55 protein-coding genes and 1 tRNA gene (2 of these 56 running past the window's edge) are annotated in these 55,811 nt (G+C 62.7%); 31 read left to right on the forward strand and 25 right to left on the reverse strand.

The window, feature by feature from the left end; genetic code table 11:
• A protein-coding gene (locus tag ACOXXX_RS15010; protein ID WP_422827416.1) for a non-ribosomal peptide synthetase crosses the window boundary here: on the reverse strand, positions 1-2,525 show its 5' portion. 439 nt of this gene lie to the left of the window's left edge; the window shows 2,525 of its 2,964 coding nt (coding positions 1-2,525); it begins with the start codon at positions 2,523-2,525; its stop codon lies off the left edge, out of view.
• 275 nt (positions 2,526-2,800) lie between these two features.
• Between ACOXXX_RS15010 and ACOXXX_RS15015 the strand changes: the two genes are divergently transcribed.
• From ACOXXX_RS15015 to ACOXXX_RS15035, 5 genes are read left to right on the forward strand one after another with little or no spacing between them, the layout of a single operon-like run.
• Positions 2,801-4,360 (forward strand): amino acid adenylation domain-containing protein, encoded by a 1,560-nt coding sequence (locus tag ACOXXX_RS15015; protein ID WP_422827417.1) that lies wholly within the window; start codon positions 2,801-2,803, stop codon positions 4,358-4,360.
• Positions 4,357-4,608, forward strand: coding sequence for an acyl carrier protein (locus ACOXXX_RS15020; RefSeq protein ID WP_422827418.1), 252 nt, complete (start codon positions 4,357-4,359; stop codon positions 4,606-4,608). Before ACOXXX_RS15015 ends, ACOXXX_RS15020 begins: the two co-directional genes overlap by 4 nt.
• A gap of 28 nt (positions 4,609-4,636) precedes the next feature.
• Positions 4,637-5,809 carry an argininosuccinate synthase domain-containing protein gene (locus tag ACOXXX_RS15025; protein ID WP_422827419.1) on the forward strand — a complete coding sequence of 391 codons (1,173 nt, stop codon included), beginning with the start codon at positions 4,637-4,639 and terminating at the stop codon, positions 5,807-5,809.
• Positions 5,810-5,864: 55 nt separating this feature from the next.
• On the forward strand, positions 5,865-6,563 hold the full coding sequence (locus ACOXXX_RS15030; protein WP_422827420.1) for an AzlC family ABC transporter permease: 699 nt from the start codon (positions 5,865-5,867) through the stop codon (positions 6,561-6,563).
• Entirely contained in the window at positions 6,556-6,858 is a 303-nt protein-coding gene (locus ACOXXX_RS15035) for an AzlD family protein (RefSeq protein WP_422827421.1), read from the forward strand. The genes ACOXXX_RS15030 and ACOXXX_RS15035 overlap by 8 nt, the downstream gene beginning before the upstream one ends.
• 195 nt (positions 6,859-7,053) lie before the next feature.
• Here the strand turns inward: ACOXXX_RS15035 and ACOXXX_RS15040 are convergent, their stop codons facing one another.
• Positions 7,054-7,305 carry a helix-turn-helix transcriptional regulator gene (locus tag ACOXXX_RS15040; RefSeq protein WP_422827422.1) on the reverse strand — a complete coding sequence of 84 codons (252 nt, stop codon included), beginning with the start codon at positions 7,303-7,305 and terminating at the stop codon, positions 7,054-7,056.
• 479 nt (positions 7,306-7,784) lie between these two features.
• Here ACOXXX_RS15040 and ACOXXX_RS15045 point away from each other — a divergent pair, with 479 nt between their 5' ends.
• Complete coding sequence (locus tag ACOXXX_RS15045) at positions 7,785-8,381, forward strand: CGNR zinc finger domain-containing protein (protein WP_422827423.1); 597 nt, start codon at positions 7,785-7,787, stop codon at positions 8,379-8,381.
• Between the two features lie 33 nt (positions 8,382-8,414).
• Here the strand turns inward: ACOXXX_RS15045 and ACOXXX_RS15050 are convergent, their stop codons facing one another.
• Complete coding sequence (locus tag ACOXXX_RS15050; RefSeq protein ID WP_422827424.1) at positions 8,415-8,819, reverse strand: hypothetical protein; 405 nt, start codon at positions 8,817-8,819, stop codon at positions 8,415-8,417.
• A 70-nt stretch (positions 8,820-8,889) separates the two neighbouring features.
• Entirely contained in the window at positions 8,890-9,840 is a 951-nt protein-coding gene (locus ACOXXX_RS15055) for a fatty acid desaturase family protein (RefSeq protein WP_422827425.1), read from the reverse strand.
• 416 nt (positions 9,841-10,256) lie between these two features.
• Here ACOXXX_RS15055 and ACOXXX_RS15060 point away from each other — a divergent pair, with 416 nt between their 5' ends.
• From ACOXXX_RS15060 to ACOXXX_RS15085, 6 genes are read left to right on the forward strand one after another with little or no spacing between them, the layout of a single operon-like run.
• The gene (locus ACOXXX_RS15060) at positions 10,257-13,133 is read left to right on the forward strand and encodes a monovalent cation/H+ antiporter subunit A (RefSeq protein WP_422827480.1); all 2,877 of its coding nucleotides are present in this window, start codon (positions 10,257-10,259) and stop codon (positions 13,131-13,133) included.
• Positions 13,134-13,135: 2 nt separating this feature from the next.
• Positions 13,136-13,486, forward strand: a complete 351-nt coding sequence (locus ACOXXX_RS15065; RefSeq protein WP_422827481.1) for a Na+/H+ antiporter subunit C — start codon at positions 13,136-13,138, stop codon at positions 13,484-13,486.
• A complete protein-coding gene (locus ACOXXX_RS15070; RefSeq protein ID WP_422827426.1) occupies positions 13,483-15,138 on the forward strand; it encodes a monovalent cation/H+ antiporter subunit D in 1,656 nt (551 codons plus the stop codon). The genes ACOXXX_RS15065 and ACOXXX_RS15070 overlap by 4 nt, the downstream gene beginning before the upstream one ends.
• Entirely contained in the window at positions 15,139-15,639 is a 501-nt protein-coding gene (locus tag ACOXXX_RS15075) for a Na+/H+ antiporter subunit E (RefSeq protein WP_422827427.1), read from the forward strand.
• Positions 15,636-15,923: a K+/H+ antiporter subunit F gene (locus ACOXXX_RS15080; RefSeq protein ID WP_422827428.1), complete on the forward strand. Its 288-nt coding sequence runs from the start codon at positions 15,636-15,638 to the stop codon at positions 15,921-15,923. The genes ACOXXX_RS15075 and ACOXXX_RS15080 overlap by 4 nt, the downstream gene beginning before the upstream one ends.
• Positions 15,920-16,318, forward strand: coding sequence for a Na+/H+ antiporter subunit G (locus ACOXXX_RS15085; RefSeq protein WP_422827429.1), 399 nt, complete (start codon positions 15,920-15,922; stop codon positions 16,316-16,318). The genes ACOXXX_RS15080 and ACOXXX_RS15085 overlap by 4 nt, the downstream gene beginning before the upstream one ends.
• 47 nt (positions 16,319-16,365) lie before the next feature.
• Here the strand turns inward: ACOXXX_RS15085 and ACOXXX_RS15090 are convergent, their stop codons facing one another.
• On the reverse strand, positions 16,366-16,755 hold the full coding sequence (locus ACOXXX_RS15090) for a nuclear transport factor 2 family protein (RefSeq protein ID WP_422827430.1): 390 nt from the start codon (positions 16,753-16,755) through the stop codon (positions 16,366-16,368).
• A gap of 123 nt (positions 16,756-16,878) precedes the next feature.
• Here ACOXXX_RS15090 and ACOXXX_RS15095 point away from each other — a divergent pair, with 123 nt between their 5' ends.
• Positions 16,879-17,313, forward strand: coding sequence for a universal stress protein (locus tag ACOXXX_RS15095; protein ID WP_422827431.1), 435 nt, complete (start codon positions 16,879-16,881; stop codon positions 17,311-17,313).
• A 4-nt stretch (positions 17,314-17,317) separates the two neighbouring features.
• On the opposite strand, the gene ACOXXX_RS15100 is transcribed toward ACOXXX_RS15095, so the two are convergent.
• The 4 genes from ACOXXX_RS15100 to ACOXXX_RS15115 all read right to left on the reverse strand — a co-directional run bounded on the left by ACOXXX_RS15100 (position 17,318) and on the right by ACOXXX_RS15115 (position 21,015).
• Complete coding sequence (locus ACOXXX_RS15100; protein WP_422827432.1) at positions 17,318-17,779, reverse strand: GNAT family N-acetyltransferase; 462 nt, start codon at positions 17,777-17,779, stop codon at positions 17,318-17,320.
• A 93-nt stretch (positions 17,780-17,872) separates the two neighbouring features.
• Positions 17,873-18,955, reverse strand: a complete 1,083-nt coding sequence (tcuB, locus tag ACOXXX_RS15105; protein WP_422827433.1) for a tricarballylate utilization 4Fe-4S protein TcuB — start codon at positions 18,953-18,955, stop codon at positions 17,873-17,875.
• Positions 18,945-20,342: an FAD-dependent tricarballylate dehydrogenase TcuA gene (gene tcuA / locus ACOXXX_RS15110; RefSeq protein WP_422827434.1), complete on the reverse strand. Its 1,398-nt coding sequence runs from the start codon at positions 20,340-20,342 to the stop codon at positions 18,945-18,947. The genes tcuB and tcuA overlap by 11 nt, the downstream gene beginning before the upstream one ends.
• Positions 20,332-21,015, reverse strand: a complete 684-nt coding sequence (locus tag ACOXXX_RS15115; protein WP_422827435.1) for a GntR family transcriptional regulator — start codon at positions 21,013-21,015, stop codon at positions 20,332-20,334. The genes tcuA and ACOXXX_RS15115 overlap by 11 nt, the downstream gene beginning before the upstream one ends.
• A gap of 70 nt (positions 21,016-21,085) precedes the next feature.
• Between ACOXXX_RS15115 and ACOXXX_RS15120 the strand changes: the two genes are divergently transcribed.
• The gene (locus ACOXXX_RS15120) at positions 21,086-22,135 is read left to right on the forward strand and encodes an AbrB family transcriptional regulator (protein ID WP_422827436.1); all 1,050 of its coding nucleotides are present in this window, start codon (positions 21,086-21,088) and stop codon (positions 22,133-22,135) included.
• Here ACOXXX_RS15120 and ACOXXX_RS15125 read toward each other — a convergent pair.
• Together ACOXXX_RS15125 and ACOXXX_RS15130 are read right to left on the reverse strand one after the other, a co-directional pair.
• Complete coding sequence (locus ACOXXX_RS15125; protein WP_422827437.1) at positions 22,132-23,499, reverse strand: ATP-binding protein; 1,368 nt, start codon at positions 23,497-23,499, stop codon at positions 22,132-22,134. The two genes, ACOXXX_RS15120 and ACOXXX_RS15125, sit on opposite strands and share 4 nt — an antisense overlap.
• The gene (locus tag ACOXXX_RS15130) at positions 23,496-24,173 is read right to left on the reverse strand and encodes a response regulator transcription factor (protein ID WP_422827438.1); all 678 of its coding nucleotides are present in this window, start codon (positions 24,171-24,173) and stop codon (positions 23,496-23,498) included. The genes ACOXXX_RS15125 and ACOXXX_RS15130 overlap by 4 nt, the downstream gene beginning before the upstream one ends.
• Positions 24,174-24,311: 138 nt before the next feature.
• Here ACOXXX_RS15130 and ACOXXX_RS15135 point away from each other — a divergent pair, with 138 nt between their 5' ends.
• From ACOXXX_RS15135 to ACOXXX_RS15165, 7 genes are all read left to right on the forward strand, one after another.
• On the forward strand, positions 24,312-25,427 hold the full coding sequence (locus ACOXXX_RS15135; protein ID WP_422827439.1) for a tricarboxylate transporter: 1,116 nt from the start codon (positions 24,312-24,314) through the stop codon (positions 25,425-25,427).
• A gap of 91 nt (positions 25,428-25,518) precedes the next feature.
• Complete coding sequence (locus ACOXXX_RS15140; RefSeq protein WP_422827440.1) at positions 25,519-27,534, forward strand: tripartite tricarboxylate transporter permease; 2,016 nt, start codon at positions 25,519-25,521, stop codon at positions 27,532-27,534.
• Entirely contained in the window at positions 27,531-27,713 is a 183-nt protein-coding gene (locus tag ACOXXX_RS15145; RefSeq protein ID WP_422827441.1) for a hypothetical protein, read from the forward strand. The genes ACOXXX_RS15140 and ACOXXX_RS15145 overlap by 4 nt, the downstream gene beginning before the upstream one ends.
• A 1-nt stretch (position 27,714) precedes the next feature.
• Positions 27,715-28,806 carry a 4-oxalomesaconate tautomerase gene (locus ACOXXX_RS15150; protein WP_422827442.1) on the forward strand — a complete coding sequence of 364 codons (1,092 nt, stop codon included), beginning with the start codon at positions 27,715-27,717 and terminating at the stop codon, positions 28,804-28,806.
• On the forward strand, positions 28,803-30,449 hold the full coding sequence (locus ACOXXX_RS15155) for a thiamine pyrophosphate-binding protein (protein ID WP_422827443.1): 1,647 nt from the start codon (positions 28,803-28,805) through the stop codon (positions 30,447-30,449). Before ACOXXX_RS15150 ends, ACOXXX_RS15155 begins: the two co-directional genes overlap by 4 nt.
• A 55-nt stretch (positions 30,450-30,504) precedes the next feature.
• Positions 30,505-30,744 carry a hypothetical protein gene (locus ACOXXX_RS15160; protein WP_422827444.1) on the forward strand — a complete coding sequence of 80 codons (240 nt, stop codon included), beginning with the start codon at positions 30,505-30,507 and terminating at the stop codon, positions 30,742-30,744.
• Complete coding sequence (locus ACOXXX_RS15165) at positions 30,741-31,718, forward strand: D-2-hydroxyacid dehydrogenase family protein (RefSeq protein ID WP_422827445.1); 978 nt, start codon at positions 30,741-30,743, stop codon at positions 31,716-31,718. Before ACOXXX_RS15160 ends, ACOXXX_RS15165 begins: the two co-directional genes overlap by 4 nt.
• 7 nt (positions 31,719-31,725) lie before the next feature.
• Here the strand turns inward: ACOXXX_RS15165 and rraA are convergent, their stop codons facing one another.
• Complete coding sequence (gene rraA / locus ACOXXX_RS15170; protein WP_422827446.1) at positions 31,726-32,214, reverse strand: ribonuclease E activity regulator RraA; 489 nt, start codon at positions 32,212-32,214, stop codon at positions 31,726-31,728.
• 36 nt (positions 32,215-32,250) lie between these two features.
• Between rraA and ACOXXX_RS15175 the strand changes: the two genes are divergently transcribed.
• The gene (locus tag ACOXXX_RS15175; protein WP_422827447.1) at positions 32,251-33,012 is read left to right on the forward strand and encodes a sulfite exporter TauE/SafE family protein; all 762 of its coding nucleotides are present in this window, start codon (positions 32,251-32,253) and stop codon (positions 33,010-33,012) included.
• 7 nt (positions 33,013-33,019) lie between these two features.
• Here ACOXXX_RS15175 and ACOXXX_RS15180 read toward each other — a convergent pair whose 3' ends face one another.
• The 3 genes from ACOXXX_RS15180 to ACOXXX_RS15190 form a co-directional block, all read right to left on the reverse strand.
• Positions 33,020-33,946 carry an ornithine cyclodeaminase family protein gene (locus ACOXXX_RS15180; RefSeq protein ID WP_422827448.1) on the reverse strand — a complete coding sequence of 309 codons (927 nt, stop codon included), beginning with the start codon at positions 33,944-33,946 and terminating at the stop codon, positions 33,020-33,022.
• Between the two features lie 264 nt (positions 33,947-34,210).
• The gene (locus ACOXXX_RS15185) at positions 34,211-35,116 is read right to left on the reverse strand and encodes a tyrosine-type recombinase/integrase (RefSeq protein WP_422827449.1); all 906 of its coding nucleotides are present in this window, start codon (positions 35,114-35,116) and stop codon (positions 34,211-34,213) included.
• Between the two features lie 53 nt (positions 35,117-35,169).
• Positions 35,170-35,622 (reverse strand): hypothetical protein, encoded by a 453-nt coding sequence (locus tag ACOXXX_RS15190; RefSeq protein ID WP_422827450.1) that lies wholly within the window; start codon positions 35,620-35,622, stop codon positions 35,170-35,172.
• Between the two features lie 50 nt (positions 35,623-35,672).
• Here ACOXXX_RS15190 and ACOXXX_RS15195 point away from each other — a divergent pair, with 50 nt between their 5' ends.
• The 5 genes from ACOXXX_RS15195 (at position 35,673) to ACOXXX_RS15215 (ending at position 42,349) form a co-directional block, all read left to right on the forward strand.
• Positions 35,673-36,095 carry a helix-turn-helix domain-containing protein gene (locus ACOXXX_RS15195; RefSeq protein WP_422827451.1) on the forward strand — a complete coding sequence of 141 codons (423 nt, stop codon included), beginning with the start codon at positions 35,673-35,675 and terminating at the stop codon, positions 36,093-36,095.
• 437 nt (positions 36,096-36,532) lie between these two features.
• Positions 36,533-40,012, forward strand: coding sequence for a P-loop NTPase fold protein (locus ACOXXX_RS15200; protein ID WP_422827452.1), 3,480 nt, complete (start codon positions 36,533-36,535; stop codon positions 40,010-40,012).
• Positions 40,013-40,102: 90 nt separating this feature from the next.
• On the forward strand, positions 40,103-40,384 hold the full coding sequence (locus tag ACOXXX_RS15205) for a type II toxin-antitoxin system RelE/ParE family toxin (protein ID WP_072780005.1): 282 nt from the start codon (positions 40,103-40,105) through the stop codon (positions 40,382-40,384).
• A 12-nt stretch (positions 40,385-40,396) separates the two neighbouring features.
• Positions 40,397-40,687, forward strand: a complete 291-nt coding sequence (locus tag ACOXXX_RS15210) for a HigA family addiction module antitoxin (RefSeq protein WP_422827453.1) — start codon at positions 40,397-40,399, stop codon at positions 40,685-40,687.
• A 66-nt stretch (positions 40,688-40,753) separates the two neighbouring features.
• Positions 40,754-42,349 carry a hypothetical protein gene (locus ACOXXX_RS15215; RefSeq protein ID WP_422827454.1) on the forward strand — a complete coding sequence of 532 codons (1,596 nt, stop codon included), beginning with the start codon at positions 40,754-40,756 and terminating at the stop codon, positions 42,347-42,349.
• Positions 42,350-42,427: 78 nt separating this feature from the next.
• Here ACOXXX_RS15215 and ACOXXX_RS15220 read toward each other — a convergent pair whose 3' ends face one another.
• The 4 genes from ACOXXX_RS15220 to ACOXXX_RS15235 form a co-directional block, all read right to left on the reverse strand.
• Positions 42,428-43,981: a relaxase/mobilization nuclease domain-containing protein gene (locus ACOXXX_RS15220; protein WP_422827455.1), complete on the reverse strand. Its 1,554-nt coding sequence runs from the start codon at positions 43,979-43,981 to the stop codon at positions 42,428-42,430.
• The gene (locus ACOXXX_RS15225) at positions 43,975-44,403 is read right to left on the reverse strand and encodes a plasmid mobilization protein (RefSeq protein ID WP_422827456.1); all 429 of its coding nucleotides are present in this window, start codon (positions 44,401-44,403) and stop codon (positions 43,975-43,977) included. Before ACOXXX_RS15225 ends, ACOXXX_RS15220 begins: the two co-directional genes overlap by 7 nt.
• A 41-nt stretch (positions 44,404-44,444) precedes the next feature.
• Positions 44,445-45,293, reverse strand: a complete 849-nt coding sequence (locus ACOXXX_RS15230) for a hypothetical protein (RefSeq protein ID WP_422827457.1) — start codon at positions 45,291-45,293, stop codon at positions 44,445-44,447.
• A 155-nt stretch (positions 45,294-45,448) separates the two neighbouring features.
• Positions 45,449-45,525: transfer RNA gene (locus ACOXXX_RS15235), tRNA-Arg, on the reverse strand.
• Positions 45,526-45,770: 245 nt separating this feature from the next.
• On the opposite strand from ACOXXX_RS15235, the gene ACOXXX_RS15240 reads away from it, so the two are divergent.
• From ACOXXX_RS15240 to ACOXXX_RS15255, 4 genes are all read left to right on the forward strand, one after another.
• The gene (locus tag ACOXXX_RS15240) at positions 45,771-48,500 is read left to right on the forward strand and encodes a YadA-like family protein (protein ID WP_422827458.1); all 2,730 of its coding nucleotides are present in this window, start codon (positions 45,771-45,773) and stop codon (positions 48,498-48,500) included.
• A 35-nt stretch (positions 48,501-48,535) separates the two neighbouring features.
• Positions 48,536-48,994: a hypothetical protein gene (locus ACOXXX_RS15245; protein WP_422827459.1), complete on the forward strand. Its 459-nt coding sequence runs from the start codon at positions 48,536-48,538 to the stop codon at positions 48,992-48,994.
• A gap of 83 nt (positions 48,995-49,077) precedes the next feature.
• The gene (locus tag ACOXXX_RS15250) at positions 49,078-50,103 is read left to right on the forward strand and encodes a LacI family DNA-binding transcriptional regulator (protein WP_422827461.1); all 1,026 of its coding nucleotides are present in this window, start codon (positions 49,078-49,080) and stop codon (positions 50,101-50,103) included.
• Between the two features lie 4 nt (positions 50,104-50,107).
• Entirely contained in the window at positions 50,108-51,316 is a 1,209-nt protein-coding gene (locus ACOXXX_RS15255; protein WP_422827462.1) for a winged helix-turn-helix domain-containing protein, read from the forward strand.
• Positions 51,317-51,378: 62 nt separating this feature from the next.
• Here the strand turns inward: ACOXXX_RS15255 and ACOXXX_RS15260 are convergent, their stop codons facing one another.
• The 6 genes from ACOXXX_RS15260 to hydA all read right to left on the reverse strand — a co-directional run.
• Positions 51,379-52,356, reverse strand: coding sequence for an ABC transporter substrate-binding protein (locus tag ACOXXX_RS15260; protein ID WP_422827463.1), 978 nt, complete (start codon positions 52,354-52,356; stop codon positions 51,379-51,381).
• Positions 52,357-52,380: 24 nt separating this feature from the next.
• Complete coding sequence (locus tag ACOXXX_RS15265; protein WP_422827464.1) at positions 52,381-53,217, reverse strand: ABC transporter permease; 837 nt, start codon at positions 53,215-53,217, stop codon at positions 52,381-52,383.
• The gene (locus ACOXXX_RS15270; RefSeq protein ID WP_422827465.1) at positions 53,214-54,077 is read right to left on the reverse strand and encodes an ABC transporter permease; all 864 of its coding nucleotides are present in this window, start codon (positions 54,075-54,077) and stop codon (positions 53,214-53,216) included. Before ACOXXX_RS15270 ends, ACOXXX_RS15265 begins: the two co-directional genes overlap by 4 nt.
• Before the next feature lie 54 nt (positions 54,078-54,131).
• The gene (locus ACOXXX_RS15275) at positions 54,132-54,917 is read right to left on the reverse strand and encodes an ABC transporter ATP-binding protein (RefSeq protein WP_422827466.1); all 786 of its coding nucleotides are present in this window, start codon (positions 54,915-54,917) and stop codon (positions 54,132-54,134) included.
• Between the two features lie 79 nt (positions 54,918-54,996).
• Positions 54,997-55,371, reverse strand: a complete 375-nt coding sequence (locus tag ACOXXX_RS15280; RefSeq protein WP_422827467.1) for a hypothetical protein — start codon at positions 55,369-55,371, stop codon at positions 54,997-54,999.
• A 97-nt stretch (positions 55,372-55,468) separates the two neighbouring features.
• A protein-coding gene (gene hydA / locus ACOXXX_RS15285; RefSeq protein WP_422827468.1) for a dihydropyrimidinase crosses the window boundary here: on the reverse strand, positions 55,469-55,811 show its end. Its footprint extends 1,112 nt past the window's final position; only the last 343 of its 1,455 coding nucleotides appear in the window; its start codon lies off the right edge, out of view; its stop codon occupies positions 55,469-55,471.

A 55,811-nucleotide genomic window follows, 5' to 3' on the forward strand; every position in this document is an offset into this window, starting at 1 on the left:
GACAGGTGCACGTCGGGCCGCATCCGCAGGCGCAACGCCGCCTCGATCATCTGGTGCATGGTCGAGTTGCGGTTGTAGGCCCCGGTGTCGGTGGCGGGCAGCGCCTCGCCCACGCGGAAGATCGACACCGGCACCCCGGCGTTGCGCGCCTCGAGCAGCATGAGCTCCGCGACGGATTTTGAGCAATCGTAGCCGCTGCCCCTCAGCGCGTCGATCAGCGACGGCGCCTGCGCTTCGCCCGACCGCAGCGGCGCCGTGGGCAGAACGCTCAGCGTCGAGACGTAGTGGATCGGCACCCCCTGCCCCGCCCCCGATAGCGCCAGCACGTTGATCGTGCCCTGAACATTGGCATGGCGCAGCGCGTCGTAGGGTTTGGCCATGTTGACCTCGGCACCGGCGTGCAGGATGACATCGGTGGCCTTGGCCAGGTGGTCAAAGGCCGCGGGGTCAAGGCCGAACCGCTTTTCACCCAGTTGCCCGGCCACGCAGGTGATGCGCCCCTCCAGCCGGTCGGGATCAAGGCCGTAGCTCGCAAAGACCGATTGCAGCCGCAGCCGCGCGACGGCTGGATCGTCGCCGCGGACCAGGCAGGTGATCGGATCGAACCCGCGGTCGATCAGCGCATCGACCAGATGCGCACCGACAAAGCCGGTCGCCCCGGTGACAAAGGCCGATTGCGGTTTGCCAGCCGCCGGTCCGTGCGGAAGGCCGGTGCGCGCAATCAGCGCCCGGGCCTCGGCCAGATCGGATTCGACCAGCCCCAGCAGCTTCTGGTCGAGGTCGCGCGACGGGGCGTCGGGGTGATCCGGTTCCGCCAGAAGGCGGGCCAGCGCCGCAGGCGTCGGCGCGCGCATCAGATCCTCGATCGAGGCGTCGCGTTCCAGCCGTTCGGCGATGCCCAGCACCAGGTTGACCGCCGACAGGGAATCGCCGCCTGCCTCGAAAAAATTGGTGTCGGGCCCGCAATCGCGGCGGTCGAGTTCGGCGTTCCAAATCTCGATCAGGGTGGCGACGGTTCGGTCGCCCCTGGCCTCGGCACCGTCCGAAGCGGCGGGGAGAACGTCGAGCCGGGCCTGCAGCGCCTTGCGGTCGATCTTGCCGTTGGGCGTGAGCGGCATGGCGTCGATGACATGATAGGTGGTCGGGATGCAGGCCTTGGTCAGGTGCTGCGCCAGGTGATCCTTGATCCGGACGCCGTCGATGGGGGCCGCGACGCACAGCACCGCCGTCAGGCTGGTCAGCCCGTTGCCCCGGCTTTGTGGCAGGATCACGCATTCCGTCACCTCGGGCAGATCGAGGACTCGCGTCGTCACCTCGCCCAGCTCGATCCGGACCCCACCGATCTTGATCTGGAAATCGTTGCGCCCGTCAAAGCGCAGGGCGCCATCCGGCCCGATGTGGCCAAGATCGCCGGTCAGGTAGAGCCGTTTATGAGGGATCTCGTCAAAGCGGTTAGGCACGAAGACCGCAGCCGTCTTTTCCGGCTCGTCGAAGTAACCGCGCCCCAGGCACCGCCCGCTGATCGCAATCTGGCCGACGCTGCCCGGGGCCACGGGGCGCAACGCGTCGTCCAGGATCACCGCGTGGGTGTTGGCGATGGGCAGGCCGATGGGCACGTTGGCATCGTCCGCTTCGGTGATGTCGTGAAAGCACATGCCGATCGCACATTCAGTCGGGCCGTAGGTGTTGGTCACCCGCAACCCGGGCACCATCTTGCGGATCTGGCAGATCGCTGCGTGGCTGACCTCTTCGCCGCCGACGATCAGGTTCTTCATCGACGAAAGCTGACCCGCACGGTCCGGCGCGGCGTCGATGCTGCGCAACACGATGTTGAGGATCGAGGGCACAAAGTCGGTCATCACCACCTTGTGGGCATGGATGTCGCGCAAAGTGCCCTCGATATCGAGGATGCCGTCACGGTCGGGGATCACCACCTTGGCACCCACCGTCAGCGGCCAAAGCAACTGCCAGAGCGACGAGTCGAAGACGTGATGGCTGTTCTGCATCACCGCCTCGCCCGGTTTCAGGCCGAAATAGGCGCTCATGTAGGCAAAGCGGTTCAGCACCCCTTCGTGGGTGTTGAGGCAGCATTTGGGCGTACCGGTAGAGCCGGAGGTGAAAAAGCCATAGCAGAGATCTTCCGGACCGGTGCCGGGCGGGTTCATCACCTCGAGCCCGTCGAGATTGACCGGAAGATGGGGAATTGCGAGGCCCTCGAAAAGCGCCGTATCCGTGCCATCCTCGTACAGCAGCACAGGCGGTGCCAGCTTGGTCAGCACCGCCGTCATCCGCTCGGTCGGCCAATCGGCATCGAGCGGCACAAAGGCCGCGCCCGCGAGCAGGATGCCGATCACCGCGACGGGCAGCGCCACGCCGCCCCGGCACGACACCGGCACCAGCGTGCCCGGTGCCACGCCTTGGGCGACCAGCTGCTGCGCCACCGCGCTCGATGCGCGCAACAGCTCTTCGTAGGTATAGGACACCGCGCCATGGACCAGCGCCGGGGCCTGTGGGGCGCGCTGCATCTGTTGATGGATTTGCGCGACAATTGTGGTTTTCGGCAGGGCCAATTCCGGCCCGCTAAGCACTGTGATCTGATTTCGGGTATTCAGCGACTGGACGTTCATTAGAAAAATCCTCGACTGTGATGCGAATGAAAGCGCGATGCCTTGAGGAAAAGGTACGGCGTTGAATCCGAATCACCACTACCGACACTGATAGTTGTTGGAATCGCTTTCCCGGGCTTTGCTTGATGACACCGAAAAGCCGTCTGGAGGGGGCCATAGGTCCAAGTAATCTCATGCTAGATCAATCTCTTGCTGAAATCGGGCGTGGTGTGTCCCGTCCTTACGACCCGCGCAACTTCTACGATAAATTCGCTGAACTGGCCGCGCGCGCGCCAGAGAGTCGGGCGCTTCTTTTCAAAAAGGAAGGACAGTCCTACAGCGATCTCGTTTTCCGCGCAGCTGCCGTGCGCAAGGCGCTATTCGAGAAAGGCATTTCGCCCGGAACCCGCGTTGCATTTCAGCTTGATCCCGGCTTTGATTTGATTGCGATCAAATTGGGCATTCTGTCAGCAGGGTGTTCCTACGTGCCGATCAGCAACAAGGAAGCGGTCGACCGGGCCACCTATATTCTTGAGGATTCCGCTGCCGGCTGCTTTGTCACGCAATCCTCCTACGCGCATCGTCCCGTCGGTGAGACTCTGCCGCGGCTGATCGTGGAGGATATCGACTGGGCCGCCGCCGACCACCCCGATCCGGTGATCACCCCGGCGGGGTCCGAGGCCTACGTGATCTACACATCGGGCACGACGGGCAACCCCAAGGGCGTGGTGATCACCCATCATTCGATGGTGCAGTTCGGGGAATCGATTTCGGCCCTTTACGAGACGACCGCCGAGGATGTCGTACAGTATTTCTATTCACCCAGCGTCGACACCTCGGTCGAGGAAATGTGCCTGGCGTTCTTTGCCACTGCGACGCTGTCCATTGCCACCGAAACCGAACGCCACGCGCCGCCGCTGCTTGAACGGGCGATGAAGGACAAGGGCGTGACAATTGCCATTCTGCCGCTCAAGATCGGCATGCAGATGCAGCCCGAGCAACTGACCGACCTGCGGCTGGTGATCTTTGGTGGCGAGGCCGTGCATGCCGAGATCGTCAAAAAATGGCAGGCCGCCTGGCGCAAGGTCTACAATGGCTACGGGCCCACCGAAGCGACGGTGGCCTGCATCCAGATGCACTGTCAGCCCAGCGACAGCCCGCCGCCCATCGGGCGCCCCATGGCCAATCATTTCGTCCTGCTGGTCGACACGGACGGCAAGACCCCCGTGCCCTTGGGCGAGCGCGGCGAAATTGCCGTCGCCGGTCCGGGCATCGCCCAGGGCTACCTCAACAGACCCGACCTCACGGCCGAGAAATTCGTGATCAATCCCCATGCCCGCGACGCGACCGAGGCGGTGTTCTACCTGACCGGCGACATCGGTCGCTGGAACGCCGATGGGTTTCTTGAATACCACGGACGGGGCGACGATCAGGTCAAGATCAACGGCCACCGGGTCGAAATCTCGGAAATCGAAAATGCCTTCCTGCAGCACGAGGATGTCGATTTCGCCGCCGTGATCTGCGAAGGCACGGGCGAGGAGCGCTTCCTGCACGCCTTTGTGCGTGCGCACGAGGGTCGCCCGACCGACGCAAAGGCCTATTGGTCGGCGCTGCAGAAACGCCTGCCGTTCCAGATGATCCCCCGCAAGATCAGCTTTCTGACCGAGGTGCCCGTCACCCGGTCTGGCAAGGTCGATCGCAAGCGGCTGCCGGACTTCACCATTCCCGAACCCGCAAAGGAGGCACACGCATGAGCACGCAGACCACAACCCGACTGGAAGGAGAGATCATCGACATGTTCGCCACCGCGCTGCGTGCGGATGCTGGCCAGATCGATCCCGATTCCAACTACTTCACCCTGGGCGGCGATTCACTGAGCACCGTGAACCTGTCGATCGCGATCAGTGACCGCTACGACATCGAGTTTTCCCTGATCGAGATCTTCGAGAACCCCACCCCCGGCGGCATCGCCGGTGTCCTTGCGGATCGATACCTGAACTGATCCGCCGCGCATATGAAAGGAGTTTGCCATGTCGGTTAACCTGTCGCTTCGACAACTTGAGGGGAAAAAGGTCGGACTGCTGGCCGGTGGGGGATTGTCCTGCTGGGTCGTGGCCCGGGTGCTCAAGGATCAGGGCGTGAATGTCACGGTCTTCTGCGCCGATGTCGCCCAGGACGAAGAGCCGCTTCTGGCCGGATTTCTGGCCGATATGGACCGCAACGAGATCCCGGTGACCCGGATCGACCTGCGGTCGGCCGCCGCCGAGATGGCGATGGATCTGGCGCGGTATGATGCACGCTATCGCGGGGAATACTGGAACACCACCTCGGCGCTGCGCATGCTTCTGGTACGCGATCTGCTGCCCGAGCTTCAGAAGGCGGGATGCACCGTGCTGGCGCATGGCTGCGTCGGCGGCGGCAACGACGAACGGCGGTTTTCCAACTACACCCAGCAGTATGCGCCCAACATGGCGATCTTTTCGCCCTGGCGGGACCTGGAAATGCTGTCGCTGCTTAAATCGCGCCAGGACATGCTTGAATACATCGCCAGAACCTACCCCAAGGGGCCGCTGCTCGAGGCGAAGGCAATGGAATCCGTCGATGGCAGCCTGATCGGCGCCTCTTTCGAAGGGGACTGGCTCGAGGATCTGGAAAACCCCTGGACCAAGACCCGGTTCGCCCGCTCGGTCAACCTGTGCAAGGGGGCAGAGACCATACATCAGATCCGGCTGGCATTCGAGGGCGGCACCCTTGTTTCGCTGAACGGCAAGAGGCTGTCTGCGCTGGACATCCTGACAGAACTCAACACCCGTGCCGGAGAGGCTGGCGTGGGCCGGTCGTCCGTCATCGAGGATCGGATCAGCGGCGCAAAGATGCGCGGCGTCTACGAGGCGCCCGCCCTGACCGTCCTGGGGCAGGCCTTTCGCAATGCACGGCAGTTCGCGCTGTCGGAAAAGGAACTGGACCTGTTCCATAGCCTGTCGCAGCACCTTGGCTCTGAAATCTACGACGGCTTCGGGGACAGCGACGGCGCGCGGGCGGCCAAGGCCGCGATGGGCCTGCTGAACGCGCGCCTCGACGGCACGGTTTCCATGACGCTGACCGCCGGGCACGCGCTGCCGGTGGCGTTCCACGCGCAAGAGCACGCAAGCCACGTCAAGCATCAGCGCCGGTTCGGTCAGGGCGGCAGTTCCTGGAACTGATTGACTTTGTGTCCGAACCGCAATAACCTGATAACCGGTTTCAAGGTAATTACTCATGACCACTCTCAGTCAAGTTCGGGTCTCCGACAGCCTCATGGCGGGCGCCCGCGGTGTTTTGCCGGTCGCTATCGTCGTCGTCCCGGTGGGCCTGGCCTTTGGGGCCGCAGCGGTCGCCAAAGGCATGACACCGGCGGAGGCGACGCTTCTGAGCCTTCTGGCCTTTACCGCATCGGCGCAGTTCGCCGCGCTCGATTTCTTTGGCGGAAAGCTGCATCTGCTGCCGGTCCTGATGGTCATGTTCGCCGTCAGTTCGCGCCATCTGATCATGGGGGCGACGCTTTACCCATCCTTGCAGGCTCTTCCGCGATGGCGGCAGTACCGGTCTTTGGCCTTCCTCAGCGATCCGAACTACGCCGATACGATGCGCGCGTCGCGACAGGACCGCAGCGCCGATCTGACCCGGCTGATGGGCGGCGGGATGATGCTGTGGATGGCCTGGGTCGCAGGCACCTTTGCGGGCAGTCTGGCGGGCAGTTCATTCAGCGATCTGTCTCGGTTCGGCGTCGATGTGATCCTGGTCAGCTATTTCACGACCGTCGTGATGGACACGCCCGAGGAAGAGCGGATCTATCCCATCCTCGGCCTTGTCGCGGTCACCGCCTATCTGGGGCATTTCCTGATGCCCGATGGCTGGAACATCGTCGCCGCGGCGCTGGTCGGGGGTGCCGCGCGCTGGATGACTGCCAATGATTGATCCACACACTTTCTATATCATTCTGGTCATGTCAGGCGTTGTCCTGCTGACGCGCCTTGCCGGGCCCGAGATCATGCGAATGATCGGCATCAATGCCCGCATGGAAAAGGCGCTGTCCACCATGGCGTCGGCCGTGATCGTGGCGATCCTGGCGAACGAGGTGGCCGACGGTGGCTGGCGCGATGCCATCGCCATCGGCGTGACGGCGGCGGCGCTGCTGATCCTGCGGAACGAAATGGCCGCGATGCTGACCGCCGTGGCGGTAGCGGCTGCGGGCAGTTTTCTCGCGCTCTAGCGACGGGTGATTTATCCCCTTGGCATACATGCAAAAGAAGAATGGAAATTAACACTCTTCGAATTAGGGACGCCCCGCGCGAAAATCCGATGTAGTCATTTCTAATTCCAGCCACTCTCATCCAGAATTTGTTTTCGACAGAAAAAGAGGCCCCGCCAGAGGGGCCTCTTTCGAAACTTCTGAATTCATGCCGCTCTACAGGGTAATCTCGATAAGCCCCAGTTTCACAGCTTTGACCGCCGCGAGTGTGCGGTTGTTCACCTCGAGCTTTGCGAAGATATTTTTCATGTGGAAGTTGACAGTATTTTCACTGACACCGATAAGTTGCCCGATATCCCAAGATGATTTTCCGATTGCTACCCAGGACAGACATTCAATCTCACGTTGACTCAGGGCAAAGTCGCCGGTCTCGAGATTATTGTTTAAAGTCATTACGTTCATGGCCATAACTCCTAACCCCTTATATGGTTATCTAGGTAGCGCAGCACGTGTGTGCGACAACCTATGAGGCACAAAAAATTTCAAGATTACACGCTACCTTGTTTCCTTGTTGCGCAACCAATAGGTGTAGTCAGGTTCGAATTGCGCCCCCGCCCCGGAGCGCCTGCGCCAGCATCCATGTTAAATCCCAAAGGAAACGAAGGGTTGACCAAACTCAGGCCTCAGCAACGCGTTGAACGGCCGCTCCGGCCCGTCGAGTTAACTTTTGATAGCCTCATTAATAATTTTGAAACCACGCACCTTACGAACAATAGATTTATATTGGACTCTATATCTGGTGAGGAATGTCGCGATAAAGCACTTGAAGTGAATTGACCTTCCAAGATAACATAAGATGGAAGGCCGATGCGGGGCGTATCACTGGTCACCGCGACCGAGTTCTCTTTTCCAGGTAAAGTCGGCAGCATCTCGAGGAGGCTGATGCCATGTCTATCGAAACCGCTCCGCCAGGATACTCGCACACACCGGTTCGCGCCATCGGCAACAATCTGTCGCTCGACTTCATCAACACCGCTGACTGGAACGGCGCGGGCGAGGTGATCCACGAAAAACTGGCCGCCCCCGACGATATCGAAATCTGGCTCGACAAGCTGGGGATCCGGGGGTTGGCGTCACCCCTCGGCAATCTGTCGCTGGAGGAGCTTCGGGCCTATCGCCGCGACATGCGAGAGGTGGTGCTGTCGCTCTATCGCGGGCACGCCCCGAAGCCGGAACGGTTGCAGCAGGTGCTGTCCCCGATGTGTGACGGCCCCAGCCTGGTGCCGCAGGCTTCGGGCATCGGTTATGCCCCCACGGCAACCTTGCAGCAGCTGGTCGCCATGCACGCGGCGTCGATGTTCAGCGCGCCCGCGACGCGCAAACAGCTCAAGATGTGCCGTGGTGACGATTGCGGCTGGTTCTTCCTCGATCAAAGCAAGACCGGCCGCCGCGTCTGGTGCTGCATGGAAACCTGCGGAAACCGCGCCAAGGCCCGCCGGTTTTCGGCCCGGGCCAAGGAAAAGGAAAAGCGGGCCGCGATTTAGCGCGCCCCGCCCCGAGCCGGTCGACCAGGCCGTTTATTGCTGCGGCAATGAAATCTCGTTGCGGATGTCGGTGATCTGGATGCGGCAGGACAGCTCTTGCTCCAGCCTTTCGATCCATCCGCTGAAATACATCAGAAAGGATGTCAGCACGTTCGGCTCCTGATGCGGCTCTTGCGCCGCCCGCCGGGTGTTGAGCACAAGAACCGCGCAGGCCTTTGACGGCTTGAGGCAGAACACCAGACACGGGCCTTTGGGTGGTGCGCCCAGAAAATACGACGCACCGTTGGTGCACATGCCGCTGGGATCGTACCGATCGCCGAGGTGCCGCAAAAGGGCGTCGTGATCCAGCGCCGTCACCATTTTCCCCGATGCGGCGAGGTAGGGCAAAGAGGCGGGCGTGCGCAGCCAGACCTGTTCACCGCTTGCTTTCATGAACATCACGTCTCTCCTTGGGTGGAACAAGAAAGGCCCGGTGTCGATGCGACGACGCCGGGCCGTTTGGAAAATATCAGGCGCTGCTGGTGCGCGACGCCGCGGGATCAGCGAAGAGCTGTTTGTAGAACCGCGCATAGAAACCGGCATAGGATTCCGCGCGGTACTGGATATAGGGCCGGACCTTGCGTTCGATGATCGGCAGGTTCTTGATCGGCACGGCGGGCAGCCAGTGATGCTCCACATGCAGGTGATTGTTGTTGACCGCCCAGGCGACAAGGCCGTTGGCATCCACCGAGCGGCTGTTTCTGAAAGCGTCGCGGCTTTCACGATCGCATTCGAAATGCTCGGGCAACTGGATGTGAAAGTTGAAGATCGACGCGGGAATGAGCGGCAGCAGCCACAGCTTGACGAAGATCCACGTGGGCCAGAGCACCGACACAGCGACCACAGCCACAATCACCGCCGCCATGATCAGCAGATCGCGCCGCTCGTCATCGCGGATGCCGTGGTGCTTTGTCCGGCCAAGAAGCGCCAGACCCATCTTCCGGAACATGACGATGATGTTGTCGATCATCAGCCAGTGCCACAGCAAAGAGCCGACGCCGCGAATATTCTCGAGCTCGAATTCGAAGCCTTCGTGCCGGACGTCCTGATGGTGCTGGAGATGCGACCGTTTCCATGCCGCAAAGCTGGTGATCATTGGCGTGGCCATCAGGATGCCGAAGACGGTGTTCAGCGGTTTCCAGCGGATCGCGGTGTTGTGGATGCACTCATGCACAATCTCCATGTTCCGGGCGTAGACAAAGCCCATCAGGATCGCGCCAAGGGTCAGCCCCCAGAATCCGCCGACAGAAAGGGCAAGCCAGGCGCCCGCGCCCCAGATCACCCCGTGTTCCACCATCTTGCGGACGAAAACCCAATTGTCGATCTCTAGCAGTTCGGGGCTTTCGCGCAGGATGTCGCGCTGCTTCGGCGGCGCGTGCTCGGCCAGGCTGGGGGGCTGCGTGGTCTGCGCTGCGGACATGGGTCTCTCCTCTCGGACGGACAAGTTACGATTGCATGAAAGGTGACCCCGGGGACGATTCGCAGCCACTACCCGGGCTGGTAGGTTTGCGAAAGGTCGAAATTTTTTATATTTTTGCCAGATAGTTGCGCCCTGATCGCACCCTGAACGCGCCCGCAACCGCAGGTCGAGGCGCAATTGCTAGCACCCCGAAGATAGCGGCAGGACATCCCTCTTTTCAGATTAGGCATGTCAAGTGACATGACAAATCTGCTGCCCCCGATGCGGCCACTCTGCCCGGTTTCGCCGCAGTCATTGGTTTGCAATCCCGACGGGGGCCGCTAAACCTATGACAAGCGGCGGCATTCCCTTGAGCCTTCGGCGGATTTTCCGCACAAATGGCCGATGCACCCGCATGGACAGTATCGGAGGTTCTCTTGTCGCTCTTCCTTGTCGTCGCCTTGCCGTTTCTCGGGGCTCTGCTGCCCGGCCTGCTGATCGGTGCGGGCCGCAAGGTCTGCGCGGGCACCACCTTTGCGGTGAGCCTGACCGCGCTGATCGGGCTCTTGTCAAACCTGCCCGCGCTTCTGCGGGGCGAGGTGGTGCAGGCCCGGATCGACTGGTTGCCCGCCCTGGGCATGAACATGAACCTCATGATGGACGGGCTGGGCGCCTTCTTTGCGGTGCTGATCCTGGGCATCGGTCTGCTGATCATCGCCTATGCCAAATCTTACCTGTCGCGCGAAGACAACATGGGCGAATTCTTCACCTACCTGCTGTTGTTCCAGGGCGCGATGGTGGGCATCGTGCTAAGCGACAACATTCTGGTTTTGCTGGTTTTCTGGGAGCTTACCTCGCTGTCGTCCTTCCTGCTGATCGGGTACTGGAAACACCTTCCCGAGGGGCGACAGGGCGCGCGCATGGCCCTGACCGTGACCGGCATGGGCGGCCTTGCGATGATCGGCGGCATGCTGATCCTGGGCCAGATCGCCGGGTCTTATGACCTGAGCGTGATCCTGCAGAACCGCGACCTCATTCAGGGCCATCCGCTTTACGTTCCCGCGCTGATCCTGATCCTGCTGGGCTGCTTTACCAAGTCCGCGCAGTTCCCGTTCCATTTCTGGCTGCCGCATGCGATGGCCGCGCCGACGCCGGTGTCGGCCTACCTGCATTCGGCGACGATGGTGAAAGCCGGGATTTTCCTGATGGCGCGCATGTGGCCGGTGCTGTCAGGCACGCCCGAATGGTTCTACATCGTCACCACTGCGGGACTGATCACCATGGTGCTGGGCGCGGTGATCGCGCTTTTCAAACACGATCTGAAGGCTCTGCTGGCCTTTTCGACGGTCAGCCATCTGGGTCTGATCACCATGCTTCTGGGCACCGGAACCGCCTTCGGTGCGATGGCGGCGGTGTTCCACATCCTCAACCACGCGACGTTCAAGGCAGCGCTCTTCATGTCGGCGGGCATCGTCGACCACGAGGCGCACACCCGCGACATCCGCAGGCTGGGCGGTCTGCGCCACCTGATGCCGATCACCTTTGTCATCGCCACCATCGCCGGTCTGTCGATGGCCGGCATCCCGTTCTTCAACGGCTTCCTGTCCAAGGAAATGTGGCTTGAGGAAGTGTCACACACCAAGCTTTTCGGCCCCGAATGGCTGGTCCCGGCGTTGGCGACCTTCGGGGCGCTGTTTTCGGCGGCCTATTCCTTCCGCTTGATCGGGCACACCTTTCTGGGCGCCAAGCGCGACGATTATCCCGCCCATCCGCATGATCCGCCCGCAGGCATGTGGCTGCCGCCTGCCTTCCTGACGGTCCTGGTAATTCTGATCGGCGTGATGCCGTTCCTGGCCGAACCGGCGGTGAAGTTCGTGACTGCGGCGGTGCTGGGTGGCGTCTATGACGTGCCGGGCGCGCATCTGGCGCTTTGGCACGGGGTCACCCCGGCGCTGATCATGTCGATCATCGCGGTTGTCGGCGGCCTCATCCTGCTGTCCGTCTTCTCGCCCCTGTCGCGGATGTGGGAAGCGGCACCGCGCCCCGAGGCGAAGGTCATCTTCGAAGGGCTGGTCGAGGCTGTGGCGCGGCTGGCCCGTGGCATCACCGGGGGCCTGCACGACGGCGCGTTCACACGCTACGCTGCGATCCTGGCGGTCGCCATCGTCGCTGCCGCCGGGCACGCCTGGTTCACCAGCACGAACCAGGCCCCGACCCTGCAGGCGACGCCGGTTCACGTCATCGCAGTAGCCGGGTGGCTGGCGCTGATCCTGGCCACCGGGTTCCTGGTGCTCAAGCACCGCAACCGCCTGCTGGCGCTGATCCTGATGGGGATCGTCGGGCTGGTGGTGTCGGTCGGCTTTGCCTATTTCAGCGCGCCCGACCTTGCCATGACGCAGATCTCGGTCGAGGTGGTGACGATCGTGCTGCTGCTTCTGGCGCTGAACTTCCTGCCCGACACGACGCCCAGCGAAAGCAGTTCGGGCAAGAAGTTTGTCGATGCGGTCATCGCCATCGTCGCCGGTCTGGGCACGACAGCGCTGACCTATCATCTGCTGATGCGCGATTTCGTGGAATCGCCGATCTCGGAATACCACCTGGCGAATTCCTACAAGGGCGGCGGCGGCACCAACGTGGTCAACGTGATCCTGGTGGATTTCCGGGGCTTTGACACCTTTGGCGAGATCATCGTTCTGGGCATCGCGGCGCTGGTGATCTTTGCGCTGACCGAAACGCTGCTGCGCGGGCCGGTGCGCGCGCGGCTGCTGAACCGCGTGCCGGACAAGCCGCTGGCCGGTGACCGGCATCCGCTGATGATGGTGGTGCTGACCCGGGTGATGATGCCTGTGGTGCTGATGGTCGGGGTCTTCATCTTCCTGCGCGGGCACAACCTGCCGGGGGGCGGCTTTATCGCGGGCCTGGTCGTCGCCATCGCCGTCGTGATGCAGTACATGGCCAGCGGCTTCAACTGGGCCACCGAACGCCAGCGCTATCCCTATCACGGCATCATCGGCGCCGGGGTCCTGGCCGCCGGTCTGACCGGCATCGGCGCCTGGTTCACCGGCAACCCGTTCCTGACATCGGCCTTCGGCTATTTCCGCATCCCCCCGATGGAGGAGTTCGAACTGGCCACCGCCGCCGCCTTCGACCTGGGCGTGTTCCTGGCGGTGCTGGGGGCTGTCATGCTGTCGCTTGAATCCTTCTCGCGACTGGCACGCCGCGCCCATACCGAGGATTCAGACTACGCCATGGACATCGATCCCAGCCGCGAGGATACCGCCGACGACGCCATGACCGCGGAGGGCACGTCATGAGCATGGAACTTCTCGTCGCCTCTGCCGTGGGTCTTCTGACAGCCGCCGGACTTTACCTCGTGTTCCGGCTGCGCACCTTCCCGGTGATCATCGGGGTGTCGCTCCTGACCTATGCGGTCAACGTGTTCCTTTTCGCCAGCGGCCGCCTGACCATCGGCGCACCGCCCATCCTGATGGACGGGGTCGAAACCTATGCCGACCCGCTGCCGCAGGCGCTGGTGCTGACGGCCATCGTGATTTCCTTCGGCATGACGGCGGTGGTGGTGATGATCGCGCTTGGCGCGTTTCTGGGGGCCGACGACGACCACGTGAACGACCCGCCGGATGGCGATGAGCGGGAGGGCCGCGCATGACCCACTGGATCGTTGCCCCCGTTATCCTGCCCGCCATGCTTGCGGCGTTCATCGTGCTGGTGGTCCGGTTCCACCTGAACCTCAGCCGCGTCTTTTCCATGGTCGGAACGCTGGCGCTGGTCGCGATCTGCGCCGGTCTTGCATGGCAGGCCTCGGACGGGACCATCGGGCTTTACCAGCTTGGCCACTGGGCCGCCCCCTTCGGCATCGTGCTCGTCACCGACCGGCTGTCGACGATGATGGTGCTGCTGACCGCCGTGCTGGCGGTGCTGGTTCTGCTTTACGCCATCGGGTCGGGGTGGGACAAACGCGGTCCGCATTTCCACGCGCTTTTCCAGTTTCAGCTCATGGGCATCATGGGCGCCTTCCTGACTGGCGACCTTTTCAACCTCTTCGTCTTTTTCGAGGTGCTGCTGATCGCCTCCTACGGTCTGATGATCCATGCGGGCGGCACCACAAGGCTGCGCGCGGGCACGCAATACGTGCTTTTCAACCTGCTGGGCTCGACGCTCTTTCTGTTCGCTCTCGGGGCGATCTACGCGGAAACCGGCACGCTCAACATGGCCGATCTGGCCGGGCGCGTCGCGGCCATCGCGCCCGAGAACAGCACCGGCATCCGCGTCGCGGCGGTGCTGCTGCTGATGGTCTTTGCGATCAAGGCCGCCATCGCGCCGCTGCATTTCTGGCTGCCCGCCAGCTATTCCGAAGCGCCCGCCCCGGTTGCGGCGCTTTTCGCGATCATGACCAAGGTCGGCGCCTACGCGATCATCCGCTGCTACACGATGATCTTCCCGCCCGAGCTTGAGACGACCGGCGGGCTTTACGGCATGTGGCTGCTGCCGGTGGCGCTGGTGGGCCTTGCGGTCGGCATGATCGGGGTGCTGGGGGCGAAATCGATGGACCGGCTGGTGGCGTTTTCCGTGATCGGGTCGATGGGGATGCTGACCACCGCCGTGGCGCTTTTCACGCCCGACGGGATCACTGCCGCGCTTTATTACGTGATCCATTCGACGCTGGCCGCCGCATCCCTGTTCCTGATCGTCGATCTGGTGCGGGCGGGCCGGGGCGGGGCGGGGCTGGGCCTGCACCCGGCCAAGCCCATCGCGGGCGGCGCGATGATCGCCGCGATGTTCTTTGCCGCCGCTATCGCCATGGCGGGCCTGCCGCCGCTATCGGGCTTCATCGGCAAGCTTCTGGTACTGGATGCGGCCTATGGCACGCCGCTGGCCTGGACCGCATGGGCCGTCATCCTGGGGTCGAGCCTTGTGGCCGTTGTCGGATTTTCCCGCGCGGGCAGCGTGATCTTCTGGAAAGCGCACCAGGTCGCGACCGAAGCGGAAGACGCGTCGTCGCCCGAGGACAACCGCGGCACACATGAACCGCACGATCCCGCGGGCCGAACCCCGGTGGTCGAACTGGTGGCCATCGGCGCGCTGCTGGCACTGCTGGTCTCGCATACGGTGCTGGCGGGGCCGGTCACGCGCTACATGGCCGCCACCACACAGCAGCTTTTCGCGCCGCAGGATTACATCGTCACCGTGCTCAGCACGCCGGGCAAGGTCCTGTCGAAGGACAAGCACGGCGAAGACGGCTACGGCGAGGATGCCCATGCCGACGAAAGCGAGGACGCAACGCATGACGGAGGACACTAAATGACCCGGGTCGCCCGTTCCTTCCTGCCGCATCCGTTCCTGACGGTGCTTCTGATCGTGGTCTGGTGCCTGCTTGCCAACCAGGTGACCCTGGGCACCGTCGTCTTCGGCGCGATTCTCGGCATTCTCATCCCGCAGGGCACGGCCGCCTACTGGCCGGGCGCACCGCGCGGCATCAAGGCGGGCAAGTTCGTCGTCTACCTGCTGGTGGTGATCTGGGATATCTTGGTAGCGAACGTGCAGGTCGCGTGGATCGTCCTCACCCGCAGCAACCCCGCAATGCGCACCCGTTGGGTGACCATCCCGCTCGAGCTGCGCACGCCCGAGGCCATCACCATCCTTGCGGGCACCATCACCCTGACGCCCGGCACCGTGTCCGCCGACATGTCCGATGAGGGCCATTGCCTGCTCGTGCATGCGCTGGATGCCGCGTCGCCCGAAGAGGTGCGCGACGAGATCAAGCACCGTTACGAACGTCGCCTGAAGGAGATTTTCGAATGATCGCCCCGGACCGGCTTTACGACCTTTGCCTGCTCATCGCCTTTGTGGCGGTGGCCCTGGCGCAGCTTCTGGCGATGATCCGTCTGGTCATGGGCCCGGATGTCAGCGACCGGATCCTGGCGCTGGACACCATGGTGGTAGATGCCATCGGCCTGATCGTCCTCTTGGGCATCGCGCAGGGCACGCAAATCTATTTCGAGGCGGCGCTGATCTTTGCCATGCTGGGCTTCGTGTCGTCCGTGGCCTATGCGCGCTTTATCCTGCGGGGGGACATCATCGAATGACCGGGACCGAGATTGCCGAAATCGCCATAGCCGTCTGCCTCGTGATCGGGGCGCTTTTCGTGCTGGTGGGGTCTTATGGCCTGCTGAAGCTCGATTCGCCGATGAAACGCCTGCATGCGCCGACCAAGGCGGGCACCCTTGGCGTGGGCTCGCTGCTGATGGCATCGATGATCCATTCCTTTGCCTTTGGCGACGGATCGATGCATGAAATCCTGATCATGGCGTTCCTGTTCGTGACCGCGCCGATCACCGCCAATTTCGTCGCCAAGGTGGCGATCCACCGCGGGCTCGACATGCCGACCCCGGAACCGCCGAAGGATCAGACCTGGTCGACCCTCGACGTGCCCGAACCCCAGGGCAACCCCGCGGCGCCCGAGACCCCGGCGCGGTCGTAGCGCCCAGTGTCATCGCAGGTCGCGACACCCCTGAATCGCCGGCCGCTTCAGAACAGCCCGTTGTCGTTGGCAGAGACGCCGCCGATCACTTGCAGCACGTCCCAATGTTCGACGATCTTGCCCGCGTCGTCGAAGCGGAAGATGTCGATTCCCGCGTAGTCGTCCGACCCGGGCCAGACCTGGTGACAATGCAGAACCACAAGGTCACCTTCGGCGATGGCGCGTTTGAAGGTGACGGATTTGCCGGGATAGTCGCGCGCCATCCGCGTGAAATAGTCCACAAAGGCCTGCTTGCCGTCGGCCACATGCGGGTTGTGCTGGATATAGACATCGCCCGCATAGGCATCGACCGCGCCCTGCGGGTCGCACAGGTTGAACATGCGGTCGTAGAAAGCCATCGCATCGGCCTTCATCTTTTCGAGCCTGGGATCCGGCATTGAACGTGTCCCTTTGGGTTCTTACGTCAGTTGCAGGGTTGCGGGCTGCTCCCTTGATGCGGATCAAGGCGCGCATCGCTCCAGCCTCTAACCTACTCCTGAACACAAGAAGGAGGACAGGAGATGTTCAAGAAAATTCTGGTGGCCGCCGACGGCTCCGATCACGCCAAGGTCGCGGTGGATACCGCGGCGGACCTGGCTCAGCAATCAGGTGCGGAACTGCACGTGGTGCATGTGCCCGAGGTCCAGATGACCGCCATCGCCGTCGGTGCCTCTGCGGTGGAGGTTCCCGTCAACGAGGAAGAAACCGAAAGGGCCGCTCAGGAGGTGCTGACCGCGGCCAAGGCGCAAGCCGACGAGGCTGGCGCCAAGGTCACGTCGAGCGAGCTGCGCCACGGCGATCCCGCGCTGGCAATTCTCGACCGCGCCAAGGAGGTCGGCGCCGATCTGCTGGTCATGGGGCGCCGCGGTCGCGGCCCGCTTCAGGGCCTGCTGCTGGGCAGTGTGTCACAAAAGCTGTCGGCCCATGCGGACAGCGCGGTGCTGACGGTCAAATGACCGTTCAGCGGTCGAGGTCGCGGCGCATCGTGGCGGTGTCGCCCGACCGGCCCAGCTCTTCATACCCGGCCGAAAGGTAGGCGTTGAGCGCCGGTTCGTTATCGGTTTCGCATTTCAGCGTCACGGTCAGCGCGCCCAGGTCGCGGGCGGCCTGTTCGACAAGCGCGGTCACCTGTTCGCCAGCGCCGCCCCGGGCCGAGTCTTCGAGGAACACATAGGTCAGGTGGCGCACTTCGGGGCCGATCCCGATGCGCAGGGCGAAAAAGCCCACCTCGGCCCCGGTCTCATCCATGAGGTAAAACGAGGCGTCATCAGGATCGGCAAGCCATTTGTCCTGCCATTCCAGCGGGTCGAACGGGTATTTCGCATTTGGATTGACCAGCGCAAGTTCGGTTTCGTCGGTCAGCATCGCGGCCAGCGGGCGCAGATCGAACGGGGCGTTGGGTCGTGTGGACAGATCGGGCATGGTCCCCTCTTTGATCGGTTCCGTGTCAAAGGGCCGTGGGTGACATATCCGGCAGATGCGTGCAACCGCCCGGGGATTTGTCGACGACGCGGGTCAGGTGCGCCTTGTTTGCGCATCCCGGACAAGGGCCGCCATGCGATAAAATCCATGTGCCATTTTCGAATAGGGCGTGCTGAGGAAAAAGGTCAGCACCGCGCCCAGGTGGATCGCCAGCAGCGGCGCGACAAGGCCCGTGCCGGTCGCGGCATAGAGCAGCAGACCGGTCAGCCCGGTCAGCCCCAGCAGCAGGACAAACGCCATCTCCGCCCCCCAAAGCGCGGGCGCGCCAAGCGCCGGGTCGGCCTTGGTTTTCAGCCAAACCAGCGCGGCCGCACCGATGGTCAGCAACAGACCACCCGGCACGCCCAGAAGTTTCGGCAGGCTGAAAGGGCCGTATGGGGCGGGCATGTCAAAGACGTAGTGCAGCACCGTCCCGCTGGAGGTTGAGGCAAAGCATAGAAGAAAGCCCCACATCACCGCCTGATGCGCGTGACGCCGGGCGTTGGTAAAGCGGTCTTCTTCTTCGAAATTGCACCCCTGGCCCTGCCCTCCCGCAAGGTTTCGCATCTTTGCGGCGCTGCGCGCCGCATCGGCCAGGTGGGCAAGGGTGATCCGCGCACCGCCCACCTCGGCCCAGTAGCGGCGCAGGCCCACGCCGATGGCCAGCAGCGGCAACACGAAGGCAGGCAGGAAGATCGCCACCATCGTGCCATGCGCCAGCACCGCATAGAAGCCGTTGCCGCCTGCCGGAGCCAACGTCGCGGCCACCCAGAACAGCACGGCGATGCCCAGAACCAGCGCCCCGGCCAACGCCACGCCCGAGCGTTGGAAAAGCCGCGCCGGAGCGGCGGGCCAGGCGAAGCGTTCCCACGACTCGTGACGCGCCTCTGCCAGGGCGGCGGGCAGGTTCAGCGCGAATTCATGCGGCTCGGTGTACTGGCAGGCGTAATAGCAGCCCCGGCAGTTGTGGCAGAGGTTGGCAAGCTGCGTCAGGTCGCCCGAGCCGAAGGCTCGTTCCTTGAACATCGCCGGAAAGACCGCGCAATAGCCTTCACAATAGCGGCAGGCGTTACAGATCTCGACCTGGCGTGCGGCCTCGGACAGTTTCGGGGTCAGGTCGGTGTCGTCATAGGGCATGGGCGGCGGCCTCCTGTCCCGCGATGCGTCCGAAGACGGTGCCGATGGTCATGCCGAACCCGGCCAGATAGCCCTGACCCAGGATCGAGCCTGCCATGATCTCTCCGGCGGCCCAGAGATTCGCGTAGGGTCCGGCGGCAGAGCGGACGCGGGCGGTATCGTCGACCTTGAGCCCAAGGTAGGTGAAGGTCACGCCGGGGCGTAGCGCGTAGCCGTAGAAGGGCGGTTCGGTGATCGGGCGCGCCCAGTTGGTCTTGGGCGGCTCCAGCCCATCGGTGGCCAGACCGTCAAGCTCGGTGGGATGAAACCGGCCCTCCGCATCCTCGGGACAGGCGGCGTTGAACGCGTCGACCGTGTCGCGCAGTTGCCGCCCCGGCAGGCCCAGCTGTTGCGCCAGACCTTCAATCGTATCTGCCTTGATCGGCGGAAAGACCGACGGCATGAAAAGCTCCAGGGATTTCGAGTCGATGATCGCATAGCCCACCTGATCAGGCTGCGCGGCGACCAGCCGGCCCCAGATGGCATAGCGCTTGGGCCAGACATCCTCGCCCTCGTCGTAAAAACGCTGGCCTTCCTTGTTGACGACGACCGAGAACGGCACGCAATCAAGCCGCGTGACAATGCCGCCATCGAATTTCGGCGCACGTCCGTCGATGGCGACAGCGTGGCACTGCGTCGGGTCGCCGACGCTTTCGGCGCCCTGATCCAGCATGTCGCGCAGAACGACGCCGCGATTGTAGGGCGTGCCACGAATGAGGAAATTGCGCGCCGACGGCCCCCAGGCGCGCGCCAGCCAGTCAAGATCGGCCTGAAACCCGCCCGATGCCAGAACGATCGATGTGCCGTGCAGCGTGGTGGTCTCACCGTCGCGGGACATGTCGACACCGGTCACTCTGTCGCCTTCGACATGCAGATGGGTGACCTCCGCGTCATAAAGCATGGTCACGCCCAGATCCTCGGCGGTGCGGTAATAGGCGTTCACCAGCGCCTTGCCCCCTCCCAGAAAGAACGCATTGGTCCGGCTGAGCGACAGTGTGCCCGACAGCGACGGCTGGAAGCGCACGCCATGCGCCTCCATCCACGGCAGGCACTCTTCGGACCGGCGGATGCACAGCCGGGCCAGGTGTTCGTCGGTCTTGCCTTTGACCACGCGCATGAGGTCGTCGAAATACTCGTCCTCGGTATAGCTGTCGGTCAGCACCGACAGCGGGCCTGAGTGCATGCAGCGGAAATTGCGGGTGTGGCGGGAATTGCCGCCGCGATAGGATTTGGGCGCGCTTTCCAGCAGGATCACACGGCATCCGGCCTCGGCGGCCTCGATCGCGGCGCAAAGGGCGGCGTTGCCGCCACCGACGACGATCACATCGTACCGGGTGTCAAAGGTCATCGGTGCCGGGCTCCAGCGGGCGGGCGTCGCGAATCTGGCGCAGGCGCGCGGCATGGGCGTTCTGGATGTGTTGCCGCATCGCGCGTTCCGCCGCATCCTCGTCGCGCGCGTCGAGGGCGGCCAGAACCTGACCATGTTCGGCCAGCGCCGCCTCGGCCCGGTCGGGCTGTTCCATGGTCGACCGGCCCAGAATCAGCAGGGTTTTTTGCACCGAGTCCACCGCGCGCAGCAGGAACCGGTTGCGCGCGGCATCGAGGATGGCGGCGTGGAACTGGCGGTTGAGCCGGTAAAGATCGTCGCCCGACGGTGCCGCCGACATGGCGGCATGGATGGCGGCGATCTCTGCCAGTTCAACCGATGACGCGGCGCGGGCGGCAAACCGGGCGGACGTGCTTTCAAGCACCGCGCGCATCTCGTAAAGCTCCGAGATTTCGGAATGATCCAGCGTGCGGATCGTCGCCCCCAGCCGCGGCGTGTGCACCACGAGCCCGTCCGCCTCGAGCTGGCGGATCGCCTCGCGCACGGGCGTGCGCGAGATGCCGAAACGCGCGGCAAGGTCGGTTTCGGTCAGCCGGTCGCCCGGGGCCAAGGTGCCGGTGCGGATGTCGCGCACGATCTGGCGATAGGCATCCTGTCCGGGTGGCAGGTCCAGCTTGGGCGCGGGGTCGGGCATGGCGATCCTTCTTGCTTGCGTGCGAATTGGATACCTGTGTATACACGTGGATGCAATACCGGAGTTCTGCATGTCCCTGCTCGCCCCCGCAACCCTGATGCGCCAGCGCCTTCTGACCTTGGCGCTGGCAGGGCTGGGGGTGGCGGTGTTCTGGCTGCTGAACCTGCCCTTGCCGTTCCTCTTCGGGCCGCTCAGCGCGAGCCTTCTGGCGGCCCTCCTGGGCGCGCGGCTTCGGGGCTTTGGGCAGATCTCGGTCGCGGCGCGGACGATCCTGGGCGTGGCGGTGGGCGCGTCGATCACGCCCGCGCTGGTCGGGCAGTTGCCACAAATGGCCGCCTCGGTAGCGCTGATTCCAATCTATGTCGCGGTGATCGCGCTGGTAGGCGTGCCCTTTTTCCACCGCGTGTGCGGGTTCGACAAGGCCACGGCCTGGTACGCCGCGATGCCCGGCGGATTGCAGGACATGGTGATCTTCGGCACCGAGGCGGGCGGCGATCCGCGGGCGCTGTCGCTGATCCATGCCACCCGGGTGCTGATCGTCGTGTCCATCGCGCCGGCGATTTTGACGCTGGGAATGGCGGCCGAACTGACCAACCCCATCGGCCAGCCCGCCGCCGACCTTCCACTGCACGAAATGGCGCTGATGGTCGTGGCCGCGCTGGTCGGCTGGAAAGGCGGCGAACGCATCGGCCTCTTCGGTGCGTCGATCCTGGGGCCGATGATCGTGACCGCGATCCTGTCGCTCTTGGGGCTGATCCACGCGCGCCCCCCGGCCGAGGGCATCCTGTTCGCGCAGTTCATGATCGGCATCGGAATCGGCGTGGGCTATGTCGGCATCACCCTGGCCGAGTTTCGCAAGGACGTGCTCGCGGGCGTGGCCTTCGTGCTGGTGCTGGCGGCCCTTGCCGCCGGCTTTACCGAGGTGGTCGTCTTCTTCGGCCTCGCCGACCCGCGCGAGGCGTTCCTGGCCTTCGCCCCCGGCGGGCAGGCGGAAATGACGGTGCTGGCGATTGTCGCGGGGGCCGATCTTGGGTTCGTCGTGGTGCACCACCTTGTGCGCATCTTCTTCGTGATCACCTGCGCGCCGCTGGCGGCCAGGCTGGTGGTGCGGCGGCGTTAGGCGTCCGGCGCGCGCGGAAAGACCAGCGCGACCGAAAACCCGGCATCCGTCGGGCGGATGTCCAGCCGCCCCTTGTGGCTGCGCGCCACCGCATCGGCGATGGACAGGCCAAGCCCGCTGCCTTCGCCGGCATCCGCCTGCCCGAACCGGGCGCGGATCTTGTCGAAGTTCGCAGGATCCACGCCGCGCCCGTTGTCCGTCACCGCAATGATCGCGGTGTTGCTGGTGGCCTCTATCGTCACGGTGATCCGGCTCAATTTTGGCCCGCCGTGCACCAGCGCATTGTGCAGCAGGTTCTTCAGTGCCTCTTCGACCATGGTGACATCCGCCAACACATGCACCGGCAGGTCGAGGCCTTGGAACAGGAGCTCGGGCGCGCCCTCGTCCAGATCGGTGCGCAGCTTCTCCACCACGCCCCGCGCCAGCGCGCCCAGCTCTGCCCGCGTCGCCAGGGCCGCGTCGGGCGTGGCGCGGGCACGTTCCAGCGTCATCAGGCTTTCGGCCAGATCCCCGGCCCCGGCAGCAGCGCGCACCAGATCGGCGGCGCGGGATTGCGCAGTGTCCAGCGACCGCGCGGTCAGGATGGATTCGCCCAAGGCCCGCAGACCGGCGATGGGGTTGCGCAGCTGGTGGGCCGCATCCGAGATGAACGCCGCCTGCGCATCCATCGACGCGGCAAGCTGACCGAACAGCACGTTGATCCGGTCGACCAGCCCCTGCGTTTCAACAGGCACACTGCGCTGGATCGGCTTGAGGTCGGCGGGGCTGCGCCGCGAAATCGCGTCTTCAAGGTCGAGCAGCGGCTTGAGGCCCAGATTGACGCCGAACCACACGACGACGGCGGTGGTGCCGATCAGCATCGCCATCACCGTCAGCGCCCGGGTCACCTGCGCGCGGACAAAGGCCTGGCGCGCGGTCTTGTCCTGCCAGACCGTCACCTTGAAAGGGCCCGAAAACCCCGCGATCTGCGTGACGTATTGTAGCCGCAGCACCCGCACGTCGGCCCCGCGCGACACCGCATCGAAATAGGCAAAGGTCTTGCTGTTGTCCCAAGCGAAATCCACCGGAATCGGGGGCGAGGCAAAGCCGGTCACGAAGACACCGTCGGGGGCGTAGACGTGGTATTTCACCGCGCCGCCCCCCGTTTCGGCCAACAGGGCGGCGGTTTCGGGGGATATCGCATCGCCGTCGCGGATCGCCACGTCGCGCGATACAGCAAGCGCCGTGACAAGCAGGTTCTTGTCGAAAAGGTCGCGGGCCGTTTCCTCGGCCGCGGTAATGCGCCAGGCGCCGACGCCGACCGCGATCAGGACAAGCGGCAGCAGGATGATCAGGAACAGCCGAAGCCGCAGCGATGTCATCATGCGCCGTCGTCCACCAGCACCATCCGGTAGCCCAGACCGCGCTGCGCCCGGATATCGACGCCGCCGGGTTTCAACCGCTTGCGCAGGCGCGACACATGCGCCTCGATCGCGGTGTCGTCATGGTCCGACCCGGTGCCGTAGACGTGTTCATGCAGATCGGCCTTGGGCACCACCCGGTCGGGCGCGGCGATCAGCAGTTCCAGCACCGACACCTCGCGCCGGGGCAGATCCTGCGCGGTCCCGTCGATGAAAAGTTGCCGCGACTGGGTGTCGAAGCTGAGCGGGCCAAAGTCCCGGCGGGTGCGGATATCCTGCCCCTGCCGCCGCAGAAGCGCGCGCAGCCGTGCCTCGAGCTCGTCCATGTCGAAGGGTTTCGGCAGATAATCGTCGGCCCCCGCATCAAGGCCCTGCACCCGCGCCGTGACCTCGGCATTGGCGGTCAGCAGCAGCACCGGGCGCTGGTCGCCGCGGGCGCGCAGGTTGCGCAGCACGCCCAGACCGTCAAGCCCCGGCAGGTTGATGTCGAGGATGATCAGGTCGTTGCCGTCGCCACGCAGAAAATCGTCCGCCGCGATGCCATCATGGATCAGGTCGGTGGCGTGACCACGATCCTGCAGCCGGTAGGCGATGCCCTTGGCCACGCTTTCGTTGTCTTCGATGATGGCGATGCGCACAAATTTTGCCCGAAAAAAGAACAGACGTCAGCTTCACGCAAGTTTTGCAGGTTACCTTTGTCACATCAAGCGGGCGCGTCCCGTTGATTCGTGAACGCGGTCGGGGGAGGAACACCCGCCGCAAATGGGAGGAACGACATGACTATCGCAAAAACGGCCCGCGCGGCCACCTTTGGCGTTGCCGCAGTGGCAGCCTCTTTCACTTTCTCGGCCACCGCGCAGGCGGCCGGACACGGTATCGACCTGAGCGGTCAGACCGTCGAATTCGTCATTCCGTTCTCGGAATCCGGCGGTTCGGCCAAATGGGCCAACTTCTACGCCCCGCTGCTGAGCGAGGCTCTGCCCGGCCAGCCTACCGTCGTGGTCAAGTACATGCCCGGCGCGGGTTCGACCAAGGGGGCCAACTGGTTCCAGGATCAGGACTATGCCGACAGCGAAGGCACGCTGATCTTCGGCTCGTCCGGCTCGACCCAGTTCCCCTACCTGCTGGGCGATCCTCGGGTGAAGTACGAATACAGCGACTGGAATGTCGTGCTGGCTTCGGGCACCGGCGGTGTCGCATACCTGCCCCCCGATCTGGCCGAAAAGATGGACGGCATGGATGCCACCGGCCTGCAGGACACCAATTTCATCTGGGGCTCGCAGGGCGCCACGCGGCTTGACCTCGTGCCGCTGCTGGCCTGGAAGATGCTGGGCATGAATGTAGAGCCTGTCTTTGGCATCGAAGGCCGCGGTGACGGCCGCCTGATGTTCGAACGCGGCGAGGCGAATATCGACTACCAGACCTCGTCCTCCTACCTCAAGGGCGTGACGCCGCTGGTCGAATCCGGCCAGGCCGTCCCGATGATGAGCTGGGGCGCGCTGGACGATGACGGCAACATCGTGCGCGATCCGACCTTCCCCGACATGCCGTCCTTCAAGGAAGTCTGCGAAGCCACCCCGGCCTGCAGCACCGAAGGCGATGCCTGGAACGCGTGGAAGGCCTTCTTCATCGCGGGTTTCCCGGCGCAGAAAATGGTGTTCCTGCCCAAGGGTGCGAGCAACGACGCCATCGTGACCTATACCAAGGCGTTCCAGGACGTGCTGAACCGCGACGATTTCGCCGAGCGGAGTGCCGCGGTTCTGGGCGACTATCCCCAGATGACCGGCGACGCAGCCCAGAACACGCTGGAGCAGGGCACCAAAGTCCCGGCAGAGGCGAAAGCCTATGTCACCAACTGGCTGGAAGAAGCCTATGGCGTGTCGCTGAACTAAGCGACCGCGCCTGACCGTCCGGCGGCAGTGCTTCCTGCCGCCGGACATCCTGTTCCCGACTGCCCCCACTCCTCATAGAAAGGCCCTGGTGATGGACACCTTGCTGGCAGCGCTCCCGGCGCTGGGAGAAGCGTTTTCCCTAATCCTGCACCCCACTCAGATCATGTACCTGATGATCGGCGTGGTCCTGGGCCTGTCGGTCGGGGTGTTTCCCGGTCTGGGCGGCATCGCCGGGCTGTCGCTGGTGCTGCCCTTCATGTTCGGAATGGACCCGGTATCGGGTCTGGCGCTGATGGTCGGGCTGGTGGCGGTGGTGCCCACCTCCGACACATTTGCCAGCGTGCTGATGGGCATCCCCGGATCGTCTGCCAGCCAGGCCACCGTGCTGGACGGCTTTCCCATGGCCCGCAAGGGCGAGGCGGCGCGGGCGCTGTCGGCGGCCTTTGCCTCATCGCTTTTCGGCGGCTTGCTGGGCGCGACGGTTTTGACATTCTTTATCTTGGTGGCGCGGCCGCTGGTGCTATCTTTCGGGACGCCCGAAATGCTGATGGTCACGATCCTGGGCCTGTCGATGGTGGCGATCCTGGCTGGACGCCTTCCGCTGAAAGGTCTGGCGGCGGCCTGCCTGGGCCTGCTTGTCGGCACCATCGGCGAAGCGGCGGCAGGCGGCGGCCTGCGTATGGCGACCTACGATGTTCCCTACCTTGTGGATGGCATCAAGCTGGTGATCGTCGGCCTTGGCATCTTCGCCATCCCGGAAATCATCTCGCTGCTGCGGCAGGACGGATCAATCGCGCGGGACGCGTCGCTGGGGGCGGGCTGGATGCGGGGCGTGCGCGACTGGTGGGCCAACAAATGGCTGTCGGTGCGCTGTTCCGTGATCGGCGTTCTGGTCGGCGTGATCCCCGGCCTTGGCGGGTCGGTCGTCGACTGGATCGCCTATGGCCACACGGTGCAAAGCACCAAGGACAAGTCCGGCTTCGGGTCGGGTGACGTGCGCGGCGTGATCGGGCCGGAAAGTTCGAACAACGCCAAGGAAGGCGGCGGGCTGGTGCCGACGCTGATCTTCGGCATCCCCGGATCGGGCTCGATGGCGGTCTTCCTGGGCGGGCTTGCCCTGCTGGGCATCGACGCCGGTCCGCAGCTGATCACCAACGACCTGAGCACGACCTATACCATCGTCTGGTCGCTGGCGCTGGCCAACGTCTTTGGCGCCGGGCTGTGCATCGCGCTCTCGGGCGGCATTGCCAAGCTCACCACGATCCGCTTCACCCTGCTGGCCCCGTTCCTTTTCATGATGATCGCCTTTGCGGCGTTCCAGTCGCGGCAAAGCCTGGGCGACCTCGTGGCGCTGTTCGCCGTGGGCATCCTGGGGATCTTCCTGCGCCGGTTCGACTGGTCGCGCCCGGCGTTCCTCATCGGCTTCGTCCTGTCCTACCAGGCCGAGAATTTCGCCAACCAGGCAAACCAGATCGCCAGCTTCAAGTTCCGCCGCGGCATGGCCGAAGGGCTTGAGTACATCTTTTCGCCCATCGTGCTGGTCATCCTGGCGGTCACGGTGATTTCGGTCATCGTCGGCCTGCGGCAGGCCAAGCAGATCCTGCCCGAAGGCACCGTTGCCACAGGCAAGAAACGCGCACCGCTGATCTTTCTGCTGTGCATGCTGGCCTACACCGTCACCGCCTGGATCAACGCCTCGATGATCCGCATGACCTCGGACAAGATCTTTCCGATGACCGTGGCCACCGTGGGCATCATCGCGCTCTGCATCCTGCTGATCCGCATGGTCCGCGCGTCCGAGGACGATCCGGTCTTTGCCGACCGCGAACGCGGCGGTGAAGATGCGGAGGCGCCGCATGGGCTGTGGGCGACGCTGGCGTGGTTCGGGGTGCTGCTCGTGCTCAGCGCGCTCCTGGGCTTCATCCTGGCGCTGGCGATCTTTCTGGTGGCGTTCTTCCGACTGCGCGCCGGCCAAAGCTGGATACGCTCGCTGATCCTGTCGGCGGCGGGGATTGCCGCGATGTGTTTCATCGCAGGAACGCTGAACCGTGACTTCCCGCCGGGTCTGCTGCAGGAATTCGTGCGGCTGCCCTGGCCGCTGACGTGACGCTGACACTGCTTTGCCTGCCCGGCGACGGGATCGAGCCCGAGATCACGGCGGCCACCCGGAAAACGGTGGCCGCCGAACTGGCGGGCAGACCGGGCCTTGCCGCACGGCCGATCTGGGCGGCCCGCTGGGCACACGCGCCTTTGCCGACACCCTTTGCACCTGCCTATCGGAGCTGACATGAGCCAGACCGCCATCCCCTACCATTTCCTGCGCGGCGGCACGTCGCGCGGGCCCTATTTCCGCCGCAACGACCTGCCAGCCGACCGCGAAACGTTGAGCGAGGTTTTGTGCGCCGTGGTCGGTGCCGGCAATCCGCGCAACATCGACGGGCTGGGCGGCGGCAACGCCGTGACCACGAAGGTCGCGATGCTCAGCCGCTCTTACGATCCGGCGGCGGATGTCGATTACTTCTTTGCCCAGGTCGCGGTGGAAGAGCGGCTGGTGGACTACGGCCCCACCTGCGGCAATATCCTGGTCGGTGTCGGCCCGGCGGCGATCGAGATGGGGCTGGTGCCGGTCGCGGGCGACGTGACATCGGTGCGCATCCGCGCCGTGAACACCGGCGCGCTGGTCGAGGCCGAGGTGCAGACCCCCGGCGGCGCCGTCTGCTATGACGGCGACACGGCGGTTGACGGAGTGCCGGGCACCGCCGCCCCCGTCGCGCTGAATTTCATGGAGGTCGTGGGCTCGCGCACCGGCGCGTTCTTTCCCACCGGCAACGCGATGGACGTGATCGACGGCATCGAGGTGTCCTGCGTCGACGTGGCCATGCCGATGATGATCGCGCGTGCCGCCGATCTGGGCATCAGCGGCCACGAAAGCCAGACAGAGCTGGACAAGATGCCCGATCTTTTCGCCCGGATGGAAGCGCTGCGCCTGCAGGCGGGGCGGATGATGGGCTTTGGCGACGTCAGCAAATCCGTCGTGCCCAAGCTGGGCCTGATCGCCCCACCACGCGGCAAGGGGCATTTCGCGGTGCGCTATTTCATGCCCTGGACGACCCACCCCACTGTCGCGGTCACCGGTGCGCAATGCCTGGCGGCCTGCGCGCTGGCCCCGGGCACGGTGGCCGACGGGCTGGTCCGGCCCATCGACCCGTCGCCCGCGGCGGTGACGCTCGAACACCCGATGGGCGAAATGGATGTCCTGGTCAAGTACGACACCCGCCCGGATGGCGTGGATTTCCAGTCCGCCGGGCTGACCCGCACCGCCCGCCTGATCGCGCGGGGCGAGGTGCTGATCCCCCGTTCGATCTGGGGCGGGGTGTGACCCGGCTTTACGACATCCTCGCGCGCGCAGTCGCGCAAGAGAACAGCGGCGCGTGTTTCGCGCTGCTGGGCGATGCCAACATGAACTTCGCCACCCGCCTGGCCGAGGCCGGGATGCCGATGATCTATGTGCGGCATGAACACTGCGCTGTCGCGGCCGCCATGGCTCATGCCCGCAAAAGCGGCGGGGTCGGGCTGGCCACGGTGACCTGCGGACCGGGGGTCACGCAGCTGATGACGGCGCTTCCCGCTGCGGTGCGGGCGCGGATTCCGGTGGTGGTTTTCGCGGGCGAGGCGCCGCTGGGCCAAAGCTGGTACAACCAGCAGATCGACCAGGCGCCGCTGGTGACCGCGACCGGGGCCGCCTATCAAGCGCTGCACGCGCCCGCACGGATGCCACAGGCGGTGCGTGATGCGTTTCTGCAGGCGCGGCGCGAACGCCGCCCGGTGGTGCTGGGCGTGCCCTTCGACCTTCAGAACACTGTGTGGGAGGGCAGCACCGCCCTGCCCGATCCGTCCGCCGCGCTGATGCCCGATGTCGGGCCGATCCCGCCCCATCCGGACGATCTGGCGCGCGCGGCCAGGATGATCGACGCCGCCCGGCGGGTGGTGGTGATGGCGGGCCTTGGCGCGGCCGAGGCCGGGGCCGGTCCAGCCTGCCGCGCGCTGGCCGATGCCTGCGACGGGCTGCTTGCCACGACCCTGCCCGCGCGCGGGTTGTTTCACGACGATCCCTTCTGCATCGGCATCGCGGGCGGCTTTTCGACCGACACAGCACGCGATTGTCTGGCGCAGGCCGATCTGATCGTCGCCGTGGGCGCATCGCTGGCCAAGCACAATGCCGACGGCGGCAAGCTCTGGCCAGACGCGGCGGTGTTGCAGGTCGATGTGGACCCGGTGACTGTCAGCCAGGGGCGGATCGCCGCGCAGGCGCATCTGCGCTCGGACGCGCGGCTGGGGGCCGAGGCACTGGCCAAGGCCGTCCGCCGCAACCCGACCGATTGGCGCAGCGACGCGCTGGCCCGCCGCATCCGCACCGCCCCCGCCGACGCGTCGGACCAGCCGCAAGAGCCTGGCCTCCACGACCCCCGTGCGGTCATCGCCGCGTTCGAGAACGCGCTTCCCGCCAGTTGGCAAATGGTCAATTCCTCGGGCCACTGTTCGTACTACGCGGCGCAGATGCCGTCGCGTCCGTTTGACACCTTCCTGACGATCCGGGAATTCGGCGCCATCGGCAACGGCATTTCCTTTGCCATCGGCGTCGCCACCGCCCGCCCCGACGACACGGTGGTGATGTTCGACGGCGACGGCAGCCTGCTCATGCACGTGCAAGAGCTCGAAACGATCCGCCGACACAACCTCAACATCCTGATCGTGGCGCTGAACGATGGGGCCTTCGGGTCCGAGATTCACAAGCTTCGCGCCGAAGGGCTGTCGGACGCGGGCGCAGTCTTTGGGCGGCCCGACCTTGCCGCCATCGCGCGCGGTTTCGGCATTGGCGGCGCAACGATCCGCGATCTGTCCGAAATTCCGGCGCGTGTGGCGGAGTTTGCGAAGACCGGCGGCGCGGCGGTCTGGGATCTGCCGATCAGCGACAGGATCATGTCGCCGGTGATGCAGCGCGCGCATCCGCGTAAAGAATAATTGTGGCAACAGGATTTGTGGTATACTATTGCATACATTTCGAGAGGAGCATTCCATGCCCGACAGTTTCGAGACACATCTGACCGCCGCCATCGACAGCTTGCAGACGGCACAGCAGGCCATCGCCGCCGAAATCTCGGCCTATCCCACGCCGATCTCGGGATGTGACGCGCAGTTCAATCACCTGCTTAGCGAACGCGCCCGGATCGGGGCCGCGCTTGGCGCGCTGGCGCAAACGCCTTTCGTGCCGACACCTCGGATGCCCGCGCCCACCGACAGGGTGGAATCGCGATGAAGGTGCATATCCTCGACGATTGGTTCGATACGCTGCGCACCCTGCCCAGTTTTGCAAAGCTTCGGGGCCATGACGTCACCGTCTGGACCGATCATACCGAGGATGTCGATCAACTGGCCGACCGGCTGCAGGCAGCAGAGGCGTTGGTGCTTTTCCGCGAACGCACGCCGGTCACCGCGGCGCTGCTGGCACGGCTGCCGAACCTGCGACTGATCAGCCAGCGCAGCGCCTACCCGCATGTGGACGTGCCCGCCTGCACCGAAAACGGCGTGATGCTGTCATCGAACATGTCGGCGGGCAAACCGTCGATCGCTGCGGCGGAACTGACCTTTGCGCTGATCCTTGCATCGGCCCGGCAGATCCCGCAGCAGATGGCCTCGCTCCGCGCCGGGACCTGGCAACTGGCGCCGGGCCAGACCCTCTCTGGCCGGACGCTGGGGCTTTATGGTTACGGCAAGATCGGCAAGCAGGTGGCCAGCTACGCCCGTGCCTTCGGCATGCGCGTGGTCTGGTGGGGGTCCGAGGACGGACGCGCCCGCGCGGCTGAGGCCGGGGAAACCGTGGCCGACAGCCGTGAAAGCTTTTTCGCGGAGGCGGATTTCGTCTCGATCCACGTGCGGCTGACGCCCGACAGCCGCGGCATCATCACCGAAGAGGATCTGCTGGCGATGAAGCCCGGCGCGACCTTCGTGAACACCTCGCGCTCGGGCCTCGTGCAGGCAGGTGCGCTGGAGCGCGCGCTGGAGGCCGGGCGGCCCGGCCGCCTCGCACTCGATGTCTTTGACACCGAACCGCTGACCGACAGCGGCGAACCGGTGATCTCTCATCCCAATGTCATCGCGACGCCGCATATCGGCTACGTGACCGAGGATGAGCTCGATATGCAGTTCTCGGACATCTACGACCAGATCAACGCCTATGACCGGGGCGAACCGATCCACGTGATCAACCCCGAGGTCGGGGCGCCGGGGTGAGCGACGCTCAGGCCGCGGGCGGGGTCACGCCCGGGGGAAAGATGACCACGCCATCCTCGTCGGCGACAAGAAACGCGCCGGGCGAAATCCGCGCCTCGCCCAGCCGGATGTCGATGCCGACCTGGCCGTCGCCCCGTCGCGTGCTCGGGCGGGGCATGTGGCCCAGGGCCATCACACCCAGGTCCAGCGCGGCCAACTGGCCGACATCGCGCACCGCGCCCCAGATCACCACGCCGGCCCAGCCGTTGTCCGCAAAGGCCCCGGCGATCATGTCGCCCATCACGGCGGTGCGGACCGACCCGCCCGCGTCCACCGCCAGCACCCGCCCCTCGCCCGCGGTCTGCGACAGCTCCTTGATGCGGCTGTTGTCCTCAAGGCATTTCACCGTCTCCACCGGGCCAAAGAACCGGTCCCGCCCGCCGTACATGCGCAGGCCGAAGGGAACGATCTCGAGCTTTGGGCCGAAATCGTCGTGCAGGTCGCAGGTGTTCTTCATCTCGTGTCCAGTCGTTGGAGGTACAGGGGCAGGCCGATGTGGGATCAGCTAGGCGCGATCATGGGCGGGTTCGACCCTCTTGTCACGGTCGGGTTGCTGCTGGCAAGTTTTGTCGCGTCGTTCATCACCGTGGCCTTCGGGATCGGCGGCGGTGCACTGCTGCTGGCGATCATGGCCAGCCTCATGCCCCCTGCCGCGCTCATTCCCGTGCACGGCATGGTGCAGCTGGGATCGAACCTTTTTCGTGCGCTGTTGCTGGGGCTGTATGTGCATTGGCCGCCGGTGCTGGCCTTCGCCGTCGGCACGGCCGTGGGTGTCGGGCTGGGCGGCATGGTCGTGATCAACCTGCCGCCCGCCGTCGTCCAGATCGGCGTGGGCGTTTTCGTGATCTGGAGCGTTCTGCTGCGCCCGCCCGCCTGGCTTTCGGCGCAGCCACTGCTGACCGGCACGATATCGAGCTTTCTGACCATGTTCTTTGGCGCCACCGGAGTCTTTGTCGCCAATTTCACCAAGTCGCTGCGGCTGCCCCGGCAGGAACATGTGGCAACGCACGGCACCCTGATGACGCTGCAACATCTGCTCAAGGTCGTGGCCTTCGGCCTTCTGGGATTTGCCTTCGGCCCGTGGCTGGGCTTCATCCTCGCGATGATCGTCGCGGGGTTTCTGGGGACGGTCACGGGCCGCCTGCTTCTGACGCGAATGTCGGACCACGGGTTCAAGCGGGCGCTTGACGTGATCCTGATCCTCGTGTCGCTGCGGCTGATCTGGACCGGGCTCGGCGATTGGCTGGGCCGCTGATCCCGCCCTAATCCAGCGTGGACAGGATGTAATCCGCCGTCATCAGGTCAAGATGCGCGCCACCGCCGTTCTTGAAGACCGTGATCTCCTCCTGCCCGCTGCGCCCGACGTGATCGCCCGCCACCAGCTCGTAAAAATCGGCCAGCACATCGCTTTCGGCGATCGCGCCCGAGGCGAGCGGGATCATCAGCTCACCTATATGGTGGATCGTCGTATCATAGCTGTCCACGAAGATCCGGGCCTTTTGCAGCAGCGCATCATCGGCTTCCCGCATGTCGGATTTGAAGGCGCCGATCAGGTCCACATGGGTGCCGGGGGTGATCCAGTCGCCCTGCAATATCGGCTCTTTGGCCATGGTGGCGGTGGTGATGATATCCGCCTCTGCGCAGGCCTTTGGCAGATCCGTGGCAGCGCTGACGGGAAACCCTTCATCCGACATCCGGGCGGCGAGATCGGCGGCCTTGCTCCCTGTCCGGTTCCAGACCGTGATCTGGCGCAGGTCGGGAAAGACCTCGGCATAGGCGCGCACCAGGTTTTCGGCGACGACCCCGGCACCCACGATCAGCAGGGTTGCGCTGTCGGGCCGGGCCAGCAGCCGGGCGCCGAACACCGAATCCCCGGCCGTCTTCCATTGCGTGACCAAGTCGCTGTCGATCACCGCGGCGATGCGCCCGTCGCTGTCGTCAAAGACCAGCATCGCCCCCTGCACGGTCGGCAGGCCGCGGGCGGTGTTCCCCGCCATGACCGAGACCGATTTCACCCCGATGCCCAGCCCGTCGATCCAGGCCGCGCGGCTGAGCAGCGTGTCCGGATCGCGGGTCAGGAACTGATCGCCGATTTCGGCTTTGGGCCTCTGGTGCCCGTCGCGCAGCGCCTGCATCACACCGGTCCACGACAGCCGCCCGGCCACGGTGTCACTGGTCACGAATTGCATGGCTTGCCCCCTGATTGCACGTATCGGTTCCTGTCTGGGATCGTGGCCGCTTTGCCCGCGATGTGCAAATCTATTGGCGGCGTGCACAGCCGTCGCAAGCGTTGTGCCTCTGCCGTCAGCAGATCGGGCGGGACAAACCGAAACCCAAAGAAGAGGTTAGAGAGGGAGCGGCCGGGAACTCCTGTCCAAGCTCAGAACGGTTTTGGCGACCCCGGCAGGATTCGAACCTGCAACCTGCCCCTTAGGAGGGAACCGTTCATAGTGCTATTCCTTCTGTGATTTCTTGCTCTTGTGTGTTTGTACAGTGTCCGCCTGTACATGGTTTGTACGAAAACGGGCCCTGACATCGGCCTCATCCGTTTCTGCATGGGCATAGATACGCATGGGTAAATTGGGGTCCGACCAACGCCCAGCCTTGGCCGCTGTGACGGGATCGACGCCCTGACGGACGACCAATTCAGTGAAGAACCCGTGACGCCCTGCCGGGTGCGCCGAAAGGTACGGGATGCCCGCGCTCTTGCATATGGTCTTCCAGCGCGTGTTGTAGCCAGTCGAGCTGCCATAGCCGAACACACGCGGTTTCATGAAGTTGCCGGTCTTGCGGTTCTTGGGGCGCTTGGGAGGCAGTGCCAGAAGCTCGTCCATCATCTGCGGCGAGACAGTGATCCAGCTTTCCGGGTGGCCCTTCTGCGCTTTGATCCTGACCTTATGCTCGTTGGGACGCAGATCGTCAGGCTCTATGGAGACAGCCTGATCGATCCGCGCCGCTGTCTCGAACATGAACCGGACCAAAGCGGCGTTGTAGGGATCGGCGGCTCGGCAAAACGCATCGATCCATTCCTTGTCCGCTGGTTTTCGCTCAACACGGCTCGGTTTATTGCGTCGTTTGTCTTGAGCGATCCGCTCAAAGTTGTCGTAAGCCTTTACGCGGATCATTGGCGTATTCTTCAAATCATGGGCATTGTTGATCACTGCACAGGCGGGCGTCACAATTTCCCGCCACCATGTATCTGTGCAAGCATCTGGCTTAAGCTTTGGCCCTAGCTCCTTAAGCATCCTTCCCGAGATCGCGGACAGAGGCAGTTCGCCAATCTCTTCGACGATTGGCATGAGCTGTTTTGCCGCTTTCGGGGACGCTTTGTAGATCAAGATCGCGTCAGAGAAGGTCATGCGCGGTTCATCCCCGAAAACGTATCGGTGAATCTGCGCCTCTGTTTCGCGGGCTACCCAGTCCCGTGCGCCTGCTTCTGTAGATGCCTTAGTGCTTCGCCGGTATGGGCCTGCGATGCGCCTGCCGTTGTAATCGACCCAACCTTTCGCCCAGTAAACTCGGCCCCTCTTGTAGATTTCGAGCGGCATGTCTGGCCTCCTTCAAAAATCTTGTCGATCTGCGCCGGTGTGATCAGCATTGTCCGCCCAAGGCGGTAGAATGCACCAGTCTCGTTTGCTCGCTCCCGCAGGGTCCGCTCAGAAATGTCGATGCCCATATCCGCCATCAGCTCGACCCATTCGGAAGGCTTTTTCCCAAGGCCGAGGATTTGGGAGCTGTCTGATTTGTCTGTCTCTGTCATTTCAGTCGTCCTTGTCCGCTTGAGTTGAATCGTGCGTACGCATGGAATCGCTTGTTTGGTACCTTCTGACGTGTTCAGATGGATCAAACCGGAAATATGCGTCATTTTGTGCGATCTTTATACAAAATTGCGCTTTCGTCAATTGGGAAGTCGGAATGGCGCAAGAAGATGCTGACATGTTCGCCGAAGTAGGTGCACGCCTAGCCATCTTACGTAGCGAAATTGGCGTTTCGCAGGCCGGGATGGCAGAGGCGATTGGCGTCTCACATCGGGCTTATCACAGCTATGAGAAGGGTAAGCGCGGCATCCCAATCGAAGCACTGATCAAGATGTACAGACGATATAAGGTCGACGTTGCCTGGTTGTTGCTTGGAACTCAGTCGATCCGTGCTGGTCACGATTTCGATGCCCTGAAGAGGATCGAGACCTCGCTCGATCAGTATCTGGAGGGTGCTGGCATCAAGATCAAAAGCGAGAAACGCGGGGCCATCGCCGCGCGCTGGTACGAGTCACAAGTCAAGGGTCAGAATGTAACGGATGACGAAGTTCACACTTGGATCGAATTCGCAAGGGAGTAAGCAAATGCAAAGGCCAAGCGACAACTGGAAAAAGCTTCGGAAAGCATCATTGGAGCGTGCGAGACGCAATATGATCGAGCCCTTGGAGCCCGTTTACCTAGCATTGCTGGGTGCCAATGCGCTCTATCTGGTAGGTTTCCTGAACCTTTCATTCGCTGACCAGCCTAGCGAGTACACTCTGCTTTCTGGAGCCTTTATATCCATTGTGGCGTTAGCTGGCGTGCTTGTGCCATTTCTCACTGGATCGGCATTGACGCTGCGACTAGCGGACCAAAGGTGGCGAAACCTCTTTCATGATTGACCTCCCCACTATTGATCGAAGTGAAATACAAATTTTTGACCGTTGTAACCTGATTGATGTTGACCGAAGCGCCAAACCTTGTGGTGTCTGGTGCGTCGTCCCATATATTTAGATTGAAGCGATTAAGGGTGACCAAGTGAGCAAGAAAGTCGATCGACAGATCATTCAGGATGAACCATCCAACAAGGATCTCTTCAATGGTGGCGGGCACGAACGAACTGCTCATTCGCTGTCCAAAGCAATTGTAAGATTTGATAGCGGTGATAGTGCCATAGGTCTCGAGGGCTCATGGGGCAGCGGCAAGTCCAGCGTTGTCGAAATGGCGGCGAGAAAACTCGCCGAGAAGAATGGTAAGGGAAAGAAGACCTACAACTTCTTTACGTTCGATATTTGGAAATCTCAGGGCTCCGGATTCCGCAGGTCTTTCTTGGAGCATTTTCTGAACTGGGCGCAGCTGACTTTTCAAAAGAAGCACCATGAACTAGCGGCAATTGAAGCTCAGATTCAAGGCAAGACACGCGAGATACAAACAAATAACCATCCGATACTGGATTGGTATGGGATTGTAGTTCTTGTTTTTCTCCCTTTCCTCCCGCTCTATTACTTTTGGGCGAAGACTGTCTTCGACAAAGCTGCCAAGGCAGGGAGCACCGAAGACTTTCTCATTTCGGCACCCTTTCTGCTGTTGCTCGCATTTGTCATTGCAACCCTGGCACTAGCTGCCTGGAAGCGTTGGTCTGGTCGGGCCAAGAAGCCGAAAGCTGATTTCAAAGCCGTCATCTCTAGGTTGCTTCTGATCAGTTCGCGTCAGCATCAAGACCACAAGGTAGTTCAGAAGGTTCGGGAAATTGATCCAAATGACTACGAGTTCCACTCAACGTTGCGAGAAATCCTTGGTGTTGTTCAGTCAGAAGACGAACGGGTCGTTGTTGTTCTGGACAACATTGACAGATTGCCTCGAAAGGAAATCAAAGAGTATTGGGCGCTAGTCAGATCAATTTTTGCGCGAGCACATGGCGAAATAATCCAAGGCAAACATACTGAGATCACAGCAATTGTTCCGTATGATCGAAAGTTGATTGAGGCTAACGTCACAACTGATGAGGACGAAGAAACAGGTAAGAACGACCTAAGCAGCCTTGCCTCGAGAGAGCTCTTTTCAAAAACCTTCGCCGAGATTCTTTCGGTCTCGCCCCCTGTTCTCTCCAATGCACGTGAGTTTTTTGCTGACAAGTTGGAAGAAGCGCTCCCCAAGCAGGTCTCCGCAGATGACAGGTTTCGCACCTACCGCATTTTCTGCGAACTACTCAAAACCCAAGGTGGAACAACGACGCCGCGAAACATCGTTTCTTTTGTAAACAATTTAAGCAGCCTGTACGAACTGCATGATGGAAAATTCCGTCTTCCAACGGTCGCTGCCTACATTGCCCATCAGGACCGCATCAGAGACAAGCCATCGGTTTTGAACGAGGAAGCTGGTCTGGACGCCAGAATTTCCGTTCTTGCAGCCGATAGTGAGCTAACAAGAAATCTGGCGGCTATGGTCTTCAATGTTGAAGAAGACCTTGCGTTTCAAATCTTGCTCGATGATGAAATTGCTGAAGCAATTCTTAGCCCAAGCTCAGATAGCATTCTTGCACTATCTTCAGCTCCAGGCTTCGACGACCGCGTCGACGATGTTGTTCAAGCGAATGTCCACGAATGGCTTAGCACGGGAGACTTCGGCGCTGCAGTCAGAAACATTTCCGAGCTGCTTGGAAGCTACGAAGGTGAAGCAAGGAACCACCTAGCGAGTACAGTTCTCAATGGCTTCTCAAGAGTCGATACCCTGCCTATCAAAGGTGAAGGCTACGTTGAATATCTGCCGATTTTTTCGCTGGCCACTGATAGTCAGCTTCCGGACACTGTGGATCACTTCGTGACTGCGGTGCTGTCAGGTGTTCACCAGCAGGAGAAGCACTCTTTCCAAGATGGTAAGGACCTATCCTCGTTTCTCGCCGCGATTTCAGAAGCTCTGGAGGCGCACGGAGCTACAGATGACTTAGCATTGGCCTTGGTCAAGCAAACACCACCAGCTGCGCCGGAGTACATGTTTGGCCTGGGGGCGACTATTGCAGCCGCGGGATTTGACCTAAGCTCCTTTTCCACGGCAGAGATCGATCTCCCTGAGGACTCTGAGTACTTGGAAGAGCAGTTCGTTAAGTACCCTGAGCTCGCTATTCCTGCCTTGAAGCAGTTCACCTCAAATCGCCTTTTGTCCGACGAAGAGCTCTTAAGCATCTCGAACGCTGCTCTGTCCACTCTCAAGACAGATGAAGTGGCGCAGAAGAAGGCCAGTGCGTTGCTGGAAATGGTCGCTCTGGCTTGGCAATCGGTCGACAAGAAGAGACGAACAGAAATACTACTGGAAAACGCAATGACCGAGGGGCAGTTCTTCAGAAACATTGGTGACGGATCGACGGATGAAAGCCAGGCCGCCCAGGCAAATCTGCTCTTCTTGGCACAAGAGCAGCTTGGGACAAGTCTTACGAACCCGACCAAAGTTAACCCAAATGGGTCCCGCGCCCAGGACCCTTCGGATGGCTTCAGCCGCTTTCAAGCCTTGCTAGATGGCTCGGGAGAGCTCTTGGATCACCAAGTAAAACTTGTGGCGCAAACTGCGATCGCAGCAACTAGCGCGACGCACTGGATTGAATATGGCAAAGCTAATCGGGAGCATTCGGCGGTCGAACAAATAGTCGTCGAGATGTTTAGTCGTGATACTCCTCCCTTCCTGACTCTGAGCGGCTTGATCTCTCATGTCCCTTATCTTCGCGATCTACTCGAAGGAGGAGTTTTGGTCGGCGCACTGGAGAAATACGCGCCCAGGATGAAGGCCGCCGAAATCAAGAAGCTTACGCTTGATGATATCCCGCGTGGATTTCTATCCTTGTCACATGCTGCGGGTGGTCAGTGGAATACATTGCATGAACACTTTGACGACCTCCTAGGTGCTGTCGATCAAGGAGCTTGGCAAGGGCATATTGAGGAAATGGATCACACTGCTGTCATGCTCCTCGAGAAACTGGATGCCTCGGGCTGCCAGCTCAATGCGGGCGTTTTTAGAAAACCGTTCGTCAACGTCGTGAAACGTGTTTTGTCTGGCGAAAGTGAAATTGAAGCTGCCGATGGTGCTTTAGATGACCTGTTGCTCGCACTAGACAAAAACTATCACGAGGACGTTTGGCGATCTCTTCGGGAAGGAATCTCAAACGTCTCCGCAACGTCGTTGGGGCATGCTATGGTACTTTGTCCTGAGCTGATCTCGAATGTTGCACAACGTGGAGAGCGGATTATGAAAGCGGAGAAAGACAATGTTCTGCGACACCTCCTTGTGCCAGCGCTAGAAGGAAGACACGGCGCTGCACTTCGGATTTTTGTTGGTATGGGTTACTCAAAGCTGAAGGACTTTCAGAACGCTGCCCAAGATAGCACAACGACTATGGTTGAGGGCGCGTGGAAGAGCTTTTCTGACGCTGACGTGGACAGAAATCTTAAGCGCGATCTGGGTGAAGTTTTGTTTGGAAAACGAAAAGCGAAGTCATTTTTGGATCCTAGCTTCTGGCTCGGATCGTAGCTTCCGGCCTCAGTTTTCAAGACAGTCAGACTCCACAAATTAAATGTATCACATCTTGACACATGTATCTCTAAGTGATACGTACACTCTATGATCCAAAGCACCAAGGGCAAACTCGCTGCCAACGCTGTCAAAGGCAAGTACGGCAAAGGCTTCCCCGGTGACTTGGTCAAGCGCACGCGGGCGATGCTTTCGGCGCTGGATGCTGCGGTTGTTGTCGAGGATTTGCGGTTTCCGCCCGGTAACCACCTGGAAGAACTGAAAGGGGACCGGGCTGGGCAACACTCTGTGCGGATCAACGGGCAATGGCGCATCTGCTTTGTCTGGACGCCGAACGGCCCCGCCGATGTCGAGATTGTGGACTACCATTGAGAGGATACGCTGATGAGCTTGCTTGAAGACCCGATGCACCCCGGTGAAGTCCTGAAGGAGCTTTACCTCGATCCCCTGGAGATGGGGGCCATCGCGTTTGCGCGGCGTCTGGGCGTGCCTCGGACACGGATCGAGCGGTTGATTAAGGGTACCACTGGGATCACGCCTGACACGGCGCTGCGCCTTGCGCGTGTGTTCAATACGACCCCGGCCTACTGGGTGAACTTGCAGACGAACTATGACATGGCTTTAGCAGCCAAAGAAATTGACGTGTCTAGCATTGAACCCTTGGTTGCCGCCTAATGAGGGCTGGTTACGGATCGCTGCAATCTTGAGCCTGTACCGCCGGGAGTTCTTCGACCGAGGCTCATGTTCGCAGTTCTAGCTTTCCAGAATGCTCGTTACTACAACCATCAGTGGTTCTTAAACGGACAAACCAACATGTTAAATCGAGTTCTATTCACTGGGCCAGCTGAAGTTCAGTCACCACAAAAGCATGCGATATACAATGAGTCTGGTCGATATCCGAACGGGTTAACTTGGGAAGTTAAACTTGACCAACTCCATGTTTCAAAGTCTGAATTTTTTGAAAACTTGTTTTTCTCGACGGAGAAAAATGGCGGCAACAGCTACTTTACTCCGATGCCAGAAAACAACACGACCCATTGCAGGTTCGAGTGGCATCGGCCTTGGCGAAACAAGGCTGCACAGGTTCGATTGGGTGTTATATTTGATGTTGAAAAGGGCGGCGAGCCCAAAATAGGACTGGGATATCTTGGAACGAACGAAGGCTACAAGGAAGCTGGCGCAACGAACTATCCGTCCCAGATTTCGTCAAAGAAACTCAAAGAATTCAAAGAATGGGTCGAGACCGAAGTAAGCCTCGCGAACACACCGCGTTCCAAAAGGCAACAAGAAAGCTGGAACTTCATCTTCTACGCTAAGGGTAGCGCCGCTTACTGGAACGACTCATTTCTAGTTGCAGATGCGACTGTGCTCATTCTACCCCCTAGAATTGTTGATGGCGCGTCTCGAACTGCAATCGTGATTCATGAACACGGCATCACAAAAGGCGATGCCAACCGCAAGGCAATGCGCAAATTGCAACTGCTCTTAGCTTTATTGACCTTGGCAACAGGTGGCCTTTGGGAAGTATCACACCTAGAGAACGCTCCTAGTCTATTGATTGGAAAACTATCGCTCAAAAAAACTGATCCCGAGCTTGTCGATAAGCTGTTTCCAACCGGCCGAGAAGACGACTCTAGGTCACTAGCTGTCTCAATGCCAACACTCTCATTTGTTAGATATTCGATGAGCAAACTGGCGGCAGAAAGTGAGCAAGACGGACAGGTTCTTTCTGCTCTTTTCGCCTTTTATGGTGGCATTCAGGCGAGTACGAAAACCCCTTCTCTAGGGACCGTAGCTTTCACGGCAGCTTTAGGACTACTTGCTTCATCCCTACAAGAAAAATGTGCTGGCAAGCTAACGTGCGACAGATGCGGTGAGTTAGAGATGCGACACAATATAGTTGGGGATAGAGCGGCGATCAGCAAAATGATCGCGGCATCTATAAAACGATCTTTTGACAAGGAAATCGACCAAGATCAGGACTTTGTGAAATGGGTAAAGGATGTCTATAATTCCCATCGTTCTCAGTATGTTCACTCAGCGAAGCATCAGTTCAATGAGTTCTCGCAGGTGTTTCCCGGATCGAGCTCAAAAACAACACTGGTTCCAACTGCTATTCCCTACGCAGGACAGCTGGTTCGGAAAGAACATGCGCATCAGGCATTGATCGGGAAATTGCCTACAGTCTCAAGAATTGTACTGATTGATAAGCTCTCCAGCGACAACGTTGTAACTCGTGTGATGGAAAAGTTGTCGATCAAAGCCCCAGACTTCGCTCTGAGACATGATCGCGAGACCTTTATGGGAATGCCAACTTCTGGATGGGTGCGGTTATGACGTCGCAACCAGACGAACGGAGCCGTAGATTCAAGTTACAGGAAAGCCAGAAAATTTGCTCTACCGTCCCTTTGGACGCTAATGCCGCAACCCCCTTTCCGCGTGTGCCTCCTGGCTGTCTAGCTGTCCCTCAATCTCTCGGCGGCGGCTTTCGCTAAGGTCAAGCTCTGTTGCAAGGTCTCGTCCAGCGTCTTGTAGTTCGCCTCGTCGTTCAGCAATCCGTTCAAGGCCTTCATGGATGCGGCTTGTGAACGAATGAGCAAGGTCACGCAGTCTTTCAATCCAGCCAGCTCCCTCTCGATCCTGCCGGTCGAGCGTGTCTCCAAGGCGGTCAAATCCTTCGCGGATGCCTCTGAGGCCGTCACCAACCGCTCGACGCAAGCGAGCAAGTCGCGTTCCAAGGCTGTCAGTTGGGTCATCTAATCCTCCTCGATCCGTATGCAGGTGACGTGTCTCTCGCCCATGGTGCAGGTCCTGAGCCGCGTCTTCGACGGGTCCAGTATCAGCCAGGTCCCTTCCGGCCGCTCGATCCGTGTCAGGCCCAGTTCGGTCAGTTCCGAGCGTGTCAGATGCACCGTCCAGAAGAAGCTCGCGGCCATCATCAAGGCGATCCCCGTCAACACCATCCCCGCAATCAACCAGGGCGAGATCGTCAGCCAGAGGCGGATCGACCTCAGCCGCGTCTCGAACAGGCTCGCTGTCTCGGTCTGAAAGCGGCGCGTATCGCTCGCGATGGTATGCTGCGCGGCGCCCACAATGTTCTTCAAATCGATCCTGAAGCTCTTGAGCTGGGACGAGATCGAGGCGACGTGTTCCTGCCTGATCTCGTCGAGCTCCGCGTTCAGTTTCTCGCTCAACCGGGTCGGCTTGCCAATCTTCATGGAAAATCTCTCCTTTCAGCCGCCAGCGCTCGCCAGTCTCGGTGTCGCGGGCGGTGATGTAAGCCTTGCCGGTGCGCGGCAGGTCGAAGCCTGCGTCGGTGAGCGCGTCGAGCATGGTCGCCCGGTCCGTGATCAGGCCCATGTCGATCTGGTCCTGTATCCAGGCGTGCAGCTCGTCACGGCCTTGGGCGCGGGTTGGGGTCTCGATGGTGTCGCGGACCTCTTGGGTGCGCTCCAGCTCCATCGGATCAGCCCAGCCGTGGCGCTGGTTCATCACGTCGCGCAGGCTGTCGAAGGCCTTCTCATAGCCGGGCGGTGCAATGTTTAGGCTGCGCCCCGAGGTCAGCTCCAAGCGCGGCGTGCAGAAGTGAAGCTCGACGCGACCTTCGTGGGTATGTCGGACCCAGAGCACCTCATATTGCTCAGGGTCCAGCCCCGCGAAGGCCAGACGCTCGAACCCGTCCATGACTTCGGCCTGCTGCTCCTCGGTCGGGGCATCCTGGGCGGCAAAGCTGATCACGCCCGCGCGGTAGGTCCACTGGTGGCGGCTGGCGTCGATGAGTGCCTCGGTGCGGTCGGGATTGCCGCGCAGGACTTCTGGCAAGGGTTCGCGCGTGACTGTCATGGGCTGGCCGTCTGCATCGCGGATCAGGTCGCGATTGCCGTCATAGGCCAGCACGCGCTCGGCCACGAGGTAGCCGACCGGACCCGTGCCCGCGCCTTTGCCGTTGCGGAAGAACTTGATCAGCAATGCCGCGCCTCATCGAGGTGCGCGGCGAGCTGGCGTTCGATCTCGACCAGGCGGCGCGCGACGGTCAGCGTGTCGAGGTCGGTACGCCCGACCTTCATGGCGTGGTTCAGCCAGCGGGCGATCTGGTTGAGGTTGCCGCCGATGCGCCCGACCGCCAGCACAAGGGCGGGATCGACGCGCGGCACAGGCTTGCGGCGGCGGGCTTCGGTGAGGCCAAGCGCCTCGCGCAAAAGCGTCGAGGCTGGCAGTCCAGCCGCCTCGGCCTTGGCGCGCAGCTGGGCCTTCTCGGACGCGGTGCAGCGGAAGACGAAGGTCTCGGTCAGCGGCTCTTTGGCGGGGGCTTTGCCCGCGCCGGTGGGGTTCGAAGGGGAGGCTTGCCGCCCCTCGCAAGGTCCCGTTTCATCGGCGCAGCCGTATGACATGGGTCGCCTTGCTGTTTGTGCTTCGGTCGGATCGGTGGTGCTCATGGTCTGAGGCCTGCCGCTTGTATCTGCGCCTGTGTCACCAGTTCAGCGGCCAAAAGCGCATCGATCTGGCCCGGTGTGATGTGGCGGCAAAGCGGATGCTTTTCCGTGACCCAGTTGGCCAGACCTGCCAGCATCTCGGCTTCTTTGGCCTTCGTCTCTTCTCGGCCTTTGGCGATGTCCTCGACATACGCCCGCCAGCGACCCGACTTGAACCAGTTGTCTGAGAAACAGACCTTGGAGCGGGTGAAGCCAGCGCTCTCGGTTGCGTAAGCCTTCACGGCCTGCAACAGGTCCTCGACCTCTGTCCTGGCGTCCAGGATGTCCCTGATCCGCCCGAGACACTCAGCCTTCCCGCGAACACGGTCGGGAGGATAGGCCGCCAAAACTCTCTCAGCCTCTTCATCCGCCACGCGCTCGCGCGTAGGGGGTTTATGGATGGTTTTAGGATGGTTTGGGGGCCGTGGTGGCCCCGGTACCCCGGCCACTGTGGCCCCCGTTCCGGGTCCAGTCTGGACGGGGTCCACTGTGGCCCCCGTCTCAATCTCGGGTTCGGCGGTCAGTTCCAGCGCCTCAATTCGGGCAAGATCGATCCGGTAAACGACGGTGAACCCGTTCTTGCACCCGCGCGCACCGGTCTCGACCAAGATGCCTTCTTTCAGAAAGTCACGGATCGTCCGCTTGACGGTCGTCTCGCCCAGTTCCGTATGCCGCTGGATCGTCCCTTTCGAACACCAGATGCCCGAACCATCATCCGAGGCCTTGTCCGCAAGGAACATGATGATCTGTTTGCGCGTCGCACTCCCGAACTTCCGCTCGGCGCAAGCGTTTGCCACGCGCCAGCTCATCGGATGGCCTCAAAAACCGCACGGACGTGCGAATTTTGTACAGGTTTTGTACGAGATTTCGGTCGTTTTCGGAGAAATCGGCGGAAAACGGAACGGGCGTTTCTGCACGCTTCTGCAGAAACCCTTGCAAATAAGCCATATTTTTCAGGTGGTTTTGGCGACCCCGGCAGGATTCGAACCTGCAACCTGCCCCTTAGGAGGGGGCTGCTCTATCCAGTTGAGCCACGGAGCCACGCCCTGCTTCTAGCCAAGCGCGCGGGCGCTGTCACGCCCTTGCATGCGGGGTACGCTCGTGTTTTCGCCCGGTCGATTGCAACTTTCGTCAAAAAATATGCGCTCTCGCGAAACTTTTCTGCGTCATCAGTCGTGACTTGAATGTGAGCGCGCGGACCGGTGCCGTCGCTGACCGGATCAACGAAACCACGGGGAAACGTCAAGATCATGAAAAACTTTACGAATTTCGGAGTTAAATCCATTTTGCAGAGTGGTACCGCGGCGATCGCGCTGACCCTCGGGGCAGGAGCGGCGCTTGCCGACGCCACGCCTGACTGCAACGCCGGCGGTGGCGCAAGCTCGACCGAATGCGGTGCCAACACGACTGCGGGCGGCGATTTCTCCGTCGCGATCGGCGACCAGGCCAGCACCGATGCCACGGCGACCGACGGGGTCGCCATCGGGGCCGAGGCCGCGGCCACCGGGCCGTCGACGACCGCCATCGGTGGCGAGACCGTGGCCACGGGTCCCGGCACCACCGCCGTCGGCTGGCGCGCGGAAGCAACCGGTGAGCGGGCGCAAGCCTTCGGTCACCTCGCCACTGCGCAGGGCACCCGCAGCCTCGCCATCGGTGAAAATGCCGATGCACAAAGCGACAATTCCACCGCCATCGGCAATGAGGCCATTGCGAACGGCGTCGACGCCTTGGCAGTAGGCGACACCGCGGCGGCGACAGGCCCCTCCACAACGGCGCTTGGCGGCGAGTCGGTCGCGACCGGCCCCGGCACCACCGCTGTGGGCTGGCGCGCCGAGGCGACGGGCGAACGCGCCCAGGCCTTCGGTCACCTCGCCACCGCGCAGGGTACCCGCAGCCTCGCCATCGGTGAAAATGCCGACGCGCAGAGCGACAATTCCACCGCCATCGGCAATGAGGCTATCGCGAACGGCATAGACGCGCTGGCCGTGGGCGACACTGCCGCAGCCACCGGGCCGTCAACCACGGCTGTGGGCGGCGAGTCGGTCGCGACCGGTCCGGGCACCACGGCGCTTGGCTGGCAGGCCAATGCGGCGGCCCCATTCTCGAACGCGCTAGGCCACCAGGCCACCGCCAACGGCGAACAGTCCATCGCGATTGGCGAGGACAGCACCGCGAACGGGATCGGGTCGATTGCCATCGGTGGCAATGATGACGCCGACGGCGACGGCGTGCCGGATCAGGGACAGGGTGCGACCACCGACGGGGTCGATGCCGTGGCACTCGGTGCGGGCGCGCAGGCCATCGGCAACTCCTCGACCGCAATTGGCGGCGAATCGGTGACGAACGGCCCCGGCACCACCGCCGTCGGCTGGCGCGCCGAGGCGACAGGCGAACGCGCACAGGCCTTCGGTCACCTCGCCACCGCGCAGGGTACCCGCAGCCTCGCCATCGGTGAGAATGCCGACGCTCAAAGCGACAATTCTACCGCCATCGGCAATGAGGCCATCGCCAACGGCATCGACGCCATCGCCCTGGGCGACACAGCCATGGCGACAGGCCCGTCCACCACCGCCATCGGCGGCGAGTCGGTTGCCACGGGTCCGGGCACCACGGCCATCGGCTGGCGCGCGGAAGCAACCGGTGAGCGGGCGCAGGCCTTCGGTCACCTCGCTACCGCGCAGGGCACCCGCAGCCTTGCCATCGGTGAGAATGCCGATGCGCAAAGCGACAACTCCACCGCCATCGGCAACGAGGCCATTGCGAACGGCGTCGACGCTTTGGCCGTGGGCGACACGGCTGCGGCCACTGGCCCGTCCACCACCGCCATCGGCGGCGAGTCGGTTGCCACGGGTCCGGGCACAACCGCCATCGGCTGGCAGTCCGCCGCCACCGGCGAACGCGCCCAAGCCTTTGGTCATCTGGCCACGGCACAGGGTGTGCGCAGCCTTGCCATCGGTGAGAATGCCGATGCGCAAAGCGACAACTCCACCGCCATCGGCAACGAGGCCATCGCCAACGGCATCGACGCTATCGCCCTGGGCGACACAGCCATGGCGACAGGCCCGTCGACCACGGCCATCGGGGGTGAGTCGGTCGCAACCGGCCCCGGCACCACGGCGATCGGCTGGCAGTCCGCTGCAACCGGCGAACGCGCCCAGGCCTTTGGTCATCTGGCCACGGCACAGGGTGTGCGCAGCCTTGCAATCGGTGAAAACGCTGATGCGCAAAGCGACAACTCCACCGCCATCGGTAACGAGGCCATCGCCAACGGCATCGACGCCATCGCATTGGGCGACACCTCGATGGCCAGCGGTCCGTCGACCACGGCGCTGGGTGGTGAATCGGTGGCAATGGGCCCGGGCGCCACGGCAGTGGGCTGGCAGGCCATGGCAACTGCAGAGCGGGCGCAGGCCTTTGGTCACCTGGCCAGCGCCACCGGCGTCCGGTCGACCGCGGTCGGCGAAGGGGCCACGGCCTCGGGTGCCGGGTCGCTGTCGTTCGGCAACCTGTCCTCGGCCACGGCTGACAACTCCGCCGCCATCGGCAACGGGGCGACGGCCACCCGCGTGAACCAGTTCGTGCTGGGCAATTCCGACAACACCTATACCGCGCCGGGCATCGGTTCGCAGGCCAGCCGTGATTCCCAGTCGGGTCGCATCGGCTTCGTGACCTCCGACAACGATGGCAACCTCGCGGTGGATTACGGCGCGTCGGGCACGCTGGGCGCACTGGACCGTGGCGTTGCTGCAAACCAGCGCGGCATCCGGTCCAACGCGAACGAGATCAAGAACAACAAGGAAGGTATCGCGATGGCGATGGCCCTGTCGACGCCCTACGTTCCGGCCGACAAGACCTTTGCGCTCTCGACCAGCCTTGGCACGTTCGAAGGATCGAGCGCGATGGCCGTCAGCATGGGTTACCGGATGAACGGCAACACGCAGCTTGACGCCGGGGTGACATACGGGTTTGATCGCCAGCAAGTTGGCGGACGGATCGGTATCACCTACGCATGGTAAGACTGCACAAAGCATCTGGAATCGCGCCGCAATCCTTGATTGCGGCGCTTTTTCTGGCCCTGGCGACACCGGGGCCCGCCACGGCCCAGCAGGCCGCCGAGGTCGAGCTGAGCTTTGCCACCGCGCTCATCCGCGACATCCTGACGGCGGTCAATCACGGCAACTGGACCGGCAACTACACCGTCCTGCGCGACTATGCCGCCAGCGACTTTTCCGCCGCCAACGACCCCACCAAGCTTGCCGGGCTCTTTACCCCGGTGCGCGAGGCCGGGCTGGACATGCTGCCCATCCTGGTGACAGAACCCGAGATCCTGCAGGCCCAAACCGCCGCGCGCGATACGCAGATGCGGCTGACCGGGTATTTCCCCACCACGCCGCAGCACATCAGTTTCGACATGGTGTTCGTGCGCGAAAATCGCCGCTGGCTGCTGCTCGACATCTCGGTCGGACAATTCGATCCGATCGAGACGCCCGCGCAACCCGGATCGGAATAACGGCACATCACGCCACGGGTATCTTGTGCCCCGACAACGCTTTACGCTAACGTCGGCTTATCGCTGAACAGGATACCGCGACCTTGGCCAATGACGACCCCCGCCCCCTGACCCTGCGCGACGTTTCCGAGGCGTCAGGCGTTTCGGAAATGACCGTCAGCCGGGTGCTGCGCAACCGGGGTGACGTATCCGCACCGACCCGCGAAAAGGTGCTCGAGGCGGCCAAGGCGCTGGGATATGTGCCCAACAAGATCGCCGGGGCGCTTGCCAGCCAGCGGGTCAACCTGGTGGCGGTGATCATCCCGTCGCTCAGCAACATGGTCTTTCCCGAGGTGATGACCGGGATCAGCCACGTACTCGAGGATACGGAGCTGCAGCCGGTGGTGGGCGTCACCGACTACCTGCCCGAGAAAGAGGAAAAGGTCCTTTACGAGATGCTGTCTTGGCGGCCCTCGGGGGTGATCATCGCCGGGCTGGAACACACCGATGCGTCGCGCGCCATGCTCAAGGCCAGCGGCATTCCGGTGGTCGAGATCATGGATGTGGACGGCACGCCCATCGACACCGCCGTGGGCATTTCGCACCGCCGTGCAGGCCGTGAAATGGCCAAGGCGATCCTCAAGGCGGGCTATGAACGCATCGGCTTCATGGGCACCAAGATGCCGCTGGATCACCGCGCGCGCAAACGCTTCGAAGGCTTCACCGAGGTCCTTGCCAAATCCGGGATCGAGGTCGCGGATCAGGAGTTCTATTCCGGCGGATCGGCGCTGGCCAAGGGGCGCGAGATGACGCGCGATCTGCTCGAACGCACCGAGGACCTGGATTTCCTTTACTATTCCAACGACATGATCGGTGCGGGCGGGCTGCTTTATCTGCTGGAAAAAGGCATCGACATCCCTGGCCAGATCGGGCTTGCCGGGTTCAACGGGGTGGAGCTTTTGCAGGGTCTGCCGCGCCAGCTTTGCACCATGGATGCCTGCCGCGATGCCATCGGCAAGCGTGCCGCCGAAATTATCGCGGGCCGTGTCGCCGACCCCGACGCGCCCTTCGACCGCATGGTCGAGATGACGCCCAAAATTTCGTTCGGCGATACACTGAAACGCCGCTAGGCCGGTGTCGCGGCCCGTCCTCGACACCCGCGCGGCGCGGCGGCTGTTCCTGCATCGGCACGGGCTGGCCGAACCGCCCACCGGCACCGCGAAAGGTGCTGATCTGACCGCGCTGATCGAACGACTGGGCTTTGTCCAGGTGGACAGCATCAATACCGTCGAACGCGCGCACCACATGATCCTCTTTGCGCGGCGGCAATCTTACCGGCCCCGCCACGTTGCCGCGCTGCTTGAGAAGGACAGGAGCCTTTTTGAGCACTGGACCCATGATGCCGCGATCATTCCGCTGTCGCTGTATCCGCTGTGGCATCTGAAATTCGCCCGCGACGCGCAGGCCCTGCCCGCCCGCTGGCGCGAAGGCCGACGCGCCGGGTATCTGGAACAATGCGACACGATCCTCGAGCGGATCGAGGCCAACGGCCCGGTCTGTTCCGCCGATGTCGGCGAAGGCGAGCAGCGCGGATCGGGCGGCTGGTGGGACTGGCATCCCTCGAAAACCGCGCTGGAGTATCTTTGGCGTTCCGGGCAGTTGTCGGTCTGCCATCGCGAGAGTTTCCGCAAGTTCTATGACCTGACACGCCGGGTCATCCCAACTGAGTACCGCAACGACGTGCCCGATCCGGCAAAGGCCATCGACCGGCTGTGCAACTGCGCGCTGGACCGGCTGGGCTTTGCCACCTCGGGCGAAATCGCAGCCTTCTGGGACATCGTGACCCCGGCAGAGGCGCGCGACTGGTGCGCGCGGGCGCTGCAAAGCGGCGCTGTCATCGAGATTGATCTCGCCACGCCCGACGGGCCGCGCCGGAGCCTTGCCCGACCGGATGTACTGCATGAGGCCGAAGTCGCGCCGCAGCCGCCGGGGCGGATGCGGGTGCTCAGCCCTTTCGATCCCGCTCTGCGTGACCGCAAGCGGGCCGAACGGCTGTTCGGATTTCACTACCGGATCGAGGTCTTCACCCCGGCCGCGAAACGTCGCTACGGCTATTACGTCTTTCCGCTGCTTGAAGGCGACCGGCTGGTGGGCCGCGTCGATATGAAGGCCGACCGCAAGGCGGGCGTGCTGAACGTCACGGGCCTTTGGCCCGAACGGCGCGTGCGCTGGACCGACGCGCGCCAGGCCCGGTTCGAGGCCGAACTGACCCGCTATTGCCGCCTGGCGGGGGTCGAACGCTATGCCCTGCAGCCCGGCTGGCTGCGCAACAGGCCGGACTGAAACGCGAACAGGCGGCCCGTCTCCGGACCGCCTGCCAGTTATACGACCTGTGCCGAAAGGCCTTAGTTCAGCGCCTTGTCGGTGATCTCGTGCGTATAGGCCGCTTCGGGCATCGCGGTGATCATGCCGCCTTCCATTGTGATCTCGGCAGACCGGTCGAACGCCGCTTCGTCCAGCGTGCCGTCGGACCCGGCGGTCAGCTTGGCAATCTCGCCCATCATCCGTTTCTGGTGCTTTTCGGTCTGCGCCCCGGTGGAATCGTTGTCGAGCACGATTTCCGCCGCCTCGTCCGGGTTCTCTTCGGCGTATTTCCAGCCCTTCATCGACGCGCGGACAAAGCGCACGAGCTTGTCCACCATCTCGGGATCGGCAAGGTTTTCCTCGGTCGTGTAAAGGCCGTCCTCAAGCGTCGAAATGCCCTCGTCCTCATATTTGAAGACCACCAGATCCTCGGGGGTAAGGCCCGCGTCGATGACCTGCCAGTATTCGTTGTAGGTCATGGTGGTGGCGCATTCGACCTGCTTTTGCAGCAGCGGATCGACGTTGAAGTTGATCTTCTGGATCGTCACGCCGCCTTCGGACCCGTCGGTGGGTATGCCCAGCTTTCCCATCCAGGAAAACAGCGGGATTTCATTGCCGAAGAACCAGGTGCCCAGCGTGTGGCCGGGGAAGTCTTCGGGTGACTCGATCCCATGCTCCTTGAGGCAGGTCAGCATCAGGCCCGAGCTGGCAAAGGGCTGCGCGATGTTAACGATGGGCGCGCCCTTTTCACGCGCGGCCAGCGCCGACGGCAGCCAGTCGACCATCACATCGGCACCGCCCCCCAGCAGCACCTGCACCGGCGCGATATCCGGCCCGCCGGGTTTGATCGTGACGTTCAGGTCTTCCTCTTCGTAAAAACCCTTGTCGGCGGCCACGTAATAGCCCGCGAACTGCGCCTGCGTCACCCATTTCAGCTGAAGCGTCAGGTCGTCGGCGGCCTGTGCCGCCCCGGCCATCAGCCCCAGCGCCGCGCCTGCGGCAAGTTTCAGATGTTTCATTGGTTTTTCTCCCTTGTTGGTTCCTCAGGTCCGGCCCCGTTGTGACGGGTGCCAGAACGTCACGGCCTTCTCCAGCAGCGCAACGCCGCCATAGAAGGCCGATCCCACAATCGCGGCAACGACGATTTCAGCCCATACCAGGTCAAGCGCAAGCTGCCCCACCGATGTCGATATCCGAAACCCCATCCCACGGATCGGAGAGCCGAAAAATTCAGCAACGATGGCACCGATAAGCGCCAGGGTTGTGGCGATCTTGAGCCCGTTGAAAATGAACGGCATCGCCGCGGGCAGCCGCAGCTTGATCAGCGCGGTCCAGTATCCGGCGGCATAGGTGTGCATCAGGTCGCGCTGCATGGCGCTGGCGGCCTGCAGGCCTTCGACCGTGTTCACGAGGATCGGAAAGAACACCATGACGACGACGATGGCGGCCTTGGATTGCCAGTCGAAGCCGAACCACATGACCATGATCGGCGCGAGGCCGATGATCGGCAGGGCAGCGACGAAATTGCCCACGGGCAGAAGCCCGCGGCGCAGGAAATCGAACCGGTCCGCCGCCAGCGCCACGGCAAAGGCGGCGATGGCCCCGATCACATAGCCGGTCAGCGCGCCCTTGATGGCGGTCTGAACGAAATCCTCCCACAGGATACCGGTCGAGACGGCAAAGCGCGCGGCGATATCGCTGGGCGCAGGCAGGAGCACCGGGCTGATGGCAAAGCCGCGCACCGCACTTTCCCAAAGCGCCAGCAGCGTCACGCCAAAGATCACCGGGATCAGAAGCCCGCCCCGGTCGCGCCGCGCCAGCCAGATGTTGAGCGTCCAGCCGATCCCCCAGATCAGCATCCCTGCCACGATCCACGTCATGCCATGCCCATCCGTTTCAGCACCACCCGCTGCAGCACCCCGATCAGCCCGACCATCACCGCCGCCAGCACCGCCGCCATCAGCAGCGCCGACCAGATCTGGATGGTCTGTCCGTAGTAGCTGCCTGCCAGCAGCCGCGCGCCGAGGCCGGCAACGGCGCCTGTCGGCAGTTCGCCGACAATGGCGCCGACAAGGCTCGCCGCCATGGCGATCTTCATCGAGGTAAATAGATAGGGCATCGACGACGGCAGCCGCAGTTTCAGGAATTCCTGCGCGGCGCCGGCATTCCAGGTGCGCATCTGGTCCAGCTGCATCGCGTCGGGCGACCGCAGCCCCTTGACCATGCCCACGACCACCGGGAAGAACGACAGATACATCGAGATCATCGCCTTGGGCAGCAGCCCGGACAGGCCCATCGCATTGAGCACCACGATGATCATCGGTGCGATGGCAAGGATCGGCACCGTCTGGCTGGCGATCACCCAAGGCATTACGCTCTTGTCCATCACCCGGTTGTAGACGATCCCGATGGCCAGCGCGAAGCCCAGCACCGTGCCCAGGGCAAAGCCCAGCAGCGTGGCGCTCAGCGTGATCCAGCTGTGGTAGACGAGGCTGCGTTTCGAGGTGATCTTCTTGTCAATCACCGTATCGTAAAGTTCGACCGCCACCTGATGCGGGGCGGGCAGCTTGGGCTTGTCCTGGCTCCAGGTTGCGGACACCAGCTCGGTCACGCTCAGCTCCTGATCGCCGCGCGCCGCCACGTCCAACGCCCAGGGCGCATTGAGCCAGACCGCCGCCGCGTACCAGAGGGCAAAGATCGCGGCGACGATGGTGAGGACGGGGATCAGGCTCTGGCGCACCGCTCCGGCCCCCTAATCCTGTCAGGCACGCTCACCCGCTGCGCCGCGCCGCGTTCATTCGTCATAGGCATGCCCCGCGCGCAGGCCTTCGCGCACCCGGTGCGCGACTTCGAGGAACTCCGGCGTGTCGCGGATGTCGAGCGGCCGGTCCTTCGGCAACGGACTTTCGATCACATCGGTGATCCGGCCGGGACGCGGGGACATGACCACGATCCGGGTCGACAGATACACCGCCTCGGGGATCGAGTGGGTGACGAAGCAGATGGTCTTTTCCGTCCGCCTCCACAGCGCCAGAAGCTGTTCGTTGAGGTGATCGCGCACGATCTCGTCCAGCGCCCCGAATGGCTCGTCCATGAGCAGGATATCGGCGTCGAAGGCCAGCGCCCGGGCGATGCTGGCGCGCTGCTGCATGCCGCCCGAAAGCTGCCAGGGGTATTTCTTCTCGAACCCCGACAGCTCCACCAGGTCAAGCACGCGTTTCACCCGCTCGGCCTGATCGGCCTTGGAATAGCCCATGATCTCGAGCGGCAGGCGGATGTTGCCGCCAATGGTGCGCCAGGGATACAGCCCCGCCGCCTGGAAGACATAGCCATAGGCGCGGGCCTTGCGCGCCTCTTCGGGGCTGACGCCGTTGACGGTGACCGTCCCGGCGGTCGGCTGCTCAAGATCCGCCATAACGCGCAGAAATGTGGTCTTGCCGCAGCCCGAGGGGCCAATGAAGCTGACGAAATCGCCCTTGCCGACCTCAAGGTTCACGTCCCGCAGCGCGTGGACCGGCCCGTCGTTCGTCTCGAAGGTCAGATCGAGCGACTTGGCGTGGATGATGGCAGGCGATGTCATGTGGTGACCGTTCCAAACGTCTTGTCCCGGGCCGCCAAGGGTGTCTGCAGACGGACCTCTACCGAACAACGTGGCGCGATCATGCCGCCTGCCCCGCCTGGCCGCAGTACCGCCGCAGGCAGAAGCGAAACACGATCCCGCAAAGGACGCTCGTGGCCAGCATGACGAGACCCAGCAACGGGTACCCTTTGAAAATCGACAGGACCCACCACCAAGGCTGACCGGCGACGAAACTGGCCAGGCCCCAGGCCGTGTAGGATCGTGCACCCTTGCGCGTCAGAACGGCAAACGCCGGAATGAAGAGCACACCGCCGACGAAGGCAACGAGGCAGGTCAGAAGTGGCAGTTGCGCCCAAGGGCTGTCGACCGTGGCGCCATCCGCCCAAAAGCCAAGCGCGAGGCCCATCCCTCCGACCGATGCGGCCAAGATGTAGGCCGCCAGAACCGGCACCAAGGGGAGTGTGTCGTATAGGGAGGACTCGACGGTGCGGGCTCTGTCGGGCGGGTGCATCGGTCCGCGTCCGGTTGATCTCGATAACGTCCTTCAGGGCTCACACCCCCGTCGCGGGGATGCCCGTCCGCTCGACCGGGCGCGGGGCGGTCAGTTCCTTCCAGGACGACAGTGCCTTGTTGACCGGCCCGTCGGGCGTGCGCTTCACGAACTGGCCGTGGCCGACCTCGTGGTGCATCTCACCGTCCCGCACCGCCACCTGGCCGCGCGTGAGGGTAAAGCGCGGCAGGCCCTTCACGTGCTTGCCTTCGAACACGTTGTAGTCGATGGCCGATTGCTGGGTCTTGGCGCTGATGGTCTTTTCCTTCTCGGGGTCCAGTACCAGGATGTCGGCATCCGCGCCGGCAAGGATCGCGCCCTTTTTCGGGTAGATGTTCAGGATC

The sequence above is a fragment of the Thalassococcus sp. BH17M4-6 genome (assembly GCF_049323015.1).
Lineage (GTDB): Bacteria > Pseudomonadota > Alphaproteobacteria > Rhodobacterales > Rhodobacteraceae > Puniceibacterium.

Bases quoted from the DNA above. Each gene is read 5' to 3' on its own strand.
- ACOXXX_RS15095 (WP_422827431.1), top strand. From the start codon at position 16,879: ATGTTCAAGAAAATTCTGGTGGCCGCCGACGGCTCCGATCACGCCAAG.
- ACOXXX_RS15140 (WP_422827440.1), top strand. From the start codon at position 25,519: ATGGACACCTTGCTGGCAGCGCTCCCGGCGCTGGGAGAAGCGTTTTCC.
- ACOXXX_RS15070 (WP_422827426.1), top strand. From the start codon at position 13,483: ATGACCCACTGGATCGTTGCCCCCGTTATCCTGCCCGCCATGCTTGCG.
- ACOXXX_RS15020 (WP_422827418.1), top strand. From the start codon at position 4,357: ATGAGCACGCAGACCACAACCCGACTGGAAGGAGAGATCATCGACATG.
- ACOXXX_RS15215 (WP_422827454.1), top strand. From the start codon at position 40,754: ATGTTCGCAGTTCTAGCTTTCCAGAATGCTCGTTACTACAACCATCAG.
- ACOXXX_RS15160 (WP_422827444.1), top strand. From the start codon at position 30,505: ATGCCCGACAGTTTCGAGACACATCTGACCGCCGCCATCGACAGCTTG.
- ACOXXX_RS15040 (WP_422827422.1), bottom strand. From the start codon at position 7,305: ATGGCCATGAACGTAATGACTTTAAACAATAATCTCGAGACCGGCGAC.
- tcuB (WP_422827433.1), bottom strand. From the start codon at position 18,955: ATGCCCTATGACGACACCGACCTGACCCCGAAACTGTCCGAGGCCGCA.
- ACOXXX_RS15205 (WP_072780005.1), top strand. From the start codon at position 40,103: ATGATCCAAAGCACCAAGGGCAAACTCGCTGCCAACGCTGTCAAAGGC.
- ACOXXX_RS15185 (WP_422827449.1), bottom strand. From the start codon at position 35,116: ATGACCTTCTCTGACGCGATCTTGATCTACAAAGCGTCCCCGAAAGCG.
- ACOXXX_RS15100 (WP_422827432.1), bottom strand. From the start codon at position 17,779: ATGCCCGATCTGTCCACACGACCCAACGCCCCGTTCGATCTGCGCCCG.
- rraA (WP_422827446.1), bottom strand. From the start codon at position 32,214: ATGAAGAACACCTGCGACCTGCACGACGATTTCGGCCCAAAGCTCGAG.
- ACOXXX_RS15165 (WP_422827445.1), top strand. From the start codon at position 30,741: ATGAAGGTGCATATCCTCGACGATTGGTTCGATACGCTGCGCACCCTG.
- ACOXXX_RS15135 (WP_422827439.1), top strand. From the start codon at position 24,312: ATGACTATCGCAAAAACGGCCCGCGCGGCCACCTTTGGCGTTGCCGCA.
- ACOXXX_RS15050 (WP_422827424.1), bottom strand. From the start codon at position 8,819: ATGTTCATGAAAGCAAGCGGTGAACAGGTCTGGCTGCGCACGCCCGCC.
- ACOXXX_RS15080 (WP_422827428.1), top strand. From the start codon at position 15,636: ATGATCGCCCCGGACCGGCTTTACGACCTTTGCCTGCTCATCGCCTTT.
- ACOXXX_RS15030 (WP_422827420.1), top strand. From the start codon at position 5,865: ATGACCACTCTCAGTCAAGTTCGGGTCTCCGACAGCCTCATGGCGGGC.
- ACOXXX_RS15230 (WP_422827457.1), bottom strand. From the start codon at position 45,293: ATGAGCTGGCGCGTGGCAAACGCTTGCGCCGAGCGGAAGTTCGGGAGT.
- ACOXXX_RS15275 (WP_422827466.1), bottom strand. From the start codon at position 54,917: ATGACATCGCCTGCCATCATCCACGCCAAGTCGCTCGATCTGACCTTC.
- ACOXXX_RS15210 (WP_422827453.1), top strand. From the start codon at position 40,397: ATGAGCTTGCTTGAAGACCCGATGCACCCCGGTGAAGTCCTGAAGGAG.
- ACOXXX_RS15225 (WP_422827456.1), bottom strand. From the start codon at position 44,403: ATGTCATACGGCTGCGCCGATGAAACGGGACCTTGCGAGGGGCGGCAA.
- ACOXXX_RS15195 (WP_422827451.1), top strand. From the start codon at position 35,673: ATGGCGCAAGAAGATGCTGACATGTTCGCCGAAGTAGGTGCACGCCTA.
- ACOXXX_RS15260 (WP_422827463.1), bottom strand. From the start codon at position 52,356: ATGAAACATCTGAAACTTGCCGCAGGCGCGGCGCTGGGGCTGATGGCC.
- ACOXXX_RS15055 (WP_422827425.1), bottom strand. From the start codon at position 9,840: ATGTCCGCAGCGCAGACCACGCAGCCCCCCAGCCTGGCCGAGCACGCG.
- ACOXXX_RS15015 (WP_422827417.1), top strand. From the start codon at position 2,801: ATGCTAGATCAATCTCTTGCTGAAATCGGGCGTGGTGTGTCCCGTCCT.
- tcuA (WP_422827434.1), bottom strand. From the start codon at position 20,342: ATGACCTTTGACACCCGGTACGATGTGATCGTCGTCGGTGGCGGCAAC.
- ACOXXX_RS15025 (WP_422827419.1), top strand. From the start codon at position 4,637: ATGTCGGTTAACCTGTCGCTTCGACAACTTGAGGGGAAAAAGGTCGGA.
- ACOXXX_RS15065 (WP_422827481.1), top strand. From the start codon at position 13,136: ATGGAACTTCTCGTCGCCTCTGCCGTGGGTCTTCTGACAGCCGCCGGA.
- ACOXXX_RS15035 (WP_422827421.1), top strand. From the start codon at position 6,556: ATGATTGATCCACACACTTTCTATATCATTCTGGTCATGTCAGGCGTT.
- ACOXXX_RS15085 (WP_422827429.1), top strand. From the start codon at position 15,920: ATGACCGGGACCGAGATTGCCGAAATCGCCATAGCCGTCTGCCTCGTG.
- ACOXXX_RS15045 (WP_422827423.1), top strand. From the start codon at position 7,785: ATGTCTATCGAAACCGCTCCGCCAGGATACTCGCACACACCGGTTCGC.
- ACOXXX_RS15265 (WP_422827464.1), bottom strand. From the start codon at position 53,217: ATGACGTGGATCGTGGCAGGGATGCTGATCTGGGGGATCGGCTGGACG.
- ACOXXX_RS15175 (WP_422827447.1), top strand. From the start codon at position 32,251: ATGTGGGATCAGCTAGGCGCGATCATGGGCGGGTTCGACCCTCTTGTC.
- ACOXXX_RS15125 (WP_422827437.1), bottom strand. From the start codon at position 23,499: ATGATGACATCGCTGCGGCTTCGGCTGTTCCTGATCATCCTGCTGCCG.
- ACOXXX_RS15190 (WP_422827450.1), bottom strand. From the start codon at position 35,622: ATGACGCATATTTCCGGTTTGATCCATCTGAACACGTCAGAAGGTACC.
- ACOXXX_RS15120 (WP_422827436.1), top strand. From the start codon at position 21,086: ATGTCCCTGCTCGCCCCCGCAACCCTGATGCGCCAGCGCCTTCTGACC.
- ACOXXX_RS15180 (WP_422827448.1), bottom strand. From the start codon at position 33,946: ATGCAATTCGTGACCAGTGACACCGTGGCCGGGCGGCTGTCGTGGACC.
- ACOXXX_RS15115 (WP_422827435.1), bottom strand. From the start codon at position 21,015: ATGCCCGACCCCGCGCCCAAGCTGGACCTGCCACCCGGACAGGATGCC.
- ACOXXX_RS15090 (WP_422827430.1), bottom strand. From the start codon at position 16,755: ATGCCGGATCCCAGGCTCGAAAAGATGAAGGCCGATGCGATGGCTTTC.
- ACOXXX_RS15150 (WP_422827442.1), top strand. From the start codon at position 27,715: ATGAGCCAGACCGCCATCCCCTACCATTTCCTGCGCGGCGGCACGTCG.
- ACOXXX_RS15075 (WP_422827427.1), top strand. From the start codon at position 15,139: ATGACCCGGGTCGCCCGTTCCTTCCTGCCGCATCCGTTCCTGACGGTG.